Origin of the sequence: Salinisphaera sp. G21_0, assembly GCF_017744115.1 — a bacterium.
Classification (GTDB): Bacteria; Pseudomonadota; Gammaproteobacteria; order Pseudomonadales; family Endozoicomonadaceae; genus Endozoicomonas.
The window spans coordinates 1-57,671 of sequence record NZ_JAGHQW010000030.1 but is presented as its reverse complement, the minus strand read 5'-3'; the positions used below and the strand labels follow the sequence as shown (position 1 = coordinate 57,671).

42 protein-coding genes and 2 tRNA genes (1 of these 44 running past the window's edge) are annotated in these 57,671 nt (G+C 50.4%); 27 read left to right on the top strand and 17 right to left on the bottom strand.

Annotation, left to right across the window (positions count from 1 at the left end):
* Positions 1-88 carry the beginning of a carboxypeptidase M32 gene (locus tag J7439_RS15005; protein ID WP_209202796.1) on the bottom strand. The gene continues 1,406 nt to the left of window position 1, outside the view, so the window shows 88 of its 1,494 coding nt (coding positions 1-88); it begins with the start codon at positions 86-88; its stop codon lies beyond the left edge, outside the window.
* A gap of 828 nt (positions 89-916) precedes the next feature.
* Here J7439_RS15005 and J7439_RS15000 point away from each other — a divergent pair.
* Together J7439_RS15000 and J7439_RS14995 are read left to right on the top strand one after the other, a co-directional pair.
* Positions 917-3,223, top strand: coding sequence for a hypothetical protein (locus J7439_RS15000; protein WP_209202795.1), 2,307 nt, complete (start codon positions 917-919; stop codon positions 3,221-3,223).
* A 318-nt stretch (positions 3,224-3,541) separates the two neighbouring features.
* Positions 3,542-6,274 carry a hypothetical protein gene (locus J7439_RS14995; RefSeq protein WP_209202794.1) on the top strand — a complete coding sequence of 911 codons (2,733 nt, stop codon included), beginning with the start codon at positions 3,542-3,544 and terminating at the stop codon, positions 6,272-6,274.
* Between the two features lie 124 nt (positions 6,275-6,398).
* Here the strand turns inward: J7439_RS14995 and J7439_RS14990 are convergent, their stop codons facing one another.
* A complete protein-coding gene (locus tag J7439_RS14990; RefSeq protein WP_209202793.1) occupies positions 6,399-9,527 on the bottom strand; it encodes an efflux RND transporter permease subunit in 3,129 nt (1,042 codons plus the stop codon).
* 1 nt (position 9,528) lies between these two features.
* Positions 9,529-10,755 carry an efflux RND transporter periplasmic adaptor subunit gene (locus tag J7439_RS14985; protein WP_209202792.1) on the bottom strand — a complete coding sequence of 409 codons (1,227 nt, stop codon included), beginning with the start codon at positions 10,753-10,755 and terminating at the stop codon, positions 9,529-9,531.
* A 748-nt stretch (positions 10,756-11,503) separates the two neighbouring features.
* On the opposite strand from J7439_RS14985, the gene J7439_RS14980 reads away from it, so the two are divergent.
* The 5 genes from J7439_RS14980 to J7439_RS14960 all read left to right on the top strand — a co-directional run bounded on the left by J7439_RS14980 (position 11,504) and on the right by J7439_RS14960 (position 16,129).
* Entirely contained in the window at positions 11,504-12,226 is a 723-nt protein-coding gene (locus J7439_RS14980) for a response regulator (RefSeq protein ID WP_209202791.1), read from the top strand.
* An 11-nt stretch (positions 12,227-12,237) separates the two neighbouring features.
* On the top strand, positions 12,238-13,629 hold the full coding sequence (locus tag J7439_RS14975) for an ATP-binding protein (protein WP_209202790.1): 1,392 nt from the start codon (positions 12,238-12,240) through the stop codon (positions 13,627-13,629).
* Positions 13,622-14,323 carry a deoxyribonuclease V gene (gene nfi, locus J7439_RS14970; protein ID WP_353623067.1) on the top strand — a complete coding sequence of 234 codons (702 nt, stop codon included), beginning with the start codon at positions 13,622-13,624 and terminating at the stop codon, positions 14,321-14,323. The genes J7439_RS14975 and nfi overlap by 8 nt, the downstream gene beginning before the upstream one ends.
* Positions 14,292-14,915 (top strand): hypothetical protein, encoded by a 624-nt coding sequence (locus J7439_RS14965; RefSeq protein ID WP_209202789.1) that lies wholly within the window; start codon positions 14,292-14,294, stop codon positions 14,913-14,915. The genes nfi and J7439_RS14965 overlap by 32 nt, the downstream gene beginning before the upstream one ends.
* Before the next feature lie 167 nt (positions 14,916-15,082).
* Positions 15,083-16,129, top strand: a complete 1,047-nt coding sequence (locus tag J7439_RS14960; protein ID WP_209202788.1) for an ankyrin repeat domain-containing protein — start codon at positions 15,083-15,085, stop codon at positions 16,127-16,129.
* 15 nt (positions 16,130-16,144) lie between these two features.
* On the opposite strand, the gene J7439_RS14955 is transcribed toward J7439_RS14960, so the two are convergent.
* The 3 genes from J7439_RS14955 to J7439_RS14945 form a co-directional block, all read right to left on the bottom strand.
* Positions 16,145-16,849 carry a hypothetical protein gene (locus J7439_RS14955; RefSeq protein ID WP_209202787.1) on the bottom strand — a complete coding sequence of 235 codons (705 nt, stop codon included), beginning with the start codon at positions 16,847-16,849 and terminating at the stop codon, positions 16,145-16,147.
* 116 nt (positions 16,850-16,965) lie between these two features.
* Positions 16,966-17,175: a hypothetical protein gene (locus J7439_RS14950; RefSeq protein ID WP_209202786.1), complete on the bottom strand. Its 210-nt coding sequence runs from the start codon at positions 17,173-17,175 to the stop codon at positions 16,966-16,968.
* Positions 17,176-17,526: 351 nt separating this feature from the next.
* Complete coding sequence (locus J7439_RS14945) at positions 17,527-18,729, bottom strand: M26 family metallopeptidase (RefSeq protein ID WP_209202785.1); 1,203 nt, start codon at positions 18,727-18,729, stop codon at positions 17,527-17,529.
* Between the two features lie 387 nt (positions 18,730-19,116).
* Between J7439_RS14945 and J7439_RS14940 the strand changes: the two genes are divergently transcribed.
* From J7439_RS14940 to J7439_RS14920, 5 genes are all read left to right on the top strand, one after another.
* On the top strand, positions 19,117-19,944 hold the full coding sequence (locus J7439_RS14940; protein ID WP_209202784.1) for a hypothetical protein: 828 nt from the start codon (positions 19,117-19,119) through the stop codon (positions 19,942-19,944).
* Between the two features lie 489 nt (positions 19,945-20,433).
* A complete protein-coding gene (locus J7439_RS14935) occupies positions 20,434-21,399 on the top strand; it encodes a hypothetical protein (protein WP_209202783.1) in 966 nt (321 codons plus the stop codon).
* A gap of 17 nt (positions 21,400-21,416) precedes the next feature.
* The gene (locus J7439_RS14930; RefSeq protein WP_209202782.1) at positions 21,417-22,880 is read left to right on the top strand and encodes a hypothetical protein; all 1,464 of its coding nucleotides are present in this window, start codon (positions 21,417-21,419) and stop codon (positions 22,878-22,880) included.
* Positions 22,881-23,417: 537 nt separating this feature from the next.
* Positions 23,418-25,202 carry an ankyrin repeat domain-containing protein gene (locus J7439_RS14925; protein WP_209202781.1) on the top strand — a complete coding sequence of 595 codons (1,785 nt, stop codon included), beginning with the start codon at positions 23,418-23,420 and terminating at the stop codon, positions 25,200-25,202.
* A gap of 133 nt (positions 25,203-25,335) precedes the next feature.
* Complete coding sequence (locus J7439_RS14920) at positions 25,336-27,897, top strand: ankyrin repeat domain-containing protein (protein WP_209202780.1); 2,562 nt, start codon at positions 25,336-25,338, stop codon at positions 27,895-27,897.
* Between the two features lie 28 nt (positions 27,898-27,925).
* Here the strand turns inward: J7439_RS14920 and sctU are convergent, their stop codons facing one another.
* The 9 genes from sctU to J7439_RS14875 form a co-directional block, all read right to left on the bottom strand.
* Entirely contained in the window at positions 27,926-28,987 is a 1,062-nt protein-coding gene (gene sctU, locus J7439_RS14915) for a type III secretion system export apparatus subunit SctU (protein ID WP_209202779.1), read from the bottom strand.
* Entirely contained in the window at positions 28,984-29,775 is a 792-nt protein-coding gene (gene sctT / locus J7439_RS14910; RefSeq protein WP_209202778.1) for a type III secretion system export apparatus subunit SctT, read from the bottom strand. Before sctT ends, sctU begins: the two co-directional genes overlap by 4 nt.
* A 2-nt stretch (positions 29,776-29,777) precedes the next feature.
* On the bottom strand, positions 29,778-30,041 hold the full coding sequence (gene sctS, locus J7439_RS14905) for a type III secretion system export apparatus subunit SctS (RefSeq protein ID WP_101748640.1): 264 nt from the start codon (positions 30,039-30,041) through the stop codon (positions 29,778-29,780).
* A complete protein-coding gene (gene sctR, locus J7439_RS14900) occupies positions 30,034-30,702 on the bottom strand; it encodes a type III secretion system export apparatus subunit SctR (RefSeq protein ID WP_209202777.1) in 669 nt (222 codons plus the stop codon). The genes sctS and sctR overlap by 8 nt, the downstream gene beginning before the upstream one ends.
* Positions 30,703-30,759: 57 nt before the next feature.
* Entirely contained in the window at positions 30,760-31,731 is a 972-nt protein-coding gene (sctQ, locus tag J7439_RS14895; protein WP_209202776.1) for a type III secretion system cytoplasmic ring protein SctQ, read from the bottom strand.
* Positions 31,732-31,739: 8 nt separating this feature from the next.
* Positions 31,740-32,528, bottom strand: a complete 789-nt coding sequence (locus J7439_RS14890; protein WP_209202775.1) for a type III secretion HpaP family protein — start codon at positions 32,526-32,528, stop codon at positions 31,740-31,742.
* Positions 32,529-32,540: 12 nt separating this feature from the next.
* Complete coding sequence (gene sctO / locus J7439_RS14885; protein WP_209202774.1) at positions 32,541-33,044, bottom strand: type III secretion system stalk subunit SctO; 504 nt, start codon at positions 33,042-33,044, stop codon at positions 32,541-32,543.
* Between the two features lie 4 nt (positions 33,045-33,048).
* Positions 33,049-34,392, bottom strand: coding sequence for a type III secretion system ATPase SctN (sctN, locus tag J7439_RS14880; RefSeq protein ID WP_257296302.1), 1,344 nt, complete (start codon positions 34,390-34,392; stop codon positions 33,049-33,051).
* A 315-nt stretch (positions 34,393-34,707) separates the two neighbouring features.
* The gene (locus J7439_RS14875; protein WP_101748737.1) at positions 34,708-35,214 is read right to left on the bottom strand and encodes a type III secretion system chaperone; all 507 of its coding nucleotides are present in this window, start codon (positions 35,212-35,214) and stop codon (positions 34,708-34,710) included.
* Between the two features lie 245 nt (positions 35,215-35,459).
* Here J7439_RS14875 and tadA point away from each other — a divergent pair, with 245 nt between their 5' ends.
* The 5 genes from tadA (at position 35,460) to J7439_RS14850 (ending at position 42,156) form a co-directional block, all read left to right on the top strand.
* Complete coding sequence (gene tadA / locus J7439_RS14870; RefSeq protein WP_502950424.1) at positions 35,460-35,954, top strand: tRNA adenosine(34) deaminase TadA; 495 nt, start codon at positions 35,460-35,462, stop codon at positions 35,952-35,954.
* Positions 35,955-36,161: 207 nt separating this feature from the next.
* On the top strand, positions 36,162-40,088 hold the full coding sequence (purL, locus tag J7439_RS14865; protein ID WP_209202772.1) for a phosphoribosylformylglycinamidine synthase: 3,927 nt from the start codon (positions 36,162-36,164) through the stop codon (positions 40,086-40,088).
* 42 nt (positions 40,089-40,130) lie between these two features.
* Positions 40,131-40,598 carry an outer membrane lipoprotein gene (locus tag J7439_RS14860; RefSeq protein ID WP_209202771.1) on the top strand — a complete coding sequence of 156 codons (468 nt, stop codon included), beginning with the start codon at positions 40,131-40,133 and terminating at the stop codon, positions 40,596-40,598.
* A gap of 73 nt (positions 40,599-40,671) precedes the next feature.
* A complete protein-coding gene (locus J7439_RS14855; protein ID WP_209202770.1) occupies positions 40,672-40,980 on the top strand; it encodes a hypothetical protein in 309 nt (102 codons plus the stop codon).
* A 324-nt stretch (positions 40,981-41,304) separates the two neighbouring features.
* Positions 41,305-42,156, top strand: a complete 852-nt coding sequence (locus tag J7439_RS14850; protein WP_209202769.1) for a sulfurtransferase — start codon at positions 41,305-41,307, stop codon at positions 42,154-42,156.
* 11 nt (positions 42,157-42,167) lie between these two features.
* Here J7439_RS14850 and J7439_RS14845 read toward each other — a convergent pair whose 3' ends face one another.
* Positions 42,168-42,416 (bottom strand): hypothetical protein, encoded by a 249-nt coding sequence (locus J7439_RS14845; protein ID WP_209202768.1) that lies wholly within the window; start codon positions 42,414-42,416, stop codon positions 42,168-42,170.
* A gap of 361 nt (positions 42,417-42,777) precedes the next feature.
* On the opposite strand from J7439_RS14845, the gene J7439_RS14840 reads away from it, so the two are divergent.
* The 3 genes from J7439_RS14840 to J7439_RS14830 all read left to right on the top strand — a co-directional run bounded on the left by J7439_RS14840 (position 42,778) and on the right by J7439_RS14830 (position 44,609).
* Positions 42,778-44,142 (top strand): class II 3-deoxy-7-phosphoheptulonate synthase, encoded by a 1,365-nt coding sequence (locus J7439_RS14840; RefSeq protein ID WP_286198365.1) that lies wholly within the window; start codon positions 42,778-42,780, stop codon positions 44,140-44,142.
* Positions 44,143-44,360: 218 nt separating this feature from the next.
* Positions 44,361-44,437 (top strand) — tRNA-Pro (locus J7439_RS14835).
* A 95-nt stretch (positions 44,438-44,532) separates the two neighbouring features.
* A tRNA-Pro gene (locus tag J7439_RS14830) sits at positions 44,533-44,609 on the top strand.
* 107 nt (positions 44,610-44,716) lie between these two features.
* On the opposite strand, the gene J7439_RS14825 is transcribed toward J7439_RS14830, so the two are convergent.
* The gene (locus J7439_RS14825; protein ID WP_209202767.1) at positions 44,717-45,433 is read right to left on the bottom strand and encodes an IS66 family transposase; all 717 of its coding nucleotides are present in this window, start codon (positions 45,431-45,433) and stop codon (positions 44,717-44,719) included.
* A 396-nt stretch (positions 45,434-45,829) separates the two neighbouring features.
* Between J7439_RS14825 and J7439_RS14820 the strand changes: the two genes are divergently transcribed.
* The 7 genes from J7439_RS14820 to J7439_RS14790 form a co-directional block, all read left to right on the top strand.
* A complete protein-coding gene (locus J7439_RS14820; RefSeq protein ID WP_209202766.1) occupies positions 45,830-46,633 on the top strand; it encodes a 3'-5' exonuclease family protein in 804 nt (267 codons plus the stop codon).
* Between the two features lie 9 nt (positions 46,634-46,642).
* The gene (locus J7439_RS14815) at positions 46,643-51,331 is read left to right on the top strand and encodes a RecQ family ATP-dependent DNA helicase (protein WP_209202765.1); all 4,689 of its coding nucleotides are present in this window, start codon (positions 46,643-46,645) and stop codon (positions 51,329-51,331) included.
* 82 nt (positions 51,332-51,413) lie between these two features.
* On the top strand, positions 51,414-51,743 hold the full coding sequence (locus J7439_RS14810; protein WP_209202764.1) for a helix-turn-helix domain-containing protein: 330 nt from the start codon (positions 51,414-51,416) through the stop codon (positions 51,741-51,743).
* A 16-nt stretch (positions 51,744-51,759) separates the two neighbouring features.
* Complete coding sequence (locus J7439_RS14805) at positions 51,760-53,001, top strand: type II toxin-antitoxin system HipA family toxin (protein ID WP_209202763.1); 1,242 nt, start codon at positions 51,760-51,762, stop codon at positions 52,999-53,001.
* Positions 53,002-53,222: 221 nt separating this feature from the next.
* Positions 53,223-53,636 (top strand): ATP-binding protein, encoded by a 414-nt coding sequence (locus tag J7439_RS14800; protein WP_209202762.1) that lies wholly within the window; start codon positions 53,223-53,225, stop codon positions 53,634-53,636.
* Positions 53,637-53,724: 88 nt separating this feature from the next.
* A complete protein-coding gene (locus tag J7439_RS14795; RefSeq protein WP_209202761.1) occupies positions 53,725-54,471 on the top strand; it encodes an ATP-binding protein in 747 nt (248 codons plus the stop codon).
* Between the two features lie 456 nt (positions 54,472-54,927).
* The coding region (locus tag J7439_RS14790; protein ID WP_209202760.1) for a M26 family metallopeptidase at positions 54,928-57,671 on the top strand (2,744 nt) is incomplete at its 3' end.

The window sequence follows — 57,671 nt, the reverse complement described above, 5'->3', positions numbered from 1 at the left end:
CCTGGTCCCAGCCAGCGATAGCTCCCAGATGGGAAAGGTGATACATCTGCTGGAATCGGCTCACCAGATTCTCATAAGCAGTGGTCATCGTTGAACTCCATAAACGTTATTATGAGGTCCATTGTATGACGTGATAGTTCACAGGGACAGGCTGCTTTCCCCTATTGATAGAAAAGCTGATAAAAAAGCCGATAAAAAAAGCCGGTAAAAAAGGGCTCCACCGGGAGGTTAATTAAGTCCTTATTTTTTCTCAGTGATTTGAGGCGTATATAACTGCTCGTTTTTGATCTGGCCCGGGTCAGGTTGCATAGATAGGGAACAAAAAAGGCTTTTCGTTGTCCAAGTTAAGAAATATTCGCGATTATAAAAGGTAATGGTTATGGAAAGTATAAAGCCTTCTGCTGTCAGTGCACCTGATGTGGTAAGGGATGAAAATCAATTACCGGCAGCAGCCATAACCAATAATGCCAGCAAGACCATTGACTCCGTCGGTCCGAATGTTAGTAAAAGCAGCAAAAAAACACCCATGGAATACCCTGCTGCAAAAATGCCTGACAAAAGCCTGGCTAAGAGAAAGGTTATCCGTCATGAAGAATCATCCAAAGTAAAAAGTTGTGAAGAATTACTTTCTTTTTGCGTCAAGACTTTCAGAGATATGAAGTTTTCCTATGACTTAGGTGGCTTTACACCTAAGTCAATGAAAGATCTCGAGATTATGGAGCATTTTCGAGAGGATGTTGCTCTTTTTGAGGAGATGGTGACTAATGAAAGAGAGAAGGTGGGTAGAAAATCACGTGACCGAACAATTGCAAGAAAAAAATATGAAAAATATGAATTGCTTAGAGATCAGTTGTTTCTTTTGAAACAAGAATACTTCGCTCTGTGCCACAAACGCTTCAGACCTGTATCTCAAATAGTGTTAGATTTACACTATTTGTCGTCATTGCGTTATGGTGATGAGCCAGACGTAAACCAAATAGCACGTCTCGCAAAAAAGTATGGACAAACCATCAGTAGTAGCGAGCAGTTACTGTCGAATGCTCTCAATGGTGATCGCTTGTCACAGCACTGGCAGGTCTTCATGTCACAATCCATGGAGTTTCTGAATGTCTGTGCCGATATGGCCATTTTGAATGGCCAGATCCCGATCAAGCCTGATGGTCTGCTTGGAAAGGATGCGTGTATGCATAAACGGTATATTGACCTGATATCCGGTATCAATGACACAGTCGGTTTGTCTCTGATAAAAACCCTGGATGATGCTGTCAATCACTATCCACATTTGAAAGAAAAAGCAGACCTGAATCGTGGATTAGGTTCTGACGTTAAAGGATTCAGCAATTGGTTAAATTCAGCGTCGAACAAAGAAAAGCCGTTCGAGTGCTATGAAGTTACCCAGGTGATACAAATGATCAGTGCTTCACTGTGTATTGGCGAATATGACACAGCAAAAAAGCTGTTAAGCAAGTTTATCGAACTGATTGATGGTAAATATGCTGGCAAAAATGCTGACCTGGACGATATCGAATTGTTGTTTTATCTTGCTTCGAAGGCGTTAGCGTGCCTGGTTTGCATCAACTTGTCAGACATTGACAATAATGATCTTAAAAGTATCGAAGCAAGCAAAAAGTTGTTTAAAGACGTGACGCAAAAGGTTAAGCAGACGTTTTCCCTGTCTGAAGCTGAGTGCGCAAATCTTGATGAGTGTTTTCAAAGATTCATAGAAGGGCCCTACAGAGATGTTTTACTGATGCACGCCCTGAAGGCAGAAGAATCTGCCAGGCAATTAAACCTTCTGATCAGTGAAGAAGAATCAGAGAAAACCAGGAAAAAACAGGAGATCAGGGGGAAGCTTAAACGAAAAATGACCAGGGGCTATGGTTACCGGAAACCGGTGGAGCCAAAAGCACCTGTACCCGCTGCTCAGTCGACACCCCGGCAAGATTCACAAACCCCACCACGGGAAACACCTTTGCCACAGGGGGTGCAGGATGCGGTAAAGGCGTTTATTGCTGATCGACCAATGGCTGAGGTCATGGCAATGATTCAATCGGTGGTTGATGATCCCGAGAGTACGCCAGTGGTTAAGGCTGAGTCTTATTTCGCTCTTGCTGATATGCTTGACAGAAAAATAAATAAAGAATTCAACCGGTTTATTTCTCATACGTCCTTCATTTATTCCTATGCGCAGTTAATTCGAGCAGGTGTTATGCCATCGTATGATTTGGGTGTGGAATTCAAAAAGGCCATTCAGGACGTTACTGATATAACGAAGATTTGTGGTTGGCTTGACAGTGTCAATGATGTGCTGAGCACCTTGTCGGGATTAATTCTTCGTACTGATGGGCTGGACAAGGAATTTCTGGATGAGCTGGCATCTTTGCATGAGCGTGTCAGGGCAGAGGTAGGGCTGGTTAGTGAGATTGAAGCCACTTTTGCAGAGATAAAACTCATCTGGAGAGACCGGTTCCAGTTTTTGAAAAGAAACAACAAGTTGCCAAAAGGTCGAAGAAAACCTGTACAAGATCGGCAAGGTCAATCGGAAATGGCCACCTTCGATCTGTCAACATTGCAAGAGGTCTGGGGTAAACTGAAAAGTCAGGTAGCCCCGTTGAGAATGACACTGGAAAAAACCGGGGAGGAAATGGACAGGCATCTTATGTCCAGACCGGCAGCCTGTGAGCAATGGGAGGCTGGCGGTGACGATGATTCCTCACTTGCAGCCAATGATGATTCCTCACTTGCTGCCAATGATGCTTCCTCACTTGCTGCCAATGATGATTCCTCACTTGCTGCCAATGATGCTTCCTCACTTGCAGCCAATGATGATTCCTCACTTGCTGCCAATGATGATTCCTCACTTGCTGCCAATGATGATTCCTCACTCACTACCAATGATGAACCGGAGGTGCCTTCTGCGCTTGTCAGGCAGCAGGTTCAGCGGGCGCAATTAGCAGGCAGTTGTTACGGGCCTGAATACTGGTCAAAATTTACCCCTGAGGACTGGTTACCAGGCAGTGAGTTGCCCGACAGACATCCACTGACACTGATCGCCGAGGCATTGCACAGACCTCTGTCGGTCAGGGCTGGTGGGCAGCAATGGTTAATTAGTGAAGATGGCACAGCAACCATCAAGCCCGGAGCCATTCCGAAAAATTCGCTGAACCTGACGGTTGATGAACTGGCCGATCCACTGACGCCTTATAACAGCCGTGCTTTATAAATAATACTTTTCTTGAGGATCCATACTTGTGAGCAAGATTGATAGGACTCATGCCTGCATGCCAGTCCTGTATTGCTTTAAATCGAATTTTTTCTCTATGGGAATCTGAAACCGACGGCCGTCAAGATTCTTCATTACTGCCTCATCTGAGAAAGGCGGTGGTAATTAAATACGACATTTGTTGTATGTAACAGGTATAAAACAATATTCGTGATAGTTCACAGGGACAGGTCAGCCTGCACAATCAGGGAACAAAAGAGGTTTTACGTTGTCCTTATTAAGAAATTTTCCCGGTTATAAACTATACGGGTAGCAGTTATGGACTATGTACAGCGTTCTGTTGTGAGTGCACCTGGTGGTGAACATCAATTACCGGGGGGAGCTATAGCTGATAATGTCAGCAATAAGATTGACTCCGGCGGTTCTTTGGCTGAGATGCCCGGGGTTTTGAATGTAAGCCAAAATACTCCGTTGAAAATACCCGCCGAAGAAGTGCCTGAGAAAAGCTTGACTAAAAGAAAGGTTAAGCACCATGAAGAATTATCCTGTTCCAAAAGTTGCGATGAATTAATGACTTTTTTCAAGGCACATCTCCAAAATCTGGAGTTTTCCTATGACCTTATGGGCTTTACAGCAAAGTCAACTAAAGGCCTCAGGCTTATGGAGTGTTATCGAAAGAAAGTTGATCAGTTCAAAAAAATGGTGACTGAAGAAAGACTCAAGCTGCCTAAAATCCCGAGTAACCTGAGAAAAGACGCAAGAATAAATTGTGAAGAACTTAAATATCAACTCTTTGATTTGCAATTTGAGTACATGAATTTGTGCTTTAAACGCTACCTGGCGGTAATCAGGATAGTGTTTGTGTTGCAGTCGGTATCTGCAAAATATCAAAGCGATGAGCCAGTCGCATACCAAATGGCGATGTTCGCAAAGAAATATGGCAATTGCTTCAGTGATCTTGGCCAGGAGTCATACCTGAACTCCGTCAGTGATCTTGGCCAGGAGTCATACCTGAACTCCGTCAGTGATGATCGTCTGGCACAGCACTGGCATGTCTTCATATCACAATCCATGGAACTTCTGAATGTCTGTGCCGAGCTGACCAGTTTGCATGAACAGCTCCTGGGCAAGCATGAGAACTGTGATGTGCACATGAAATCAGTTTCCAATAGTCATAACGTTGTTGCTTTGTCTCTGATCAAAATCCTTGATGATGCTGTCAGTCACTACGCACAGCTGAATGACAAAGATGGCCTGAATCGTGGATTAGGTTCTGATGTTAAAGGGTTGAGCAATTGGTTAAAGACCGTGTCGAACAAATCAGACCTGTTTAAGTGCTATAAAATTTTCGAAGTAATACAAATGATTAGCGCTTCACTGTGTATTGGCGAATTTGTCCCAGCGTGCAAGCTGTTAAGGGAGTTCATCAAACTGATTGATGGCAAAATTGATGGCATAACTGCTGAATTAGACGATATCGAATGGTTGTTTTATCTTGCATCGAAGGCGTTAGCGTGCCTGGTTTGCATCAAATTGTCAGACCTTGGCAATAATGAGTTTAAGAATATCGAAACTATCAAGATGTTGTTAAAAGATGTGATGGAAAAGGCTGAGCGGATGTTTTCCCTGTCTGAAGCTGAGTGCTCAGAGCTCAATGACTGTTTTCAAAGATTCGTAGAAGGGTCCAGCAGAGACGTTTTATTGATTCATGCCCTTAGGGAGGAAGAATCTGTCAAGCAAATAGATCGCCTGGTCAGTGAAGAAGAGCGTGAGAACACCAGGAAAAAACGGGAGATCAGCGGGAAGCTGAAACAAAAAATGGCCAGGGGCTATGGTTTCCGGAAACCGGTGCAGCCAAAAGCGCCAGAACTCGCTGCCCAGTCGATAAACCGGCAAGATTCACAAGTCCCGGAGGAAGCACCTTTGCCGCAGGGGGTGCAGGATGCGGTAAAGGCGTTTATTGCTGATCGACCAATGGCTGAGGTCACGGCAATGATTCAATCAGTTGTCGATGATCCCAAGAGTACTCAAGTAGTCAAGGCCGAGGCTTATTTTGCTCTTACGGATATGCTTGATAAAAAAATGAATAAAGAATTCGACCGGATTGCCTCTCATACGAAGTTCATTTATTCCTATGGGCGTTTATTGCAAGCAGGTGTGCTGCCGTCACCGGCTTTGGGCAAGCAGTTCAAAAAGGCCATTCGGGACGTTACTGATATAACGAAGATTTGTGGTTGGCTTGATAGTGTCAATGATGCGCTGAGCACCTTGTCGGGATTAATTCTTCGTACTGATGGGCTGGACAATGAATTTCTGGATGAGCTGGCATCTTTGCATGAGCGTATCAGGGCAGAGGTAGTGCTGGTTAGTCAGATTGAAGCCACTTTTGATGAGATAGAACGTATCTGGAACGATCGGTTGCAGTTTTTGAAAAGAAACCACAAGTTGCCAAAAAGTCGAAGAAAACCTGCACATGGTCAGCAGGATCAACCGCAAATAGCCCCCTTCGATCTGGCAAAATTGCAAGAGGCCTGGTGTAAGCTGACAAGGCAGGTAACCCCGTTGAGAATGACACTGGAAAAAACCGGGGAGGATATAGACAGGCATCTTATGTCCAGACCGACAGCCTGTGAGCACGGGGGGGCGAGCGGTAATGATTCCTCAGTTGCTGCCAATGATGATTCCTCACTTGCTACCAATGATGATTCCTCACTTGCTACCAATGATGATCAAGAGTTGTCGTCTGCGCTTTTCAGGCAGGAGGTTCAACGTGCGCAATTAGAAGGACGTTGCTACGGGCCTGAATACTGGTCAAGCTTTACCACAGAGGACTGGTTACCAGCCAATGAGCTGCCCGAAAACCATCCACTGACACTGATCGCCGATGCTCTGCACAGGCCTCTGTCGGTCAGGGCTGGTGGGCAGCAATGGTTAATTAGCGAAGATGGCACAGCAACCATCAAGCCCGCAGCCATTCCGAAAAATTCGCTGAACCTGACGGTTGGTGGGCTGGCCGATCCTCTGATGCCTCATAACAGTCGTGCTTTATAAATACCGTTTCTCGTCTTAAGCGGAGTCGAAAGGCGCAAACTCCATCCTCTGAATACTGTGCCAATCACCCTTCGACTCCGCTTCAGGGTGAACGGAGATTGTACACATCATTCTCCTGATTCAATTAACTATGCGCCTTGTCAGGATCAAAGTGCTCACGCACTCTTTGCAGCAGCAGATAGAACACCGGAATCAGCAGGGTGCCAAAGATAGTGGCCGCCAACATACCGGAACTTACCGTGATACCGATGATCTGACGGCTGGCGGCACCGGCACCCGTGGCAAGTACCAGTGGCATTACCCCGAGAATAAAGGACAGGGCGGTCATCAGGACGGCACGGAAACGCAGGCCAGCGGCATTGATGGCTGAGTCAAAAATACTGTTGCCTTCCCGACGCTGAACCATGGCAAATTCCACGATCAGAATCGCCGTTTTTGCTGCGATACCGATTAACAGCACCATCCCGATCTGGGCATAGATGTCATTGGCCAGCACCGGATTCCACTGTCGCATGATATTGATCCCCACAAAGGCACCAAAGGTAGCAATAGGCACGGCGCTGATGATGGCCAGTGGCATGGTCCAGCTTTCGTACTGGGCGACCAGGAACAGGTAGGCAAACAGGAAGCACAGCGCAAACAGGATGGGAGCCAGGTTTCCTGCTTCGATTTCCTGTAAAGACTGGCCTGACCAGGAATAGGTATAACCCTGGGGAAGATTCTGTGCCAGTCGGGCCATTGCCTCAATGGCGTCACCGGAGCTGTAACCCGGAGCAGCCTGACCACTGATGTTGGCGGATTGATAGAGGTTGTAATGTCCGATACTGCTGGGGCCCAGCACGGGTTTCAGGGAAGCCACCGTGGTCAATGGCACCATTTGTCCCTGACTGTTACGGACATAGAACTTGCTGAGGTCAGCCGGTCCGGCCCGGTCAGCACTTTCAGCCTGCAGGTTGACCTGATAGTTCTGGCCAAACAGGGTGAAGTTATTCACGTACAGTGAGCCCAGCTGGGTTTGCAGCGTCATGAAAATTTCAGATAGCGATACATTCTGGGCTTTGGCCTTCTGACGGTCTACATCCAGCAGGTATTGTGGCACGTTGGCCTGCCAGGTTGAAAACACCCGGGCGAGTTCCGGCTGCTGGTTGGCCTGGTAAATCAGGCCGTTCATGACCTGGCTGAGCTCTTGGGGTGAGCGTCCCATGGTGTCTTGCAACCGGAAGTCAAAGCCACCGGATGACCCAAGACCCGGAATGGGTGGGAAGGCAAAAGCCATGATCTGTGCTTCTTGCAGTGACCACAATTTTGCCTGGGTTCTTTGCAGAATGGCGTCCTGATGCAGCTCGGGACTCTGTCTCTCTGACCAATCGTTCAATACGACAATGGCCAGCGCCGCATTACTGCTGGAACCACTGAAGATACTAAAGCCGGAAATGGTGATAACACTATCCACACCCTGTTCGGAGCGAATCTGGTCGGTGATTTCCCCCATCAACTCCTGGGTGCGATTTAATGAAGCCGCATCTGGCAGCTGAATGTTGACCGCAAAGAAGCCCTGGTCTTCATTTGGGACGAAGCCGCCAGGTGTGGTAGTAAACATAAAGCCGGTACTGCCCAGCATCACCGCCAGAAGGCCAACGCCCAGAATGGAACGGCGCAGTAAAAGTGTTACCCAGCCCTGGTAACCCCCGGTCAACTTGTGAATAAAGGTGTCTACCGGCTTCAGCCAGGCAATCTGGTCAAGACTTCCTTTTTTCAGTAATACCGAGCAAAGCGCGGGACTTAAGGTTAACGCGTTGACCGAGGAGATCAGTACCGCCACAGAAATGGTCACGGCGAACTGGGTATAGAGCCCCCCGGTAATGCCCGGCATAAACGCCACGGGCACAAAAACCGCCAGCAGTACCATGGTAGTGGCAACAATGGGGCCGGAAACCTCTTTCATCGCCAGGCGGGTGGCCTCTTTTGGTGCCATGCCCTCTTTTGTGATCAGTCGTTCAACGTTTTCAATAACGACAATGGCATCGTCCACCACAACACCGATGGCCAATACCAGGCCAAACAAACTGATGGTATTGATGGAGAACCCCAGTGCCTGCATGACCGCAAAGGTACCAATCAGCGACACCGGGATGGCGATGGCAGGAATGAGAGTTGCACGCCAGTTCTGAAGAAACAGGAATACCACCAGAATAACCAGAAATACGGCTTCAAACAGTGTTTTCACCACCTCATTGATGGACTCGTTAATAAACTCCGTGGTGTCAAACTTGATGGTATAGTCCATGCCCTGGGGGAAGTCCTTCTTCAGCTCTTCCATCTGGGCTTTCACGCCTTTGGCCACGTCCATGGCATTGGCATCCGGTTGCTGGTATATAACCAGAAATGCCGTAGGTTTTTGGTTCAGCCGTGCATCACCCTCATAGTTCTGGGAGCCAAGTTCCACTTTTGCAATGTCTTTGATGCGGACAAAAGAGCCATCCGGGTTTGCCCGGATAATGATATTGCCAAAAGCGTCAGGGGATTCCAGCTGTCCCCGGGTTCGAATCGTATAGGTAAATTGTTGATCAGGTTGATTGGGGGCTTGTCCAAGTTGTCCGGCGGCAACAATGGCATTCTGCTCATTAATGGCGTTACTGATGTCGGATGTGGTGACACCCAGTGCCGCCATGCGACTGGGGTTCAGCCAGATGCGCATACTGTAGGTCATGGCACCCATCACCTGAGCCTGCGCTACGCCCTTGATACGGGTCATTGGGTCTAACAGGTAGTTACTGGCGTAGTTGCTCAGGTAGACCTGATCAAACTTGCCGGATTCAGACACCAGGTTGACCCCGAGCAGCATGTTGGACGACTGTTTTCGTACATTTATGCCCAGTCGTCGAACCTGTTCGGGCAAACTCGGTTCGGCAGCGGCTACCCGGTTCTGCACATTGACCATGGCGATGTCCTGGTCGGTGCCGGAATCAAAGGTGACGGTGATGGACACACTGCCATTGTTGTAGGCTTTGGAGTCCATATAAATCATCCCTTCAACCCCGTTTACCTGTTCTTCAATGGGGCGCATAACCGCTGATTCCAGGGTTTCTGCATCGGCACCCGGGTAGGTGGCGTTGATGGTTACCTGGGGCGGCGTGATTTCCGGGAACATACTCACTGGCAGCGTTGTCAGCGAGATCAGACCGACCATGGTGATCACAATCGAGATGACGAATGCGAACTTGGGCCGGTTAATAAAAAACTGGCTGATCATCTCAGATATCCTGCTCCTGTGGCTTGGCGGAAGCGGGTGATGAAAGCGTACCGGTGGTTGGGTCTACGTTAACCAGGGTTGGCGATACTTTGCTGCCCGGACGCACTTTCTGAAGGCCCTGAACGATAATCTGCTCACCTTGCTTAAGGCCAGATTTTACCGCCCACATGGCATTGATACGACGACCGACTTCCACCTGTCGGGTTTCAACGACATTTTCCGGCGTTACAACCAGGACAAAATAGCCGGACTGATCCTGCTGAACTGCGGCCTGGGGAATCAGGGCCATGGGCGTTTTCTGATTGCTTTCTGCCTGCAGCGTGACGTAGAGGCCCGGCAGAATAATACCCTGAGGGTTCGGGAAGGTGGCTCGCAGGGTCAGGGTACCCATGGTTTCATCGATCTGGGTGTCGGCAAAGCTGAAGGTGCCTGGCTGGTCGTATTCAGTGCCATTTGGCAGTCTGAGAGAGAGTTTGAACCTGCTTTTTTCTTCGACCTCAACGCTGGCTTCCTGCGCCGTTATGGCTCCGGGGTGTTCTGCCAGATGGCTGATCAGCTGTCGTTCATCCACCTGAAAGGTAACATAGATTGGATCCATGCTGGTCAACGTAGCCAGAGGCTGGCTGGTGGGACCCACCAGATTGCCAACACTGTAGGTTGATTTGCCAATTTCCCCCGTGAAGGGTGCGGAAATTTGCGTGTAGCCCAGATTCAGCTGAGCCGTTTCCAGATTGGCTTCCGCTGCTTCAACAGCGGCGACCGCCCGGGCTTCCGAGCTGGTTTGATTATCGTAGTCAGCCTGACTGATCGCTCCCCGTTTTACCAGATCCCGGCTACGCTCAAGGTTTTTCCGGGCGTTAATAAGGGAAGCTTTGCTGCTTGCCAGCTGGGCCTCGGCACCTTTGAGGGCAGCTGCAAATGGTGCCCGGTCAATTTCGTAAAGCAGCTGGCCTTGTTCAACCATACCGCCTTCAGTGAAGTTTCTTTTGACCAGAAAGCCTTCTACACGGGCACGGATATCTACCTCATTGATGGCTTCTGAACGGCCAACGTATTCATAATAGTCGCCTACTTCCTGATTGATCACACTGAAAACCGATACACCGGGGAGAGGCATTTGATGTTGAGGCTGGTCATCTGAGCAACCGGCCAGAAGAAAAATAGAAGCGGCTAAAGCGCCTATCGGAAGCCATTTTCCGAGTTTATGATCAGTGTTGTTAGCAATCATTGATAGCTCCGTAATGGGGCAGATTCTTGCAGGACCCGCAAAAACAATGAGATGTGGCTGACATCAGTTTAAGCTCATCTCTATTTTGATGGCTGCCAATACCGCTATAAAATGCAGCCTGTTGATACCATACGTCCAAGACCTTTTTGGGGCGGGCATTAGCGTTGGATACACTGAGTAATGTTTGCATTGAGCACAATGCCTGCCGCTTATTTCTCTTGGCAAACCTCATACCTCAGGGAAGAAGGTCTCAGTGGCCTTGTATAACTTCAGGGGAAGGTATGCCAATAGGGAAATGCCCCAGCAAAGGGGCTGAGAGTATACAGGGTTATGGTATGTGACGGATAGTATGAGGTTTATCCATCTATAGCCATGTGGAAAACCGCTATTGGCGAATCCTTTACTATTTAAAATGAAATAAATAAGGGCTTTACACTGCTTTTACCGGATCTATTGACCCGATTGAGATGCAAGTCAATACACTGAGTCCGAGATTCAGGAACAGTGATCAACGTCGTTACTGTCCGGGGCTGATGTTGTCTTGCCGCTGTTTAACTAAGCATTCCTGTTTGATGAATGATATGATGTCCCGCGCTTTGGGCAAGCCTCTTTATTAAACCAATGAGCAGAGGCAGCCAGAAAACCCGGGCGGGGGGCAGACTGGCCATACCATCAGTTACTATATGAGCTGTACCTTTAACCCCGCTTTCCCCCAAGGCGGGGTATTTTTTTTTATGGAGCACATGCTATGAGTCACTCTATAAGTGCAGGCAAAACCAGTGCCAGGCTGTTGCTGATTGATGATGATATCGAGCTCTGTGAATTGCTGGTGGAATATCTGGCCACAGAAGGGTTTACGGTCTCTGCGGTTCATGATGGTGAAGCCGGGGTCGATGCCGCTCTGTCCGGGATGCACGACCTGGTGCTACTGGATGTAACCTTGCCGAAACTGAACGGTTTTGATGCCCTGAAGCAGATTCGCCAGCAGTCGGACATCCCGGTTCTGATGCTGACTGCCCGTGGCGATGATGTGGATCGGATTATCGGTCTGGAAATTGGTGCGGATGATTATTTGCCCAAGCCCTACAATCACCGTGAGCTGGTGGCCAGAATCAAGGCTATTCTGCGTCGTGGGCGCACACCATTGATTCCGGAAGGCACCAGCCGAACCCTGCAGATTGATGATATTGCCCTGAATCTGGCCAACCGTGAGGCCGCCATTGCCGGTGAACCACTGGAGTTGACGGCCACTGAATTTCTGGTGCTGAAATCGCTGATTGAAAAGGCCGGTGAACTGATTTCCCGGGATGACCTGACCCAGATCGCCCTTAACCGTAAGTTGACACTTTATGATCGGGCCATTGATATGCATGTGAGTAATGTGCGCAAGAAGATTGGTACCCGGCCTGACGGCAATCCAAGGATAAAAACCGTGCGTGGGTCTGGTTACTTTTATATTCTTCCGGGCTGATGGGGTTGCCAGTGCGAGTTAAAATCCCCGGGCTGGTGGTCTGGCCATGGCACAGTGTCTTCTGGAAGATTTTTCTGTGGTTCTGGCTGACCATGATTGCCATGCTGGTGACGCTGTTTCTGGCCTTTGCCATTACCGTGGACCCTTCGGACTTTCTGTCCGAGCGGCGGGCGCTGTTTCGTGAGCTGGAAATAGCGGCCCGTAAAATGGAGCTGCTCTCCCGTACTTCCGTGCATTTACCCATTCCCCGGTTCCCCGGCAGTGGTTACTACCTGTTCGATACCGAGGGGAATATTCTGGGCAGTGCGTCGATCTCTGAAGAGTTGATTTCTGCCTACAATAAAACCCGGAATCTCAGCGATCCGACCATTACCTTTCGCAGGGGGGTGGTGGTGGTCGGCCCACAGCGAATTACCCTGAATGATGCCCCCTATGAACTGTATCTCACCAAGGAGATGCCAATGCTGGTACACTGGCGGGTGCAACAGGTTATTGCACGTCAGTGGCATCTTATTATTCTGGCTTTGGGTGTCAGTTTCTTTCTCTGTGTGGTTCTGGCCCGATACCTGGTGGGGCCGATTCGGAACTTGCAGCGGGCATCCAGAAAGCTGGCCCGTGGCGACCTGAGAGCCCGGGTGGGCGGCAAGGTTGCCAGACGCCGGGATGAACTGGGTGAGCTGGCCAGGGATTTTGACCATATGGCGGAGCAGGTAGGGTCTCTGGTGTTCAGTAAAGAGCGGTTGCTGCGGGATGTGTCCCATGAGTTGAGGTCGCCGTTAACCCGGTTGCAGATCTCTCTGGCGCTGGCCAGACGGAAAACGCCGGATGCCGAGGCAGAGCATGCACGCATCGAACGGGAGATAGAACGCCTGGATCAGTTGATCGGGCAGATCATCCACTTTTCCCGTATTCAGCATAATATGGCCAACATGGCCTGCGAGAAAATAGCTCTCGAAGGTATGCTGAAAAAGCTGGTGGACGATGGCAGCTTTGAAGCCCAGGCCCGTGATAAGGCCGTGGTATTGAAAGAAACCGCTAACATTGAGCTGGTGGCAGTTCGTGAGTTTCTCTCCAGTGCTGTGGAAAACATCATCAGAAATGCGATTCGTTTCACTCCGGAAGGCTCGGAAGTTGAGGTGCGACTGTTGCGTGACAATGATGTGGCACTGATTGGTATTCGTGATTATGGGCCGGGGGTGCCTGAAGAGACCCTTGACGATCTGTTTGAACCCTTCTTCCGGGTGGATGAAACCCGGGGTAAGGAAAATGATGGAACGGGTCTTGGCATGGCCATTGCCAGTACTGCAGTATCACAACATAACGGCTCCATTGCTGCCCGCAATGCCCACCCGGGTCTTGAGGTCACCCTTCGCCTGCCGTTAAGGAATGGGTTGAGTGTCTGAGTTTGCTGACCTTCGCTGGGACCTTTCCTATGCCGAAGCCATATCCATGCAAACGACACTGGCCAGTCAGGTGATCCAACAGGATGACCTGCCTGAAATCACCCGTGTTGCCGGTGTTGATGTTGGCTTTGAAGATAACGGGCGGGTAACCCGTGCCGCCGTTGCGGTTCTGGCTTTTCCCGCCCTGGAGCTGCTGGATTACACCATTGCCAAAGTACCGACCCGGATGCCCTATATCCCCGGGTTGCTGTCATTTCGGGAGTGCCCGGCGATTCTGGATGCACTTGGCCAGTTGCGGATAACGCCTGATCTGTTGCTGTGTGATGGTCAGGGAATGGCCCATCCACGGCGCTTTGGCGTTGCCTGTCATGTTGGTGTGCTCACCGGGCTGCCCGCCATTGGGGTTGCCAAGAGCCGACTTTGTGGACACAGTGATACCCTGCCAGAGGGGAAAGGGGCCAGGGTTGAACTGCGGGATAATAATGAAGTGATTGGCAGCGTGCTGCGCACCCGAAGCGCAACCCGCCCACTGTATATCAGTATTGGCCATAGAATATCGTTGAACACGGCGGTGCATTATGTTGAATCATGTCTTACCCGCTTCCGGTTGCCGGAAACCACCCGTTGGGCAGATGCACTGGCTTCCAATCGGGGGCAGGCTGTTGCCAGGGCCAACCAGATTCTGGCTCGCTAACGTTTTCTGCGCTCTGGCACTTATTCTCCTGGGGGGCTGTGCAGGAAATGACCGGGAGGTCTACAGCCAGCAGCAGTTTCAGCAGCTGGTGGATAAAGGCTTTCTGTCACCACAGATTCGCAATCTGGATATGCTGCCGATGATGGCGGTGCAGCTCTATCTGGACACGCCGCAGATTTTTCTTCAGGGGGATGGCAAGCCCCTGATGTTCCATATCGATGGCAAGGTGGATGCGGATATCTTTGGGGGGATGGTCACGGAAAAACTGCCGGTGCAAATTACCGGCTTCACCCAGCTGAGATATTCCAGGGAAGATGAGGCCATTTATTTTACTGAGATAGCGTTTATGGAAGCCCGGATTGACCTGGAAGTGGCATTGTTCAAAACCATGATCGTGGACAGCTTTCAGAAGGCATTGCTGAAAGAGCTGGCCGGGATGCCATTGATCTCGTTGGTCAAAACACCGGAACTGGCGGCAACCATCGAATCACTTGCCAGACATAATGCTGATGGGCAGATTCAATTTAATATCCGGGAAGGCAGCCTGGTGATTGAACCGGTTCCGGGCCACAGTGATCGTTCTTCTGGCTAAAGCTTGTTCTGGCAGTCATCACTTTTCCCGGGAGCCTGTTGACGTTTTGTTACTGAGCTCACAACTAAACGTCAAAAGGTCCTATATACAGTTTTCATGCAAATGGTGTATCAGATCAATGCGTAAGCCCTATATTTTAATGATGTCCCTGATGAAGAGCAGACATCATGAACAGTATCAGCAATACGCCAGCACTCAGGATTGAAACACCGGCAAGCCAATCCCGCCTCTCCGACCCTGTTGACCAGGCCAGCGGAAAACAAGATACCAGTCCCCATTACCAGACACCGACTGCACATGGGAAACGTAAAATTACGGTTCGGGACAAGCTGGACCTGGTCATGGCTGTCAGATCCGGACGCCGCAATGAAGTTGAACGGCTACTGCATAAAGGCGTGAACATTCGCAAAGAATACTATTTGAAATATCAGGATTCCCCGTTGAAAACGGCGGTGAACCATCGTCGTATCAAGATCCTGGAATTGCTGCTGGAGCATGGGGCAAACCCTGACGATCATGCCGTTGGTGTCAAAACGCCGTTGAACTCTATCCTTAAGGAAAAGCCTATCAGTATTAAGGTCATGAAGGTATTGCTAAAACACGGTGCGAATCCTGACGCCAATACCAAGGGACGCTACACCCCGTTGTTTTGGGCGGTCTACCATAGGCATATCAATGCCGTAAAGCTACTTCTGCAGCATGGGGCAGACACTAATAGCAGAAGCTCGGGCTACGAAACGCCACTATACAAAGCGGTGAGATTGGGGGATATCAAGATCGCGAAGCTGTTGCTGGAGTCCGGTGCGGACGTTAATGGCAAGTCAGCCGGCTTGACCACCCCTCTGGCTATTGCGGTGCACACCGGGGGTTTAAGGAGTGTGAACTTGCTGTTGGATTATCATGCGGATGTTAATAGCGTCGATGGCGACAGGATAGCCCCCCTTGAGTTAGCTGCCTGGAAAAAGCGGGTTGATATTGCCTTTGAACTGCTCAGGTGTGGCGCTCGTGCGGATAAAAAGCTGACCAGAAAGTTGGTCAGCAAGGTTATCCGTAAATATAAGATAAACCCGAAAACCACACCGCTGTCGCTCAAAGGTGCCAGCTTACGTGCCATTGGGAAACATCTCAATGGACGTGATCCGAGAGTTTTGCCTTTGCCCGAGGCCACACGGAAGGAATTGCGATTACAGAGACGAGGAACAATATTTCCGTGAATCTCGTCTTCCGGGTTAACTCGAAGGCTTGAAGGAACCCATCATAATATTGAAAGTATCCATGACCGGATAGAGCGGGTAGAACGTGCGCGGGCTGGCAAAGTTTCGGGTCAGGTCATATTTAAAGTCGCTGAGAATAAAGTCCGGAACCTCCGGAACCCATTGGTTCCCCGCTTTCCTGAAGGTAAACACTTCGCTTCTGGTCTGATAGCCGGAGTATGACTCCGGGAAGATAGTTAGCACGGTTACAATCTCTCCATCATCATCTGCCCGCATACGAAACCTGGGGGTCACATGAATTTCGTAGGCCCGGGAAATACCCACATTAAATTTTGATTTGGAAATAATTCGCACATAAAAATCCTGTGGACTCAGTTCATTGGCCTTTGCCCGTCCTTCAGGAAAAATAATTTGAAACAAATGACTTGAGTGGTAGCGTTGCACCTGATGCTTTAACAGTTTTAATGCGTCTTCAGCAAAGAAGCTGGCGAACTCGTCAAAGTCAAACGTGTTCAGGTTTCGAACCATCTCAAGGACAGTAGATTTGAGCGCTTCTTTATCTGATTCAGATAGTGACGAATCCCGGTGCGGCATCGGTGATGTTATTTCTGCAAGGAGCGGTTTGTTTTTATCGTTGGTTTCTGCCCCACCAAGGCATGACTGGACAGTGGCGAAGACGGCAATCATGCCAATAAGACATAATTGAATGACTCTGGACACTTGAACCTCCTGACAAACCAATATGGACATAAGATAGCCAGTAATTCCAGTTTCTGCAGGTAGAGATGTGATTGCCAGAAAACATTATGGAAATGCAGATATCTGTAGCCATTGTTTTAATCAGGGCTATCAGGACGTTGTTGCTCCGGTTCCTGTTCTGTGCTCGCCATGGGGTTACTGACTGTTGCCATATCCGTCAGCTCTATCATCACCGATTCGTCATGGTCATCGGATTCATACCCGGTCAGCACATGGTATACAGGGCTGTCAGGACTATGCGGGTCAGGTTCTTCTTCAACGTTCGTCGCTATGGAGCTTCTGCTCACTGTCGCTATGTTCTCCTGTATGACTGACAACGATTGATAATGGCTCTCGGGAAAAGTTGTCAGCAGTCCCATGTCCCCCGGCCTCACTAACAACGGTTGGTAATCGTTCCGGGGAAGAGCAGGCAGCGGTCTTGAGTTTGCCTGAGATAACGGTTGCGTTGGGTATTGGTTCCGGGGGGGGAGTAGACAGCTCTCTCTCAACCCGGGGCCCATCGGGGGGGGCGGTATGGGGTCCTCAGGGTTACGGTCGGCATTAGTCGATGATCTTTGGCGGAAATAGCGGTAGGTGCACACACCGGTAACACCGGCCAGGATAAGAATCACAGTGCCCAGGGCGATATAAGCTATTACCTAAGTAGTACTTAGAGGTTCCGCTAGCGTTGATGAGGGGGCGAATGTGGTAGCGCCCGGACCGGAAAAGGTCATGTCGGATGCTGTGGCCACAGTTGATGGGGGCGTTGTAGTTGTAATTGAGGCAGAACCCGTACCGGCACTTGCGTCTATTCCCGCTGCTGTCACATTACAGTTTACCGCAGCCGTGTTGGTAACAGTTCCTCCGGACTTACGTCCCACAGCTATACCGGCATGTGCAGCTTTACCGGAAGTTGTCACCGTGCAGTTCAACGCAGTCGTATTGGTCACGGTTCCTCCGAAATTTATCCCTGCGCCAATAGCTGCGTCTGCACCTTCACCCTCAGTGGCGAGGCAAGCACGTTCAACCTGAATATTACTGACCATGGCGTTGCCTGATATTTTACAAGCCGCTACCCCGGTTGGCACGGTTGACTCTATATTGGCATCACTAAGGGTCAGGTTATCGATACGGCCCTCAAGGTTTTCTACCAGGCATTGGGAGAGCTTGCCAATGGTATGACCCTGACCGTCCAACTGGCCGGTAAACGGATGGGCTTCATTACCAATGGGGCGGGTTAACTGGCTACCATCAATATCCTTAGTCAGCCGATATTTTTTGCTGCATGATTCCGCATCATGGCAGGTCTTGCCCAGAGTCTCGGCATCCGCCACGTCAACCGGGGTGTCAGCGCCGGATGCTGTTGACGCGCCTGCAAAGGAAAGGCTCGCCAGAGCGCCCAGTGCCAGAGGCATGTTTGGCAGCTGGCCTGCCCGGAGTGTCGTGGTCACGGGGCTATCGGGCTGTGGTGGTGGGATCCGGGGCGCTTTTCCGGGGTTTTCTTTAGCTGTTTCCGGTGTTTCGCCCAGCGTATTTTCTCTGTGTGTGTCAGGCTCGGGTAGAAAATCGGCACGGGCTGTGAACGAATTAAACTGATCCCTGGCAAACCGACCCGCAACCGAAAGGTTGGCAAGATTGCTCAGCAGGCTAATGACTTCTGAGGGCAGGCCGGTATAGGCAGATATTGCCCGTCCAGCCAGTGCGGTGAACTGCAGGAAATGACTGGCCCGGCCATCAAGGCCCTGAGGATTCATGTCGGCAGCAGGGCTTACGACACCGGATACCGGAGGGCTGGAACTGGATAAATCAGAGAAAGGGTTCAACGACTGGAGAAGCGCAATCCCCCCGGATTGGATGGTCACACCCAGCCCTCTCCATCGACCCTCCGGTTCTGTGGGCGGGGGTGCCAGAGTTTGCGGGTCGATGGCTGTGCCTGTTGGGGGGGACGTCCGGTTGCCGTATCAAATCAATACCTTAATAACCAGGTTGTTTGCAGTTATATCAATTCACTGTTGTGTAACAATTGCTGATTTCTATACGTTAAATGGGGAGGAGATAATCGCCAGTGTTATCGTCATGGTAAGAATGGTTTGAGTTACATAGGCCTTTTTTTACTAAGAAAAGGCAGTTCTGTCACTTTGCATCCGCCAGACAGTCAAGTCCTGGAATTATTTTCAAGAACTTTTCCGTTGTTAATGTTGTCAAAATGTCGCACGAAACAAACGCTGGCCAACTCAGAGTATTCAAGCATGATCAACCACCATTTGGCTGTCCGGCCAGATTTCCCCCGACCGCTACCAGAAACCTCTGAAACATTGCCAACTGAGGCTTCGGTTAATTCTCTGTTGAGCACTCAGCAGTACCACCAGTTTGCCGGTAGCACTTTGAGAGAGCGAAACGTTGAATGCTCAGAACATTCGGAATCAGTAAAACGTGATGCTTCGGGAGGTACAAGCGACACTGGGCCGATAATTTGGTGGTATCGATATCCTGAGGATCCATTCGAGGAGAGAGACGATATCTACAAATGGATTGCCAGTGGGGCGAATGACAAGATTGTCGAACTGATTGATCAGGGGTTTAACCTGGATCAGAGCGATAGCTGCGATGAGCCACCGTTATTTTATGCCCTGAATTTCGGTACTCTGGAGACCGTTTTGCTGTTACTGAAACTTGGGGCGGACCCGAATTTATTTCGGGTTCGTCCCAGTTTTACCTCCATGAGCAGTGGTGATTACAGTTTACGGGAGACCGACAAATTATCACGGTTGGTTCTGCTGCTCAGTTATGGTGCCAAACTATTGGAGGATAACAAAGCTTTCGGTGACGTGTTTGAAGATAACCGGGTCTTCCGGCTTGCGGTCTATTACTTCTGGGAAAAATATCGTGAGGGTCATGCTGGTTCCATACCCAAACCACAATCGGTTGAAGAACTGAACCAGTTGGTTTTTAAGCTGCCTGTTCTGCAAATCATGGCATATATTTCCTTGTTTAATGACGAACTCGGGATCTTGCGCCGACCATCTGGCAACTTGCCTGCTAATTTACAGGAGTTTTTTGATTTTATTGGTGCCTGACTGTTGGCAGTGACATATCCGGGTTAACTGTCAGGAATCTCCCGGGGCGGCCTGAACCTTCTCAGATGGGGGTTCAGGAGTCATTAGACCACTTCATAAATAATGGTTCATGCCTCTGAACTTTTTCATGTTTTTTAAATCTACATCGCCTTAATTGATCTGCTATTCAGAAGGCAAAATATTTTGGAATTTGGTGTTACAGCGAGAGTAATAGACTATCTGGGTCTGCCCGGTGATCAGGTGCAGGATGCAAAACCAGCAGCCGTTTCTCTTCTTCGGGTGCGCTCAACAGATAATCTTCGTGGAGGAGGGGAAACCTGTAAAAACTACTTTGAAAATAAAGTGTATGAGCAGGCAGGGTCGAAGGTCAGTGAGGGTTCAACACCAGATAAATATGCTTCAAAGCAAGATGAGAGATGTTGTGTAGTTTATAAGCTGGCTTCAAGTTGGTCATATTTATTAAAGTACATGAGTCAATGCAATGAGGTAATGCCCGCCCCATCGTCAATCAGTGGTTTGGATTTACCGGATATGATGCACCCCTTTGATTTGAGAGAGCCCGCACTGGACTCCATCGCTGAGTTGAAAACGAGACTGTCACAACTGAAGGGCTGCTGGCAGAAGCTTAACCAATGGTTATTGGCGTCACCAGCCAGGCTTTTTGTGAAAAAAGAGGATCATACCCACCATGTTATGTTGCGGGTTGATAGTCAATTTATTCCGGGAACGCTGGACCTGCAGGAATTAGTCACCGGTGGAAAAACTGGCGGTGACCGGCGGGCAAAAGCGACAGAAAGTGCCCGCTGGCTGGTGCCTGAAAAGGTCTGGAGCTTTTCAGGGAAGGATCCTTTAGCCGATGTTGCAGGCCCGGGTAGCCAAAGTGATTACGGTAATAAACCATTCGTTAATATAGAGCGTCCGGCAGCGTGCAGCTCAACCGGTAATACGAAATATTCTGTAGCATTAAAGCCCGCAGACTATCATTTGTATCAGCCGGTCATGAAGAAGCTGATGACGGATATTTGTGGAAGGAACTTAAAAAAATTGAGCAGTTTGCAAGACAGGGTGCACTTTTTCCGGGATGACAGCCATGTTGAGCCACTGACAACGGATGAAAAAAAACTGCTGAAAGAGTTTGCTGAAGTGCTGGAGACTTCACGGATATGGTGGATAACTGAATCACCATCAGTGAGAAGTATTTTTGACCAGATTTTTCTGGCAGAAAAACATAAAAGCCCGCTGACAAAGGGTATGATGAGTGTGGTGACTAAATTTAAATCCCACGTCAATCTGGTGCGCAGTCTTAGTAGTAATAAAATTTTTGATAAACGACAGAAAGAATTTTTATCAGTAAGGCAGACTTCACTGGGGGAGCGTGATACAGGCCTGAAAACGTCTGAGCTGCCAAAGATAACGTTCACTCCTGGCAGTCCTGAACGTAAACCAAAAGTTTAATTATCTGGTGTTTACTTATGACTTATCCTACCGGGTCACCATTACCATCCGCTTCACAACCTGTTGTCACAGCCGATCAATTACCGTTGCCGCCAGATCAGCAAGCCGCCTGTTCTGCAGACGTAGCAAGCTTCGACGCACGGCACGCCACCCTTGCATTATCTGAGCGTCTGCAATTGAAGTATCAGGGGTATTCTGACCAGGATATCTGCGCCGCAGAAAAAACATTGCAGCAACGGTCAACCGAACCACTGACGGTAGATCGCATTCTTCAGGAGCTGACTGACAGACGTGTTGATATCACCACCATACTGAACAGCCTTGATGAGGCAGTTGACAACACTCCCGGCACTAATAGCAAGCTCCGTCTGGCAAGTCAGGTTATGGATTTCGCCCAGTCACTTAAAAAACGTGTGCACTGCGAATTTAACCAACATTTCTCCGCTGCGTGGCCAGACCGGCAAAAAGTGGCTGAGATTGTCAGCCAGTGGCCAGAGTCACTGAAGGAATCAGCAATCTATATCCGCTATGGGTGGCCAGTTTTGAAAGTTGGCAGAGGTGTGGATATTTTGTGTGATTTCAGGTCTGCCATGCAGGTTTGCAACAGTCCTGACGATCAATACGAGGGTCTTCATCCAAAGGTTCACCCTGATCTTTGGGCATGTTTTGATCCCGGGGAGTTCAAGGATTTTTCTGATGATGACTTTCGACGTGCTTTCAAAGAGAGTGCCCCAAAGTATCAGGCCCTGATTAGAAATCTGCCTGCAGATTTTCCGGTAATCAGTCGAAACGCGTACCTGGATTATCCGGTCTTTTTCCGTCTGGTGAGGGAAATCTGGCTTGACGCATTACATACTCGCAATACCGGAACCATGGAGAGAATCAGTCATTTGATGGTGTCATTTACGGATCAAATAAACCGCCATAGCCATCGCTTTGGCAGTTACAACAACCACATAAAAGCACTGGATGACCAGTTAGCGTGTAGCTATGCAATGAAATATGAAGAGTTGTCCGTTTTACCATTTCTGCTGGCAACGCACCCCCGTAGATGGAATGAAAACTATAGTTCTGTTTCCCGGCGGTTGATCCATTATGCTTTATCTGATCAGGAAAGTGAGCTGAAGACATGCCCTGTCACATGGGGAGCAGATCTGACACAGCAACTGAGTATCTGCTGTTGGGTAGAGTCAAAGTTGATTCCGGATACCATCATGACCCTGCGTTTTCTGAGTGATATTGTGCAGTATATTGATAAGGATAACCGTAGATTCGTTTCAGGCACTCTCTCGGATCAATTATACTGGACAGAGAGTGGCAGGCCGGGACGGTACTTTGATAAAGAAACGCATCAGCTGCTGTCACCCATCATCGCATCGGACCCGCAAACATTATATCCGATGGAGGGAACCAGGCAGGTGCTCACTGATTTTTTCAGTAGAAGTATTGGGTCGACCGGTGCTACTCCAGCAAATGGTTGAAAAGCATACCAATCACCGGTCAGCCCATTCACCAGTGCAGGAAGGCTACAGGTCCGGGAATAGACTGCCCTGCACGGCGCTCCCTCACAAATCCCCCAGAGCAACAAAGTCCCCGGCTTTGGCATCCTGCGTTGCCCTATCTCCCACATCCATGTGATCGTGCGCAAGATTCGGGGCAGTTTATGAAATATCCGGGTTAAAACAAAGATCAATGGTTTCTTCAACTACCATTTAATCAAATACTGTCGTTTTAATGCCAGACTCTTCGCTGAATATTCTTACCATGCTCAGAAGGGGTAATTCGTCTGTTTAGATTGTAAACGACGATAGATTATTAATATGGAAAATAACAGCTTGAAGATTACGATGACAGATTAACATCGTTTGTTCCTGATCACTCCTGTAATTAAATTTATAATACTTTCGTCGTAATAAAGCTCTCGGAATTTTTCTTTACCAGCGGCAGCTATTTATATTGAATTATTGTTTATCCTTTTTCTCCAGGCTTTTTCAACCATTTACCAATACGACTGTTTTATGAATGCCGTTGGCTGTTACTCTTATCCTGTATCCACTGATACTTCAGGGTCATTCAGTGATGATGAGTGTTCCATTTGCAAAGAGGATTTCCATGGCCGTAGTGTGGTACCCGTTGTCGTCAAAACCAAATGCGGGCACAGGTTTGATCTGGACTGTATTTCGAGATGGATCGGTTCCGGATTCGGGCAAGGGACCTGTTGCATTTGTCGCCAGGCAGTGTTGCCGCTGGTACGGGAGGCCGGTGCCTGTGTTTATGAGGACTCACCCTTCTGCGAAGCCCTCCCACTGCAAGCCTGTCGTACTGGTGATGTCGAGAAATTAACCGCGCTTTTGAGGCTGGACCCCAGCACTGCCCGGAAAACGTTCAGGTCTGCTGTTACTGGGCAGCAAGTTAATCTAATGATCGTCGCTGCCCAGAACAATAACGTCGCCTGCCTGCAAGCCCTGATGGCTTCCGGGGCGGATCCCAATACGGTCCGGTCTGCGGATGGTGCCACCCCTCTGTTAATCGCTGCCCAGGACAATAACACCGCCTGCCTGCAAGCCCTGTTGGCTGCCGGGGCGGATCTCAACGTCACCTTGGCTTCGGGTGCCACACCACTGTTCATCGCTGCCTGTCACAATAGCACCGCTTGCCTGCGCCTCCTGATGGCTGCCGGGGCGAAACTCAATGCCACTCAGGGTCCGGAGGGTGCCACCCCGCTGTACATTGCTGCCCAGAACAATAACATCGCCTGCCTGCAAGCCCTGATCACTGCCGGGGCGGAGCTCAATGCTGCCCTGAATACAGGTGTTACCCCGCTGTTCATCGCTGCCCAGAAGAATCACATCGCCTGCCTGCAAGCTCTGATCACTGCCGGGGCAGGGCTTGATGTCGCCAGGATTTCGGATGGTACCACCCCGTTGTTGATTGCTGCCCAGCAGAATAGCATCGCCTGCCTGAGAGCCCTGATCGCAGCAGGGGCAAAGCTCAATGCCGCCATGACTTCAGGTGCCACCTCGCTATTCACCGCTGCCCAGAATAATTACATTGCCTGCCTGCAAGCCCTGATCGCTGCCGGGGCCGATCTCAACGCCACCCGGACTCCGAATACTACTCCGCTGTTTATCGCTGCCGAGCACAATCATATCGCCTGCCTGCAAGCCCTGATCCTTGCCGGGGCGGATCTCAATGCCGCCCGGACTTCGGGTGCCACCCCGCTGTTCATCGCTGTCCAGAAAAATAACATCGCCTGCCTGCAAGCCCTGATCACTGCCGGGGCAGATTTCAACGCAGCCCTGAATTCGGGCACCACCCCGTTGTTCATTGCTGCCCAGGACAATCACATCGCCTGCCTGAAAGCCCTTATTACTGCCGGGGTGGAGCTTAACACCGCCCGAAATACAGATGGTGCTACCCCGCTGTACATTGCTGCCCAGAACAATAACATCGACTGCCTGCTTGCCCTGCTCATTGCCGGGGCGGATCCCGACATTGCCTGCACGGATGATGGTGCCACACCACTTTACATTGCTGCCGAGGAGAATAACATCGCCTGCCTGCAAGCCCTGATCTCAGCCGGGGCGGATCCTAACATTGTCTGCACGGATGATGGGAGTACTCCTCTGATGGTCGCTGCCGAGACCAATAACATCGCCTGCCTGCAAGCCCTGATTGCGGCAGGTGCATATCTCAACGCCCGGACTACGGATGGTCTCACCGCGCTGTCCATCGCTGCTGGGAGCAATAATATCGCCAGCCTGCAAGTCCTGAGAGCTGCCCTGGCCAGGAAGGAGGACTGAACGTAGGCTCCCAGAGGCAGAATCAAGCCAGCCTGTGTTCCCAACGCCTTTAAACAGTTGTTATTGCATTGAATTTTTTTGTTTATTGTTCATCTAACCCTGTCACTTATTAACACATGCGGGTATTTGTTCTATGGATGTCACTTCCGATTATTCATCCTCCGTTCCCATGGAGGTCTCCGGGTCGTCGGATGAGGCTTCTGGTTCCACTGGCCATGGGGCTTTTCATGGACGTGACGCAGTACCCGTGTTCGTAAATACCCGGTGCGGGCACCGCTTTGATCTGGATCGTGTTTCGAGGGATTTTGCCAAAGAACTGCTCGGTACACGTAAGTGCGCGGCTTGTCAGAATAATCCGATGCCTCTGGTGAATGAGCATAACGGTGAATATTACCGGGATGAACACTTCCCTGATCCGATATTTTTTTACGCCTGTATTCGTGGGGATCAGTCTTTGATTCGTTCCCGGTTGCTACAAGGGGTTAATGTTAATGTTCCTATGGAGCATGACTTAACCGCCCTGATATGGGCATCCCAGAACGGGCGCCTTGAGATCGCAAGGCTGCTGATCGACAGCGGTGCTGACGTCAATGCCGTTACGGACAAAGGTATCACAGCCCTGATGTCAGCATCCCTGATTGGGAGCCGGGAGATCGCCAACCTGCTGATCAACAACGGCGCTGACATCAATGCCGTTACCAACAAAGGCACCACTGCCCTGATGCTGGCAGCCAGCAGGGGGCACCGGGAGATCATCGTACTGCTGATGGACAGGGGAGCTGAGGTCAATGTCTGCCGGAGCAATGCCGACAATCTCAATGGCTGGACAGCCCTGATGTCGGCATCCGATAAAGGGCATGTGGAGGCTGCCAGGCTAATGATCAATAGGGGGGCTAAGGTTAATGCCGCTATGGAAAATGGCTCCACAGCCCTGATGTTGGCATCCGGGAACGGGCATTGCGAGACCGCTGAGTTGCTGATCGACAATGGTGCTGAGGTCAATGCCGTTATGGATGATGGCTCAACAGCCCTGAAGCTGGCAGCCAATAACGGGTACCGTAAGGTTGCCAGGCTGCTGATCGGTAACGGCGCAGACGTCAATGCCCGTGCAGACAATGGCTTGACTGTCCTGATGTCGGCATCCCTGTACGGGAAGCGTGAGGTCGCTGAACTGCTGATTGACCGCGATGCTGAGGTCAATGCCGTCAGTGAAGATGGCTTGACTGCCCTGATGTTGGCATCCCGGAATGGGCATCTGGAGATTGTCCGGCTGCTGATCGGCAGGTTCGCTGATGTTAAAGCCAGGATGGATGATGGTGCCAATGCCGTGATATTTGCAGCCAGGAACGGGCATTGGGAGATCGTTAAACTGCTGGTCAACAGCGGTGCTGAGGTCAACGACAGTATGGACGGTGGTTACACTGTCCTGATGTCGGCATCCTGGAGCGGGCAGTGGGAGGTCGCTGCGCTGCTGATTCACAAAGGTGCAGATGTCAGTGCCAGGGTGGATAATGGCTTGACTTGCCTGATGTCGGCATCCCGGAACGGACACCGGGAGGTCGCCGTGCTGTTGATCGGCAACGGTGCTGATGTCAATGACAGTATGGAAGATGGTTCCACTGCTTTGATATTGGCATCAGAGAGCGGGTGGTGTGAGGTCGCGGAGTTGTTGATCGAAAGTGGCGCTGAGGTCGATGCTGTAACTGACAGTGGCTTGACTGCCCTGATGTCGGCATCGGAGAACGGGCAGCGGGAGGTCGCCAGGCTGTTGATCGTCAGGGGAGCTGAGGTCAATGCCTGTATGGTTGATGGCATCAATGCCTTGATGTTGGCAGCCATGAAAGGGCAGTTGGGCACCACTGAGCTGCTGATCAGCAGGGGGGCCGAAATCAACGCCAGTAACAACGATGACTTCACTGCCCTGATGTTTGCGTCCCGGGGCGGCCACAGTGAAATTGTCTGGCTGTTGATCGACAAGGGCGCTTCTGTCAATGTCTGTATGCCCGACGGTTTCACTCCTCTGATGTCGGCATCCCGGAATGGGCACCAGGAGGTTGCCCGGCTGTTGATTGACAACAACTCTGAAATCGATGTTGCCATGGATGATGGTTCCACTGCCCTGATGTTTGCATGCGAGAAAGGACACCGGGAGGTTGCCAGGTTGCTGATTGACAGGGGTGCTGACGTCAATACCGTTATGCACACTGGCCTCACTGCCCTGATGTTTGCATCTCAGAATGGGCATGTGGAGATTGTCAGGCTGTTGATCGACAGGGGGGCTGAGGTCGATGTTGTTTTAGAAAATGGTACCACCGCACTCATGTTGGCGTCCCTGCGCGGGCATCGTGAGGTCGCCGAGCTGCTGATCGACATCGGCACTGAGGTCAATGCTGTTAGGAGCGACGGTTTTACTGCCTTGATGTCGGCATGCGAGAGTGGGTATCGGGATGTTGCCGAGCTGTTGATCGACAGTGACGCCAAGGTCAATGTACGCATGGGCAATGGTGCCACTGCCCTGATGTTTGCATCCCGGAATGGACACGTGGAGACTGTCAGGCTGTTGATCGATAAGGGCGCTGAGCTCAATGCCGGTATGGAAAATGGCATCAGTGCCCTGATGTTTGCAGCACAGAACAGGCAGTGGGAGGTTGTCGACCTGCTGATCAAAGCTTTGATACGGGAAGGGAGAGGATAAAATATGATGTCATTTGGTGAACTACTTGCTATTCGCCAGGCGACTCTCCCTCATTTTCCTGCTCTTTAATTTCCTGTACCCAGCGGAATACTTCGGCAACGGGCTCAATCAGCTCGCAGGGTATAAAATCGGCAATGTTTAGATGAAACAGGGCATGAGCCAGTGGTACGTTTTCAAGAACAGGAATGCCTTCTTTTTCAGCAATTTTGATAATAAACCGGGCATGACCACCACGACCTTTAACCGTGACAACGGGCAGTGGCGTCTTACCCTGGCGGTACTGCAAACCAATGGCCAGATGGGTCGGGTTTTTAATAACAACGTCTGATTTTCCGGTGTTTTCCGCCTGGTTGAGTATTTCCTGATGAATTTCCTTCCGCTTACCTTTGATTTCCGGGCTACCTTCACTCTCTTTATGCTCCCGTTTGACCTCATCCTTGCTCATCCGGTTCTGTTTCATAAAGTTGTAGCGCTCAAACATATAGTCGAGGATGGCAATTATCACGAAAGCAACCATGGCGTAGAGCAGCAGCTTTTTAATCAGATGGGCAGCGACCGGTAATATGCATGAAGTGCCGCAATAGGGCATGTCAACCATGTCGCCCACACTGCTGTAAATGACGTAATACACAACAAATGACAGAAACAGGATTTTGATCACCGACTTGAAAAACTCCACAAGGTTTTTCATGGCGAAAATCTTTTTCAGCCCGCCGACCGGGCTGATTTTTCCAATATCCGGTTTTATACCTTCAGGCGCAAACAGCAGGCCAAACTGCATGACGTTGCCGATAATGGCAGAAAACATGGAGACGGCGACCAGGGGAATCAGCAGATCCATGGTTAAACTGAGAATACCGTGGGTAACGATTTTGAAAGAGACTTCAAAGGGTTCGTTGTAGCTCAACGTGGGAAACACCACCATCTGCTTGATCTTGTCAATAAAGGTGTCACTCATGTACCAGAGCGTTGCCAGTACCGCGATAAGGTTAAAGGTGCCGGATACTTCTTTACTTTTGGCAACCTGGCCTTTTTGCCGTGCATCGCGGAGTTTTTTGGGGGTGGGCTGTTCGGTTTTTTCTGCACTCATTTCCAGATCACTCCCAATGATTCAAACATCTCAGGGATTCCCATCATGTGCTTTTGGGATAATTCCAGAATGGTTCCTATGTAAACCACCAGAATAGCAAGGGCAACGCCAGATTTAATGGGCATGGCCAGGATGAATACGTTCAGCTGGGGAGCCGCCCGGCTGATCAGGGCAATGCCAAATTCGGTAATAAACATGCAGATGATGACCGGCGCGGAGAGCCACATGGACAGTTTGATAATCAGGTCAAACTGGCCAAGGAAAAACGTTACTGCGTCCTGATTGATATTTGGGAAGTAGCTGAATACTGGCCAGACCTGATAGGTGAGCATCATGCTTTCCAGCATCAATAGAAACAGCCCACTGGTCATGATCATAGCAATAAAGGCCTGGCTGAACAGGATGCCCATCGGGGAGGTTTCCGCGCCGGAAAACGGGTTGAGGGTACTGGCCATGGAAGCACCCCGCTGGTTATCAATAAAAAAACCGGCAGCTTCCATGGCCCAGAATGGGATCGCCAGGACGAACCCCATGATGGCACCGATAAAGACTTCTTTGATCACGATGCCACCGGTGTCGTAGATTGACAGTGTTTCGTCGGGTTTGGCCTCAGACAGCATGGGGTGCATGAACAGCACCAGGCTCATGCAGATGCCGTTACGAATCATGGACCCGCCAAGGTTCCGCTTGTGCAGCATGGGCAGAACGGTAAACATGGCAACGATGCGGGGCATCCCCATTGACAGGATGTAAAACCACTCTTTCAGATCATCAATGGGCAGGATCATGGTCAGAGCCTTTCGAACATATCCATCACAGCCACTGAGAAGTTATAGACCTCGATACCCATCCAGCGGGATGTCAGGAAGATACTGATAATGACCGCGACGAGTTTGAAGGCAAATGGCAGTGTCTGTTCCTGAATCTGGGTCAGTGCCTGAATCAAACTGATAAGCAGACCAACCGCCGATGCCGCGATGATAGGAGGCATGGACAGTAACAGTGTCAGCCAGAGTGCCTGGGCTGTGAGTGTCAGTATATGCGGGTCATGCATAACTTAGCACCAGTCCGTGGATTAGCCGGGTCCAGCCATCCAGCAGTACGAACAGCAAGAGCTTGAAGGGCAGGGATATGGTCATGGGTGACACCATCATCATACCCATAGCGAGAAGGATGTTAGAGACGATCAGGTCAATAACGATAAACGGCAAATAGAGCAGAAAGCCAATCTCGAACGCCTTGGTCAGTTCAGTGATACAGTAGGACGGCATCAGAACCACCAGGTCATCTGCGCTCAGTTGTGCCTGGTACGCCTTTGGCCACAATATTCTTGCGGTTTTCAGAAAGAAGTTTCTTTCCCGCTCCGTGGTATTTTTTTTCAGGAAGTCCCGATAGGGTGCTATCAGCAGTTCCATGTTATTTATCAATTCTTTACTGTCTTCACCCTGAAAGCTGATATTCTCCTCTTGCGCGATATCCCATGCCTCAAAACCTACCGGTGCCATGATGTACAGTGTCAGGATAATAGCCAGGGCATTCATGGCGATATTGGGAGGAATCTGCTGCAGACCGGTAGCGTTTCTGAGAATGGAAAATACCACCACCAGTTTCAGGAAGGATGTACCCATCACCGCAAGAAAGGGCACCAGCGCCATCAGCGCCAGTGGGATCATCAGATAAAATGGACTGGTAAGAGTAATTGCGCCGCTTTCCATAGTCGCCTTTTCCAGTCTCAGAGTATGAACAAGAGACTTTGTTGTTTAGGTAGTCAGTCAGTCGACAATTCTGGTAATACGTGCACCCAGTCGATTATTTATTTGTACCAGCTGGCACTCGGCAATCAATTTGCCGCCGGCACGAACCTTAACCGGTTGTTCGATGGGACGATCCAGCTCAAACACATGGCCAGGCTGAAGAGACTGGACTTCCTGTGCGGTGAACTGCTGTCGCCCCACTTCGAATACCAGGTCAATCTCAATATCTGACAGGTCGATAGGCTCCTGTTCATGATGCATTTGATCGTCTTCCATTGAGTCCATCCTGTGCTTGATGGTGATGTGAGAACCCTCTGCTTCCCCGATGAAAGCCGTATCCGGGTTAACTCTGATAATCAGCTGCTGTCCGGTGACGTGGTAATTAAAAAATACAATGTCACCGACACCCAGGGCGCTGGTTTCCTCTTTAGACAGTTTTGCCCGTCCAAGTTCAAGACCTGCCCAGATAGGTATATCGGTGGATTGCTCCCGGATATGAGTGGGCAGCAGTTTGAGCAGCTCAAAAACAATGGGCGTGGTTTCCAGGTAAATGGGGTACTGTGTACCGCCTATCCGGATATTCATCGCCAGTTCTGCACGCTTTGATTTATCTTTATTCGGTGCCAGGTCGGTGAACTGGATGGCAATGCCAATCCCCTGCATCAGATGCTCCAGCAGGTTTTGCAGCCTGTTTCCCAGGGCGGCCAGCATCAAGTCTTTTGGCAGTTTCAGCAGTATCTTGCTGTTCAGATTGTCCGGCATGATCAGGTCAATGAAGGCACTGCCGGTGTACAGAGAAACGGGCTGGTGATTGATTTCCAGCTGCATGCAGATAGCAGGCATGGTTTCCGGGGCGATACTGCCCAGGGAAATGTCCCACCTGTCCTCATTAACCGGCAGTGCAAGCTCTGTCTGGCGGTTGCTGAGGATTTGGCCAAGCAGCAGCTGCGACGGTGAGACAGAGGGTAGATCAAGAGTTTCTGCTGCCATGGTTCAACCTATGCCCGGTCGTTTCTGGAAGAGTTCTGGTCGTTATCATCTTCTGCCGCGTACTGGTTACGGGAGCGACCATCACTGTCCTGGTTATCGCCACCTGACATGTTGATATTTACCTGAACCTTGTCGTTGGAAAATCGCTCAGCCAGCATTTTCTGCAGGTTGGCTTCATGCTGGGCCAGAAAATTTCCAGCTTCTGCTGATGTGGTGTTCATGGTGACTGTCAACTCGCCACCGTGTCTCTGGATTCTGATCTCGGTACCCGGCAGCACATTGTCTTTCAGGGATATGCGAACCTCAGCCCCATTCACCGCATCCTTGGCAGAAACCTGTATTTGATCGGCCATCTTCTGAAGTGCCGTATCAACTTCTTTTACGCTACTGGTCTGCTGGATCTCACGAATCTGGGTCTGAAGCTGGGTATCGGCTTTAATCGGGTTCTGGGTGTTATTGACCATGACCTGCTCAGAGGTGTCTTCGCGGGTATTCTTGAACATGTTCTCATTGCTCTTCTCTTCCTGAGAACCTTCGCGAGAACCTTTTTCCTGGCGTCCCCTGATGGCATTCTTAGAACTTTTGTTCCGCTCGGCCAGCAGGCTTTCCAGACTTTCCAGGCTTTGCTCCTTATCGCCACCCGTTTTTTTCTCTTTGCCACGCTTTTCTTTTGCCATGCGATCCGCAAAGTCGTTAGCCTGCTTATCGGATACATTGCGACTTTGCTGGTTAGCATCATTCTGTTGCGGGGGTGGAGTTGGCTGAGTGTTGGTTTGATTCACGCCGTGCGTTGACATGATGATTAACTCCTATTCCTTGGATTTAACGGTAAATTCTTCCATTTCCAGATCTTCAAGACGTTTGGCCTCTTTCTCAGCCTCTTCATCCTGAACCTTGCAGAACTCCTCAAACTTCTCCACAGCCATCTTGGCTTTAAAGTGAGCCTGTCTCGCTTCTTCCAGGATCTGCTCCGCTTTGACTACCTGTTGTTGTGCTTCTACCACCCGTTGTTCTGCATCGGCAATGGCCTGTTCCAGAGAGGCATCTTTCTCCCGTAACATGGCAACTTTCTGCTTCAGCAGATCCAGATCATGCTGCTGAACACTGGTGTTCATAATATTATCGTATAGCCGCTGTTCTTCTTGACTGCGCCATACAATATACTCTTCCAGATCCTTTTGACGTTGTGCCACTTCCTGCTTGCGTTGTTCGACCTCCTGATGGGCAAGATCCAGCTCATGCTGACAGCGCTTCACCTCCCGTTCAGCCGATTCCTCCCGTATATTTTTAACCTTCAGCAGATCATGCAGCATCTTCTCAGTAACCTACGATTTGCTGTAATTGGGCAATTGTCTGGTCAAGGGGCATCAGTTCATCCGTTCTCTGCTTGAGAAAGGAGCGGATGGTTTCAATTTTCTGAATTGCCTCGTCGGCCAGTGGGTCAGCACCCTGTTTGTATTCCCCGACTTTTACCAGTAACTCAATATCTTCATATTTGGACATCAGGGCTCTTGCCCGACTGACCGCCGCCCGGTGGTCTTCGGTAGTAATGGCATTCATGACACGGCTGGCACTGGCCAGCACATCAATCGCCGGGTAGTGCCCGGATGCGGCCAGCTTTCGGGAGAGAATAATATGACCATCAAGAATCGAGCGGGTTTCATCCGCTACCGGCTCTGTCATGTCATCCCCTTCAACCAGCACGGTATAGAGTGCCGTAATAGAGCCTACATCTGACATCCCGGTACGTTCCATCAGCTTGGGGAGGGTGGCAAATACCGAAGGCGGGAAACCCCGGCGGGTCGGTGGTTCTCCGGCGGCCAGTCCGATTTCACGCTGGGCACGGGCAAAACGGGTGACAGAGTCCATGAGCAGTAGAACCCGTTTGCCTTTATCACGAAAAAACTCAGCAACGGCTGTTGCGGTGTACGCGGCTTTGGAACGCTCCATGGAGGATTTGTCGGAGGTTGCCACAATAATAACCGATTTCTTAACTCCCTCCGGGCCAAGGTCGTGCTCGATAAACTCCCGCAGCTCCCGTCCCCGTTCACCGATCAGGGCCAGCACGGTAACATCCACTTCCGCTCCCTTAACCAGCATGGACAACAGGGTACTCTTACCACCACCGGCCGCTGCAAAGATACCCATTCTCTGCCCTTCACCACAGGTTAGAACGCCATCAATGGCTTTAACGCCCAGGGGAATGGGGTGGTCAATAATTCTTCGGGTCATAGGGTCGGGGGCATCGGTATATACCGGGTAATGAGCTTCAGGCTCAATACCATTAAATGCGTCAGGGTTTAATGGGTTGCCCATACCGTCCAGCACATGCCCTAGCAGGTGAGGGCCAACAGCTACATGATGTACTTTGCCGGTTGGAATAACTTCAGTGGTGGAGGAGATCCCCATAATTTCACCCAGGGGGGATAGCACTGTCTCATGTCCCTGGAAACCGACCACTTCAGCGTATGAATTCCGGTCACTGTCATCAGGGTTATTGGGGGATACCAGCTCGCAGAGCTCACCGATTTTGACACCAGGTACCGCCGCTTTGATGATCATGCCCTGAACTTCAGTAACACGGCCACGGATATCAATCAGCCTGCCGCTTTCCACGGTACTTTGCAGTGCATTGGTGAGATAGTTAAAAGTTTGAGCCAACTTGATGCCTCCATTATTTTTCTTGCTATGGATATGCTGCTGTCGAGATCCTTCTACTCTCCATATCCAGAAATGCAGCATTACCTGCCCTGACAGCATGGAGTTATTATCCAGACGCGGCAGAGTATAGTTGCTCTACTCAATACGTGGCTGAAAAACTGGATAAAGGATTCCCGAATCCATTACAGGCTGCTATTTCTCTTTTCGGCCTGATGATTTCGAGCTGAAATGGTGTTGGTAAAATAAATGCAGATAGGGGACGTAAAATAAAAGAAGGGCTGTGAAAGCCCTTCATGGTATTGAGTATTTTGGGAGTTACACCATCATTCCCATATCGCCCGGGCCTCCGGGTGCCCCTCCGGGACCGCTTTGGGGACGGGGAGGTGTGGATGTTGAAGAAGTCTGGTCCTGCTTGGACTCATCCAGCTCACTGACACACCATTCCAGAGTGTTGACGAACTTTTCCAGGGTGGACTCAAATAAGCCGTAATCGCAGGAAGCCTGCAGGGAGCGAATCAGCAGTACTTCAGTTTTGTCATGGTTCAAAGCCAGAAAGGCACCCTGCATGCTATGGTGCTGGAGGTTCAGTGAACACATTTTTTCCAGCAGTGTGGTTTTCTCCGGACTGTCATGGGTAATCATGGGTCTGACAGAAGCAACAAATACCAGTGCCTCATCATCTTCCAGATACTCCATGTTCACAATCAGGGTATCGTCAAAACACAACCCGCAGGCATCGTGTTCGTTTAATTTGAGTTCTCCCAGGCCGATGCTCTGGGCAAAGTGTTGTAGATGCTGTTCTACATTCTGCTTGAAAGACATCAGGCCCTTCCCTCCAGTGATTTATTTTTCATAATTGAACAATTTATTTTTGATAGGCTATTTATAGCTTAGACACTATATATAGCTCAGACATTCGCCATGGGAAAAAATTCCATAGATTTAATCGGCGGATTATCACATTTCATAAAAAGCTGAAATAAATTCGCAAATCAGGGGATGAAAAGCCTGCCGTTTTACTTCATGATGCCAAATCACTCAAGATTGTCAGGTTTGGTAGATAGTTTGTGATTGATGACACCATTTGGATGAAAGAAGCCCTGCTGGAAGCTGATAAAGGCCGTACCCTGGGCGAGGTTCCCGTCGGTGCTGTCGTAGTTAAGGAGGGTCAGATTATCGCCCGGGCGTGTAATCAACCTATTTCATCCTGTAATCCCATTGCTCATGCTGAAATTCTGGTACTTCAGTCAGCGGCTGCAGCCATTGGCAACTACCGTCTGATGGATTGTGACCTCTATGTTACGCTGGAGCCCTGTACCATGTGTGCGGGTGCTATTGTCCACAGTCGGATTCGTCGCCTGATCTACGGCGCAACAGAACCCAAGGCCGGAGCCATTGTCAGTGCCGCAAGGGTTCTTGAGCAGCCTCAGATGAACCACCGGGTAGAGGTTACCGGAGGTGTCCTTCAGGATGAATGCAGTTCGATGATCAGCGAGTTTTTTCGTTTTCGCCGTCAGCAGATTCGTGAACAGCGAGGAAAGCTGCCTTTTGTTGATAAATAGCCGGTGACTGCTGGTTTCCGAAGGCCGGTTTCGATTATTATAGGCAGCTTTTGATCATCCCCCTGTGTTGAGAGGCTATAGCATAAGGACTGGCTTGTAATCCAATCAGGAAGTAGTCACTCATGCGGGCTTCCTGATGTTTATTATTAGCTCATCCGGGCTGTAGCTCCTCACTAGCTGTTAATTGGCCCGAGGACAGACCAGAACATGCTGATACTGCGTGGCACCCCTGCACTTTCCCAGTTCCGCCGTCAAAAGCTGCTTGCTCAGCTGCAGAGCCAAGTGCCAGAGATCTCCTGTGTTGTTGCTGAATTCCAGCATTATGTGAAAATCCAGTCGTCCTGTGCGGAAGGTCTGAGTGAGAGGCAGTCTGATATTCTGGCCAGACTGTTGACTTACGGCCCAAAGATTCAACAGATAGAGCCTGACAGCTTTTCTTCCAGGGCAGAATTTCTGGTGGTTCCCCGTCCGGGTACGATTTCCCCCTGGTCCAGTAAAGCATCCGATATTGCTCACAATTGTGGCCTCGGTATGATCCAGCGAATCGAGCGAGGTGTTCGGTTTGTGGTGTTTGCGGATGCCCGTTTATCGGGGGATCAGGAAACCCGGATTGCAGATTTGCTCCATGACCGGATGACCCAGGCCGTCTTCCGTGATGAGGGTGAAATTACCAAGCTGTTTGCTGTGTCCGAGCCAGCTCCAATGACCACTGTGTCCGTTCTGGAAGGCGGCAAAGAGGCACTGGCTGCGGCTAATCTTTCCCTGGGCCTGGCACTGGCTGAGGATGAAATCGACTATCTGGTAGAGAGCTATCAAAAACTCCAGCGGGATCCTACGGATGTTGAGTTGATGATGTTTGCCCAGGCGAACTCGGAACACTGTCGGCATAAAATTTTTAATGCCTCCTGGAGTATTGATGGGGAAGCTCAGGATCTTTCCCTGTTCAAGATGATCCGAAACACTCACGCCTTGCACAGTGAAGGGGTGCTGTCAGCTTATAAAGATAACGCCTCGGTCATTGAAGGTTTCCAGGCAAAGCGTTTTTACCCGGAACCTGACAGCCGTGAATATGGTTTTAATGAGGAAGATATTCATATCCTCATGAAGGTAGAAACCCACAACCACCCGACGGCCATCGCGCCATGGGCGGGTGCCGCCACCGGTTCCGGTGGTGAAATTCGCGATGAAGGTGCCACCGGCAAGGGATCCAGGCCCAAGGCCGGGCTGACCGGGTTTACCGTATCTAACCTGAAAATTCCCGGCTACGAACAGCCCTGGGAACAGGATTATGGCAAGCCAGACCGCATTGTCTCGCCGCTGGAAATCATGATCGATGGCCCATTGGGCGGTGCCGGTTTTAATAATGAGTTTGGTCGTCCAAACCTGTGTGGCTATTTCCGTACCTTTGAGGCCAGTGTCAAAGGCGTTGCAGGCTATGAGGTTCGTGGCTATCACAAGCCCATTATGCTGGCCGGTGGTCTTGGCAATATCAAAGCTGAGCACGTTGAAAAAGGGGAGATCCCGGTGGGTGCCAGGCTGATTGTCCTGGGCGGTCCCGCCATGCAGATTGGCCTGGGCGGCGGCGCGGCCTCGTCCATGACCTCCGGTGAAGGTCAGGAAGATCTGGACTTTGCCAGTGTACAGCGAGACAACCCGGAAATGGAGCGCCGTTGCCAGGAGGTAATCGACCGTTGCTGGCAGCAGGGGGACAGGAACCCCATCGCATTCATTCACGATGTGGGAGCCGGTGGACTATCCAACGCACTGCCTGAACTGGTCAGTGATGGTGGCCGCGGCGGTCACTTTCAGTTGCGTGCCATTCATAATGATGAACCGGGCATGTCGCCGCTGGCGCTCTGGTGTAATGAGTCCCAGGAACGCTATGTGATGGCGGTGGCGGCAGAAGACCTTCCCCGCTTCGAAGAAATCTGTCAGCAGGAACGCTGTCCTTATGCCGTGGTGGGTGAAGCGACCCAAGAGCAACGGCTGCTGCTGGATGACAGCCACTTCAATAATCACCCGGTGGATATGCCGCTGGATGTGCTGCTGGGTAAACCACCCAGGATGCACCGTGAGATTCAACGTCAGTCGTTCGAGCGTGATCCCCTGGACCTGAGCGACATCAAGCTGCTGGAAGCGATGGAGCGGGTATTAAAACTGCCATCGGTGGCCAGCAAGAACTTCCTGATCACCATTGGCGACCGAACCATTACCGGCCTGGTTAATCGTGACCAGATGGTGGGCCCCTGGCAGGTACCTGTGGCTGACTGCGCGGTGACCGCAACGGCTTTTCAGGGCTATACCGGCGAAGCCATGTCCATGGGGGAGCGTACACCGCTTGCCCTGATCAATGCCCCTGCTTCCGGTCGAATGGCGATTGGTGAGGCGATCACTAATATTGCTGCGGCCCGTATTGGTAAAATCGGCGATATCAAACTGTCGGCCAACTGGATGGCAGCAGCAGGTCATCCCGGTGAAGATGAAAACCTGTTTGATACGGTTAAAGCCGTGGGTATGGAGCTTTGCCCGGCACTGGGTATTGCTATTCCGGTGGGTAAAGACTCCATGTCCATGAACACCCAATGGCAGGAAAATGGTGAAGATAAGCGTGTTACTTCACCACTGTCGCTAATTATCTCGGCATTCGCCCCGGTCCGGGATATTCGCAAGACGGTGACGCCCCAACTGAGGACGGATCAGGGTAATACTGATCTGCTGTTGATTGACCTTGGCCGTGACCATAACCGACTGGGTGGTTCAGCACTGGCCCAGGTGTATGGTCAGGTAGGCGACTCGGCACCGGACGTTAACTCTCCGGAAGACCTGAAAGGATTTTTTAATGCCATTCAGGAACTGATGGATAGGGATCTGCTGCTGGCCTACCACGACCGCTCCGACGGTGGCCTGTTTGCCACCCTGATTGAGATGGCTTTTGCTGGCCATACCGGTATTGCTGTTGATCTGGATAAGTTGGCTGGCAACAAGTCCATGGTTCTGCCAGCTCTGTTTAATGAAGAGCTGGGTGCCGTTATCCAGGTGCGTCACCGTGAGAAAGGTCTTGTTAAGGATATCCTGGCTCAGCATGGTCTTGCTGCCTGTTCTCACACCATTGGTACCCTGGCTGCTGGCCAGCGGGTATCGTTCCGGTTCAATGGTTCCGAGCTGGTCAGTGAAAGCCGGATCAAGTTCCAGCGCTGGTGGGCAGAAACCAGCTATCGCATTCAGGCGCTGCGGGACAACGCAGAGTGTGCACGACAGGAGTTTGATAACCTGCTGGACGATCATGATGATGGGCTTCATGCCTCTCTACCTTACGATATCTCCCTGGATGTGGCGGCACCTTATATCAACACCGGTGTTCGTCCAGCCATGGCCATTTTGCGGGAGCAGGGCGTCAATGGTCAGATAGAAATGGCCGCAGCCTTTGACCGTGCCGGTTTCAAAACGGTTGATGTGCACATGAGTGATATCCTGTCCGGTCGACGCACTCTGGATGAATTTAAAGGTCTGGTGGCCTGTGGTGGCTTCTCTTATGGGGATGTTCTGGGGGCTGGAGAAGGCTGGGCCAAGTCGATTCTCTTTAATGAACTGGCCCGTGATCAGTTTGCCCGCTTCTTCGATCGTCGCGACAGTTTTGCCCTGGGTGTATGCAACGGCTGTCAGATGCTCTCCAATCTGCATGACCTGATTCCCGGTGCTGACTACTGGCCTCACTTTGTCCGCAACCAGTCTGAGCAGTTTGAGGCCCGGGTGGCGATGGTTGAGGTTCAGAAGAGCCATTCAATCTTCTTCCGGGGGATGGAGGGTGCCCGTATGCCAATTGCTGTCGCTCATGGGGAAGGGCATGCCGAGTTTGCCGATCCGTCTCACCTGGAGCGGCTGGCGAACAGTGGTCAGGTGTCTTTGCAGTTTGTGGATAACCAGGGCAGGCCCACCACACGTTATCCGTACAACCCCAACGGCTCGGTGCAGGGAATTACTGGCCTGACTTCCGCCGATGGCCGGGTAACTATTATGATGCCCCACCCTGAGCGGGTATTCCGTACGGTTCAAAACAGCTGGCATCCGGAACACTGGGGTGAAGATGCTCCGTTGATGAGAATGTTCCGGAACGCGAGAGTCTGGGTTGGTTAACAGGAAAGCTCTTTCCTGTTAACCCAAAAAGGAGTTAAAGACATGAATTTGAGACGCTATTGGGCCATATTGCCCATCACTTTTGCTCTGTTGTCAGGGTGTATGACGGACAGCACAGGGACAACCTATTCAAGCAGTGAGGCCCGGCGAATTCAGCAGGTCAGTTTTGGCACTATTTCCGAGCTGCAATATGTAAAACTGGAAGGCACAGAAGGTGCTGTGGGTACTGTGGCCGGTGCAGCCATTGGTGGTATTGCAGGATCCGGTGTTGGTGGTGGCAGAGGCAGTGATATTGCGGCTATCCTGGGCGGAGTTGCCGGTGGTGTGCTGGGGAGCAGGGCTGAAAAGCAGCTGACCACACAGCAGGGCATTGAAATGACCATTCGGCTTGATGGCGGTAAATATATTTCAGTGGTTCAGGCCGTCAACCCAAAAGCGCCTTTGCAGGTGGGTGATGCGGTAAAGGTTTTAACGCAGGGTAACACGACTCGGGTTGTTCGAACGCGATAGTTTGGTGGAGCGGGGGCTCGTCTCCGCTCTTGAATAAGTTTTGGAAGCTTTCCGGCTATGGGTGAGGATGGGCATGAGTAACAAGACAATTGCAATAGTGCTGGCGGCTCTTCTGGCTCTGGGTGTGACTGGCTGGTTTTTGCTGGCTAAAAAGGATGAGCCTGAACCATTGCCCGTAACGGAAGTCATTCCGATACAGCAGGAGGTCATAGACACGCCGGTGGAAGAGCCTGCTTACTCTTCAGGCATGGAATTTGACGAGTCTTCCGAAGAAACCCGAATCATTCTGGAAACGCCGGATAACGGAGAGTTGAGCAACCTGCTTTTGGAAAAAGTACTTCGTGACGACAAGGTAGTGGACAAGCCTGCAACCGGGAAATGATGAAAGTGTGAGACATATCTCACGTTTTTTCGCGTAATCACTGCTATTGCCATCACGAGTGTATTGATAACGTAAACCTTGCATGGATGCACTTGTCACACGGATGTGACCCCGCCAGCTCTGCTGGTGGGTTTTATTTCTCTTCTTAACTTTCCTTTTCTCCGAACTATTCCTCCCTTTGAAGCACAGTTATCAGGACTGGTTGCAAAGCCATTATCATTTTTTTACTGTGTGACAAGAAAAGTAAACCTTCATAAATGTTTCATAGTGGTGTGTTAGCTGCACTGGGTTCCGCTTGGTTAGCAGCCAGACAGAGGTAAGTAGATGCCTTTATTAATAGAGCCGGAGATGCTGGCTACCCTGTTGAACGATCAGCACCTGGTGGTTCTGGATGCTCGATTCAGTCTCGCCGATCCGAAACAGGGGCTGGCTATGTATCACCAGGGACATATTCCGGGAGGGCTCCATGCTGATCTTGAAGCAGATCTCTCCGGTTTGATTATTCCCGGTAAAACCGGCAGGCATCCACTGCCCGAGTCGGCAGACTGGCAGGCAACACTCCGTCGTTGGGGAATTGATAAGCACTCTCAGGTCGTTGTCTATGATGATGGCGGTCATGCCATGGCCGCAAGGGCCTGGTGGCTGTTACGCTGGGCGGGAATCTCTCAGGCTATGATTCTGCATGGTGGCATGAAAGCCTGGCAGGCGGGCCGTTATCCTGTGACCAACGATGTGTCTGGGGTGGCAGAAAGTCAGGCTGATTTTACCATGGGACATATGCCAACGGTTTCAGCGCAGGATCTGATGGCGCAGATAGAAACTGAAGGAAATAGCCTCAGGTATAAACTGATTGATGCCAGGGCTTATGAACGATTCTGTGGAGAAGAAGAAACTCTGGACTCGCAGGCTGGGCACATTCCCGGGGCGGTATGCCATCCATTCGCCAAAAACCTGGATGAAGATGGCCGCTTTCTTTCAGCGGATCACTTGCGGGAACTATTTACTGCACTGGTTAGCGACGACTCCCGGCCTGTCTTCTACTGTGGTTCCGGTGTTACCGCCTGTCACAATATTTTTGCCATGGAGCTTGCGGGCTTGCCAGGTGCCACACTGTACCCCGGCTCATGGAGCGAATGGATAACAGACCCCCGGCATCCTGTCGCCAGAGGTCAATAGCTTAGTGTCATTCAGGGCAACCCACGGGATTTTATCGGGCTCAGCTCACGGATGTGTTTCTGCTGAGCCAGCCTGCCAACAATCTGATGCTGACTGGTAAAACCGGAAACGCACATCTTGATTTCATACTGATCTTTTTTGCTGTTCAGCTCAGCAACAAAACTTTTCAGGTGTAACCCATTCTCGCTGCTGCACTGGAGAATTTGTTCAAGGCTGCCGGGATCACTGGTGGTGATCAGTCGAAGGTTCAACTCGTTCACGCTGTCATTTCCTGTCAGTGGCAAATGGTCATAAAAAAGCCCCCGGACCGGTTAGGGTGCGGGGGCTCGTTTCTGCTTTTCAGCTATCCACGATAACCCCCCCGGAGCATCATAATGGTGCCGGGTTTCATGTTAATCATGGCAAGCAGTGAAGAATTCATAGTGATAAGTATGTATACGTATTATTGTTCGGTCAGAACTTGTAACAAACCAGATAGGGTCTGTAAAGTCTTAAATTCGGCTAATCAGCGATAATTCTTGATATATCTTCCATAATTATTCATGAGAAAACCTCTCAGCCTTGATGATGTATTCAGGTAGAATAACTGTTTTTAGCGAGTGTGAAAGAGCTGGTGACTTAATGAATTCATGGACTGTTGATAGCTGGAGACATATGCCGTTGCTCCAGCTGCCGGAATATCCCGACCAGGAAAAATTGAGCCGGGTTGAACAGGAACTTGCTGTCATGCCACCGCTGGTTTTTGCTGGTGAAGTGAATGAATTGAGAAACCGGCTGGCAGAAGCGACCGAAGGTAAAGCATTTCTGCTGCAGGGGGGGGACTGTGCAGAAAGCTTCCTGGAATTCTCGGCCAATAACATCCGCGACACGTTTAAAGTCATGATGCAGATGGCGGTAGTGCTCACCTTTGGGGCTGCCTGCCCGGTGATCAAAGTAGGGCGTTTGGCCGGCCAATTTGCCAAGCCAAGAACTTCTGGCACTGAAACCATCAATGGTGTTGAATTGCCGATCTATCGCGGTGATATCATTAACGGCACCGAGTTTACCCCGGCGGCTCGTAATCCGGACCCCCAGAGAATGCTGCAGGCCTATCACCAGGCGGCTGCCACCCTGAACCTGCTGCGAGCTTTTGCCCAGGGTGGCCTGGCCTCTCTGGAACAGGTGCATGCCTGGAATCTGGACTTTGTTGCAAACAGCCCACAGACCGATCAATACCGCAACATGGCTGACCGAATTGATGAATCGCTGGATTTTATGAGAGCCTGCGGCATTTCAGCAGAGCATTCATCCACCATCCGTGAAACCGCATTTTATACCTCCCATGAGTCGTTGTTGCTGCCTTACGAGCAGGCGCTGACCCGCCGTGATAGCCTGTCCGGTAACTGGTATGACTGCTCAGCCCATATGCTCTGGGTGGGTGACCGAACCCGTCAGGTCGATGGTGGTCATGTTGAGTTTGTCCGTGGTATTCAAAACCCGATTGGCTTGAAAGCAGGCCCAACCCTGCCACCGGATGACCTGATTCGACTGATTGACCGGATCAACCCGGAGAATATTCCCGGCAAATTGAACATCATTGTCCGCATGGGGGCTGACAACCTGGAGAAAGGCTTGCCGCCATTGCTGAAAGCTGTTCAGCGTGAAGGGCGCAATGTGCTCTGGAGCTGTGATCCAATGCACGGGAATACCTACAAGGCCAGCAATGGTTATAAAACCCGTGAAGTGTCGAAAATTCTCTCAGAAGTTGAGCAGTTCTTCGCGGCTCATCGCGCCGAGGGAACCTATGCCGGTGGCGTTCACTTTGAAATGACCGGCCAGAATGTGACAGAGTGCGTGGGCGGTGCCAATGCCGTGACGGAAGATCATCTGGGCAATCGTTATCATACCCACTGTGATCCTCGCCTGAATGCCGATCAGGCGCTGGAACTGGCATTCCTCATAGCTGATACCTTGAAAAAGTGCCGTAAATTGAGAGATAGTGCATAGCTGAGGCTCAATCATGAAAGACCGCTTGACATCATCCAGGGTGATATTACGACATTAACTGTGGATGCCAGTGTTAATGCGGCCAACATAGATTCTGATTAACCAGCCCAAGGCAGATTGGTATCAACAGCTTTTAGCCAGCAAGTTTAAAAAATAGACATGGTTTACTGATAGCTGTTGACTTATCGTTCAAAAACAATATGATAGGGTTCATCTAACGGGGTATAGCGCAGTCTGGTAGCGCGCCTGCTTTGGGAGCAGGATGTCGGGAGTTCGAATCTCTCTACCCCGACCATTTTCCTTTCTTTGCTTCTCTTCTTAAAAGCTTTACTCAATTCTTCTCTGCTGCCATTGACAGTTTCGTCTGCATGTCTAGAATAGCTCTGGCTTCGGCGTGTAGCGCAGCCTGGTAGCGCATTTCGTTCGGGACGAAAGGGTCGGAGGTTCGAATCCTCTCACGCCGACCAGGGAAATCAAAGGGTTACGAGTATTAAACCCCAACCAATGTAACTATTCGCTAATCCCAGTCACGCAGGGATACCCCGCCCCATAAGACCTTCAGACTGGATTGACCTTAGCTGGCAGGCGGGTCATGGATTCGTAATTCGTTGAGGCGACTTTCATCCATCAGCCAGGGAATCCACTGACTTAAATCTTCTGGCGGTTGCCGGTCATTGGCAATGCAAGCTTCAAGATAACCTGTCAGCCACAGCTTCTGATTTATTTTCCAGAGCTTAAGGGTCGTCAGAACAGTAAAGAGCCACGCAGCCAGTTCTGTACTCCACTCACTTCCGCTACCGTAGTAGTTTTTTCTTCCAACCACCGGGCCGCGTAATGTCTGCTCAGCGATATTGTTGTCCATAGGGACATCCGGATTCTGAATAAACCGGACAAGCCCTTCCCAATGATTTGCCAGGCTCTCCAACACTTTCCTTGCCTTTGGAGCCAGCCTTGGGCGTGTCAGCTCCTGGTCCCGCTGAGAGGTTATAAGCTCAACTTGCTTTTCCAGCCTCAACTGTCGTGTTAGCCACTGCTGCGGATCATTCCGAACCAGAAGTCGCTGCTCGTTTAAGTAATACAAACGACCAATTCTATTTACCCAGACTGTGCTCCATTTATACAGATCCGAGTCGCCACGACAGGCATCAATGAAGTCTCTCCTGACATGAGCCCAGCAGAATGCCAGAAAAATCAGCGGATGGTCTTTGGCCAATTTTTTGTAGGCTGAATACCGGTCGCAGACAAGTGTTCCCTCACCTTCTCCAATGATTGACCTGCCATTTGAGATCAATGCATTCCTGCTTGGTCAAGCTGACTTGAACAAGACTGAAGGGAGTGCCGGGTTGACCCGAAGTGCATTCAGGTTCAGGGGAGATATCAAGCATCTGCCAAGGATAGTTGAATACATGACTTTTGATGCTTGAATTATGGTTTTAGCGAAGAGTTACACTATTAACTCTGCTGGGGATTGTCCGATTCTGCAAGGTTTTGTCTTATTCCGCAATCACTCAACTCAGTGTGAGTGCACACCACACTGAGTCAGCAGCAAAGTCATGACATGACTTTACTTGTATCCCCGGATTTTTCAGAATGCGTTGTTACACCGAGAAAGGGCTGATCATTCTGTCCTGTTTCTTTTGGACAGGCTGTCGAATTAGAATACTTTGTATCTTACGGACGATACATTATGACCAGCAGCCAGTCTGATACCTCCGGCTCTTCAACGCCTGACTTCGGTAACGACCTCAATAAAGAGCACCATCAAAAAGAAGTCGCTGTGTTTAACAGTCCAGAATTACAGGCTTTGCTTGCGGAGATTATTGCCCTTGATCTGGAAACCACAAGCCAGGGAGCTATCCGCCATATCGGAGCTTATTATAATCCGGTTATCGGTCACCCTGAAGCTCCGGTCCTCAGTGACCGGATACAGCAGTTTGAGTACCAGGGAGGCAAGCGAAAAGAGGTGATGGCTGCCTTGCAGGGGCTGGATGCCTTTTGTCAGCCTTGCCGTTTTGTCCTCGGCCATAATCTGATCGGCCATGATTTGCCGGTATTGCAATCTCTTCAGCCCGGTTTGCAGCTATTGTCCAAACCGGTGATTGATACCTTATTCCTGTCTCCCCTGGCTTTCCCCCGTAATCCTTATCACCGATTGGTGAAAGATTATAAACTGGTCAAAGATGCCATTAATGACCCGGTGGCGGATGCCCGGCTGGCACTGTCTATCTTTGTCGAGCAATATCAGAGTTTCTGGGAGACTGCACAGAACGAGCCTGACCTGATTCGGTTCTATCATTTCTGCTTTGCCACTGGCCAGCCACAGGATGAGCATTCTGGGCAATCTGGTGATGAGCTGCCGGAGGTTATCGGGGCATCATTCGAGGGGATGTCTGCGGTTTTCCAGACATTGATTGATCGGCCGTTTACCGCTGGCCCGGACGTGTTACAGGCCCTGGTGCGGTTATGCAAAGGTCTGGTTTGCCCAAAGTAGATCCGTCGTGTGGCTATACGGCACTTGCCCGAAACCCGAATGCGGGTGCTGTTGCCCTATTGTGTCGCCTGGTTGAAAGTATCCGGAGGCAATTCGGTGATACCGGGTTGGGTCCGTCATCGTTTTCCGGAGATACCCAATCTCCTCAAGCAGCTCCGGGATCAGCACTGTGGTGATGAGTCGTGCAGTTACTGTGCAGAAAATCATGACCCGGTGAGGCAGCTTCAGCGCTACTTTAATTATCCGGATTACCGCAAAACCAAAGAAGGGCAACCGCTGCAGCGGGATCTTGTGCTTGAGGGCATGAATGACCAGCCGTTGCTGGGTATTTTGCCTACTGGCGGCGGTAAATCCATTTGCTTTCAGATTCCCGGTCTGGTGCGTTATTACCGCCGTGGTTTGCTGACGGTGATTATTTCGCCGTTGCAGGCATTGATGAAAGACCAGGTGGATAACCTGAAAAAGAAAACCGGCTCCATAGCCGTTGCTGCTATTTACGGTATGTTAACGCCTCCGGAGCGCGGGGCTATTCTGGAACAGGTGCGCCTCGGCGATATTGGCCTGCTGTATCTGTCGCCGGAACAGTTACGAAACAAGTCGGTAATTAAGACCCTTAGCCAGCGGGAAATAGGCTGCTGGGTATTTGATGAAGCCCATTGCCTGTCAAAGTGGGGGCATGACTTTCGGCCGGATTATCTTTATGCGGGACGATTTATTCGGGAGCAGTCGCTTAACAGTAAACAGCCACTGCCTCCGGTAGCCTGCTACACCGCAACCGCGAAACACGATGTGATAGATGATATCCGTGACCATTTTTCCAGCCATCTTGGGCAGTCCCTGACCCTGTTTCAGGGGGGCGTTGAGCGTTCCAACCTTGCTTATGAAGTGCACCTGGTTACCCATGCGGCTAAATATGGCCGGGTGTCGGAACTGATTATGGAGCGCCTGCCGGAGAATGGTTGTTGTGTTGTTTATTGTGCCACCCGTAAGAATACCGAGGAGCTGGCGCAGTTTCTGTCGAAGGCACTTAATCAGTACTCTGAAGAAACGCAAAGGTCGCTGACCGTTAGTCATTTTCATGGTGGCCTGGACGTTCCCGCCAAAAAAGTGATTCTGGAAGGTTTTATCCTTGGGAGGATTGACATTATCTGTGCCACCAACGCTTTTGGCATGGGGGTGGATAAAGATAATGTGCGGCTGGTGATTCATGCGGATATTCCCGGCTCTCTGGAAAACTATCTGCAAGAGGCGGGGCGTGCCGGTCGTGATGAGCAACCTGCCGAGTGTATATTGCTGTTTGACCATCAGGATATTGAAACCCAGTTCAAGTTGGGGGCTCTGTCTGAAGTTCATCTGAATGATATTCAACAGATTTTGCGTGGACTGAGGCGACTGGAAAAACAGCCGGGGAAGGATATTGTGATTACGTCCGGCGAGCTATTGCGTTCCGATGACGTGGATACTTCTTTTGACCTGGATGACCGATCAGCAGATACCAAGGTAAAAACGGCCATTGCCTGGCTGGAGCGTGGTGGTTACCTGGAAAGAAATGAAAACGCCAACCAGGTGTTCCAGGGCAAACCCCTGTTCAGTACCCTGGAAGAGGCAGAGGAAAAGCTGGATACCTTACAGCTGTCCGACACTAACCGGAAAAAGTGGATAATGGTGCTCTCGGCCCTGATTAATGCCGATCCCGATGAGGGCGTGAGTGCGGATCTGCTGGCGGAGGATATTGGCCGTCACCTGAAAGCGCAGGATAAAGCTACCCCGCTGAATACTACCGATATCATGACCATACTTAATCAGATGGCGGATGTGGGGTTGGTCTCCAACGGGTTATTGATGACTGCTTTTCTCCGGCCCAAGGGGCGAAATAATGCCCGGGATGTCTACCAGAAATTGTGCCGGTTAGAAAAGGCCATGCTGGGTAGCCTGCGGGAAGCCCATCCCGATGACCATGAAAAAGAACCCTTTCCATTGGATTTGCGCCAGTTGAATCAGGTGCTGGTGGACCAAGGGCTGGATTATGCCAATCCTGACCTGTTGAGAAATCTGCTGAAAAGTCTGGGCGAAGATGGTAAAGGGCTGTCGTCGTCCATAGGCAGCGTTGAATTCAGGTACATCTACAAAGATCATTACAGCCTCAGGCTATGCCGTAGCTGGGCCAACATTCTGGCAACCATGGAAAAACGACACGCTCTGTCCCAGCATATCCTGATTGCACTGATCCGATCGGTTAAAGATTCTGAGCAGTCTTCCCGGAGTGAGGTGCTGGTGGAGTTTTCCCTGGAATCACTGCTGGACAGTGTCAAACAGGATATGACGCTGGATATTCGTGAAGGCAAAGAGCTGGCAGCGCTGGAGCGTGGACTGCTTTTTTTGCACGAGCAGGGTGCCATTATTCTTCAGCAGGGGTTAGCTGTTTTCCGCCAGGCCATGACGTTGAAGATGAACAATGAAGCCCGCAGTCGACGCTATAACAAAGGAGATTACGATCCGCTGTTCCGTCATTACAAGGCCCGTATATCTCAGGTTCATGTAATGAATGAGTACGTGAAGCTCGGGTTGGAAAAAATGGCTTCGGCGCTGCGTCTGGTTCAGGACTATTTTCAGCAGGATAATGCCAGCTTTCTGAACCGTTACTTTAAGGATCGCAAAAAGTTGCTGGAGCTGGCGACCAGTGAGCAGTCCCTGAAAGATATTGTTGAGTCACTGGGTAATCCGCAGCAACAGGCGATTGTTCAGGCTCCGGTGGATCAGAATATGCTGGTGCTGGCGGGGCCCGGTTCCGGGAAGACAAGGGTGGTCGTCCATCGCTGTGCTTATCTGATGAGGGTTCAGCGGGTTCGGCCGTACAGTATTCTGGTGCTTTGTTATAACCACAGTGCCGCAGTGACGTTACGCCAGCGGCTTTATCAATTACTGGGCCGGGAAGCCCGGGAAGTGACGGTGCAGACCTTTCACGGCCTGGCCATGCGTCTGACCGGAACCAGCTTTCAGGCTCCGGATATTGGGGGTAATGGCAATCGCAGTCCGTCTGCTGGCAAACAGCAGAATAATGTCTTTAATTTTGATGAGCTGATTCCCGGGGCAACAGCATTGCTAAAAGGTGAAACCCTGTTGCCGGGCATTCTGGGTGACCAGGCCCGGGAGCGCCTGCTGGCAGGTTTTGAACATATTCTGGTGGATGAGTATCAGGATATAGATGCCCAGCAGTATGAGATGATCTCGGCCATTGCCGGGCGCACCCTGGAACAGGGAGAGCAGAAACTGAGCATCATGGCCGTGGGGGATGATGACCAGAGTATTTATGGTTTTCGTCAGGCCAGCGTCGAATACATACGACAGTTTGAACAGGATTATCAGGCACAGCGGCATTACCTGGTGCAGAACTATCGATCTTCCAGTCATATTATCAATGTTGCCAATGGCGTGATTAACCAAAATAACAATCGCATGAAAACCCGGCAGGAAATTCGTATCAATGATGCACGACAACACTTGCCCGAGGGCGGCAGTCTCGACAGCCTGGATCCTGTGGTCCGGGGGCGGGTGCAGATACTGGTTTGTGCTGATATTCGCCAACAGACCCTGGCCGTGGTGCAGGAGTTACAGCGTCTGAAAGAGCGGATGCCGGATCTGGACTGGGGTCAATGCGCCATTCTGGCCCGTCACGGTATTGCCAAAAAAGAACTGACCCATATTCGCAGTGCCCTGGAACAGGCGGGGTTGCCTGTGAGCCTGCCGTTGGAGAGTGGCCAGAATCTGCCTCTTTTTCGGATTCGTGAATTTGATGAAACGCTCCGATGCCTGAATGAACACTGTGACAATGTGGCGGATAGCCATGGCATACGACGTTGGCTGGAAGCACTGTCCCTGCCTCCGGGGCTTTGGCGGGAGAAAGTCATGGCACTGGTGGATAGCTGGGAAGAGGAAACCGGCGGTGCTGAATTACCGGTCAGTGCGCTGGTGGCTTATATTGTCGACTATCTTCGGGAAACCCGGCGGGAACAGAGACTGGGAGACGGTATCCATCTGGGTACGGTACATGGTGCCAAGGGCATGGAGTTTCCGGTGGTGGTTATGCTGGATGGGGGATGGTTGTCTTATCATTCCCGGCGGTCAGGAACCATTACCATCGCGGCTGATGCCGATGCCATAGAAGAAGAGCGTCGGCTATTTTACGTGGGCATGACCCGGTCAATGGAGCAGTTGGTGATCTGCCAGCGTCGGGATGTGCATAATCCATTGATTGATGACCTGGGTGATGGGTGCCTGACTCGTGCAGTGGATCCCTCTGGTGATTACCCACAGCAACAATTCTATCTGATGGGGTTGGCTGACCTCTATTTGAGTTACGCTGGCTTAATGCCGGAAGCACACCCCATTCATGGGGTACTTGCCGGATTGAATGCGGGTTGTACAGTAACCCTGAAAAGGGATAAAGACGCCATCCTGTTGTTAGCCGATGGTCAGGCCGTGGCAGCGCTGTCCAAAACTATGATCCGGAATAATCCCTCCCTTGTGCATCAGCTTGATCAGGGCAATGGTTCCCCGTTACAGGGGAGTGTGATTGCCATAGTTCGACGGCGTCTGGAGGATTCTGAGGAAGCTTTCCGGGGCATGCATAAATGCTCGCAATGGGAGGTGCCGGTTGTAGAGCTGGTGTTGATCAATGAAGACCGGGGCAGTTATTAGAAGAATTACTTCTTGTCTAATGGATTTTTATAAAAATGAAACTATAATTTCATTTAATTGGCTTCTATGAAGGTTTAGTTTCATGTCTTCTCGCTCTGCTGTTGTTTTTCCCAAGGATCTTCGGCTGTTGAAAACACTGGGCGAGAATATTGCCCTGGCGATGAAACGCCGGAAGATCACCCAAACCCGATTGTCTGAGCGTACCGGTCTGTCTATGCCGACCCTTCGTAATATCACCCGGGGTGAACCCGGTGTTTCCATTGGTCATTACCTGGTAGTGCTTTCAGCACTAGGGTTGGCTGAAGATTTAGCGAAGGTTGCATTGGATGATGAGTTTGGCCGTAAGTTACAGGATATTGAACTGCTATCATCCCGTCGCAAAAATAACGAACGTCATTCAGATTCCTTTTAAAGGGAAGGTGCCAGTTATGAGTAAGTCTGTTTGGGTTTATGCCCATTGGCATTCGATGGAACAGCCCGAACGGGTGGGCATTTTAGAGGTTGATCTGGTTCGGGGTGTAGAAGTTTACCGGTTTGCTTATGCCGAAAGCTGGTTAAGTTCACCATTTGCGGTACAGATAGATCCCCAGTTGAAGCTGTTCTCCGGTGATCAGTTTAATAATGATGCGCGCAATTTTCGGGTCTTTATGGATTCGTGTCCAGATCGCTGGGGGCGTTTATTGATGCAAAGGCGCGAAGCGGTTCTGGCCAGGCAGGAAGGGCGGCGTGTTCAGCGGCTCAATGAATCGGATTACCTGCTGGGTGTGCATGATATCTGTCGTATGGGGGCGCTGCGGTTTAAATTGTCCGACAGTGGTCCTTTTCTTGATAGTAATGAACGGTTGGCTGCCCCACCATTTTCAAGTCTGCGGGAACTTGAGTATGCGGTTAGTCAGATTGAGCTGAACCAGGATTTGGATAACCCGGATTATCTTAAGTGGCTGTTTATGCTGATTTCTCCCGGGTCGTCGTTAGGTGGCGCACGTCCCAAAGCCTGTGTAAGCGATGGCGATGAGCTTTGGCTGGCGAAATTTCCAAGCCATTATGATGGTTATGATGTGGGTGCCTGGGAGTATCTGGTTTATCGCATGGCAACAGATGCCGGTATTAACATGGCACCCTGTAAAATCCAGCGTTTTAATAGCTCACACCATACTTTTCTTACCCAGCGCTTTGATCGTTATGGGCAGGTGCGGCGTCACTTTTCATCAGCGATGACTCAGCTGGGTTACTATGATGGTGATGATGGAGCAAGCTATCTGGAGCTGGCACAGTTTCTTATTGAGCAAGGGGCAAACACACAGGCTGATCTTGCTCAGCTCTGGCGGCGGCTGGCGTTTAATATTCTGGTTTCCAACAGTGATGACCACCTTCGTAATCATGGGTTTATACTGGCGGACAATGCGAGTTCAGGCTGGTTGTTGTCACCGGCTTACGATATTAATGTGATTCAGGGTGCAACGGGTCTGCATCTCAATATTGATGACTATTCCAATGAGTTGAGTCTGGATCTGGCGCTGGAAGTAGCCCCTTATTTTCAATTGTCAGCGACACAGTCCAAAGAGATATTGACAGAGCTGCGTAGTGTGACCGACAACTGGCAACAATACGCGAATGAAATTGGCATTAATCGTCAGGAACAACAGTTACTGGGATTAATGCTATTTTGAAACTATATTTTTATTTTGGTTTTAATAAAGAACTTATAGTTTCATTTTATACTTCTTTGTGTTGCTGGATTTCCAGTCAGAAGTTCACTTCTATCAGCGTTTTAATCGAGCCTTGCAAAGCTTGATAATTCCAGATAAATGATCAGTAAAATCCATTTTAGTCCGACTATAAATCCATAATGGTCGATTTTATAATCCATATTAGTCATGACTGGATTACTATGGACTACATACCAAGAGCCATTGAGCGTAAATTGCGGGAATGCCTGCAGGATAAGCCGGTGGCCATTATCACCGGTCCCCGGCAATCTGGCAAAATGACCCTTGCGCGACATCTGCTGGAGACACTCAAGCCTGAGGGTTCCGGCAGTTATCTGACCCTGGACGATGAAAATTTCCTGACGGTTGCCCGCAATGACCCTATTGGTTTGCTGCGTAATCAGCCGCGTCCGGTCATTATTGATGAAATTCAGCGGGCTCCGGAATTGATTCGCACGATCAAACTGCTGGTGGATGAAAACCGTCAACCCGGATCTTTTATCCTGACTGGCTCCGCCGATCTGATGACGCTGCCGGCACTGGCAGATTCACTGGCTGGTCAGGCAGAATTTTTTACCCTGTACACCTTCAGTTAGAGTGAGTTGAAGAGAGGCCTGCTGGTGGGCAGAAAGAGCATGATATTATCTACCAGCTACTGTCTGTGGATTTTACTCCCCCGACCGGGTGCTGCTTGAGCTTGATCAGGTCATTTCGGCCATAGCTTGTGGTTGTTATCCGGAAGCAATACAGTGTTCTGCAAATCACAGGACACGCTGGTTCAGCTCTTATACCGATGCAATTATCCGGCGGGATATAAGAGAAGTTTTTCAGTTGCAAAAGCTGGATGAAATGGCGCAGCTGATTAAATCACTGTCTTCTACTTCTGACGCGCTGAACTATGCACGTCTTGGTAAAGCGATAAAGATGGATAGCAAATCTGCACATATATACGTTGCAGCCCTTGAAAACCTGTATCTGGTAAAGCGAATTCCCGGGTGGCATCGGAATGAACTCAAACGGGCAATTAAGCAGGCAAAAGTGCATTTTGTAGACACTGGATTGCTGTGTTTCCTGCGCGGCATAAATGCAGCGGCGATTAAAGCTGACAGAAATCTTATGGGATCGTTAATGGAAGCCTGGGTCTGCTCCGAACTATTGAAGTCTATCGCCATCAGTGATCAGGACTGCCAGCTTTTCCACTATCGTCACAAGAGTCAGCGAGAAGTGGACTTTATCCTGTCAGGACATAATGGTCAGGCCACAGGCATTGAGGTCAAGGCAGGCATGGCGATCAAAAAAGAGATGTTCGCGACTCTGGAAATGCTCATGGCAACAGGCAGTATTAAGCGGGGGGTAATTGTTTACAACGGTGATAGAGTGCTGCCCTTTTCGGATAAACTGGTGGCTTTGCCGGTGGGGTGTCTGTTTTGAATATAAGTTGTATGTCGTGCAAAAAACAGTGAGAACAAAATCATTGCGTGGCATAAAGACATCAAAGGATTACAGAACCCGGTGAGAACAAAAATAACCACTTAACCAGTTGATTTTACAGGAATGCTCATTTCGTTCGGGACGAAAGGGTCGGAGGTTCGAATCCTCTCACGGCCCGGGTTCTGTCACATTTGCCGCACCAACATCGCTACGAGGCTGTCCGGTAATTGCATTTTCATAGCAAAAAAAAGCCCCATGTAATTCAAATTATTCTTACCACTGCCATAAAACTGGCTACCGTTATCGCTTACCTATTAACGCTTTACCGATGTAGAAAAAAAAACAGTTGCGTGTCAGAAATGGTCAAACATCACTGACCTGTTTGCTTCTTTGTGTTTGCCCTATAAGACAATGGATTAATATCTCCGCAAACAGCTTTATTATGAGGTAATGATTTTGATACGGCAATCAGGCGTAAACCCGGCAGGCATGGTCATCGACCCGCAACCTGTAACAACCCCCACTACAGAACCGGAGGGTCGATGGAGAGGGTGGGAGGTGATCCAATCGGGGGCCAGTGCATTTGTTCGGTCACTGCATCCCTTCTATGATCCATTCAATAGCCACCGCCACCTGCCAGTGCAGGATGTTGCGGACTCTGCTGCTGGCATTGATCTTTGGGGCGTTGAGACCAATAATTTCCAGCAGTTCACTGCACTGGCAGGACGGGCGATAGCAGCTTATTCCGGCCTGCCTTCAGAAATCAATAGCCTGCTGAGCTATCTTGCCAACCTGGCGGTTGTGGGCCGGTTTGCCATCGATCAGCTGAATGCGTTCAATGCTTTCGACGGTTCGATACCTGAGCCTGGCACACACAGGGAAAATACACCGGACGAGACTTTGGAAAACACGAAAGTCAAAACCAGAAAAGCCTCACAGAACCAACGACAACAGCCTGGTAAATCCGCCGCCCCAACGCTACGGGCCAGCCAGTTGCCAAACACACCCTTGGCACTGGGGGCTCTGGTCGGCCTGTCCGCGGTCGGTGCGGCATCAGCATCCGCCACTGACACTGACTCCTGGTCTGAGGTGCGGGATGCCGAGGACCTGGGCAATATCTGCCGTAATGCGGAATCATGCAGAAAACAATATCGCCTGATTGAGAATATCAACGTTACCCAATTGCTCCAGTCCATTGGCACTGAAGCCAATCCATTCACCGGCAAGTTGGACGGCAATTATCGTACTATTGGCAATTTATCGAATTGCCTGGTAAAACACCTGTCCGCTGGGGGCCGTATCGAGAACCTGACCCTTAGTGATGCCAACATAACCTCAAAGGATTCGGCCGGGGTAGTGGCTTGTGAAATGTCTGGTGGCAAAGCCATGATCAGTAATATTCGGGTTGAACGTGCTGACGTTTTTATCGATGTTTATGAAGAATCCGCAGCTATTGGCGTGGGCTCAGTAAATGGCGGAGGAACTATTACTAACATGACTGCGGTAAACTGTAGTGTTACAGCAGAGGGTTCTTATGTACATGCCGGTATTGGTGCGGGAATTTCGAAAGGTGGAATCGTTAAAAACATAATGGCGGTGAACTGTCATGTTAATGCAAAGGGAAATTCTTCAAATGCCGGTATTGGGGTGGGATATCAGCATGAGGGAGGAACGGTTACAGACACGACAGCGTTGAACTGCACGGTGACAACCGACAAAATTGGAGAGCTTAAATTTCGGGGTGGTTTTGGGGCTGGTATTGGGGCTGGAGTATCGAATGAAAGTACTGTTAACCACACGACAGCGGTGAACTGTCATGTTAAAACAAAGGGAAATCATGCAAATGCCGGTATTGGGGCTGGATCATCGTGGGACAGTACTGTTAACCACACGACAGCGTTGAACTGCAAGGTGATAACCTCAGGCAGTAAGGCAAATGCCGGTATTGGGGCTGGATCATTATTATCGTACGGTAGAAGGAGCGTTGACAACACAATGGCGGTGAACTGTAGTGTTACCACCAAGGGAAAGGATGCAAATGCCGGTATTGGCGTAGGAAGCTTAGATGAAAGAGGAAGCTTAGATGAAAAAGCAAATATCGCCAACACCAGGGTGATCATTAGCACTGTCGAAAGTAAAAATGCCAATGCGACTATCTCGGGAGGAGATAAACCGATTATTTGTAATGTCACTGTCATACCAAAAGGCACTGCCGAGGGGTGTCATAATGATTTCTGTACAGTTATTGCCCCCGACTTAGCAAAACTAAAGCGCCAAATCGTTAATTATTGTCCTGTTAGTTGTAATGTCCCTGTTAATGGCGAACAAAAAGGCACTGCCGAGGGGTGTCAGGGTTGGCAGGGTGATGTCTGTACAGAAATTGCCCCCGACTTGGCAAAACTAAAGCACCAAATCGATAATTATTGTCCTGACACACCAATCACAGGGACGCTGGCCACAGCACCAGACACCACCATGAGCTTTTCCAGTTCGGGTTCTGTCACCACGACAACGCCCCCAACCACCGAGGCCACAGCACCAGACACCACCATGAACTTTACCAGCCCGGGCTCTGTCACAATGACAACGCCTCCAGCAAATGGGTCCGAGGTACCAAAAATGACCTTCTCCGGCCCGGGTTCTGCTACATTTGCCGCACCAACACCGCCAGTGGCATCACCAAGCCCTGCCGTTATAGCTTGTATCGCCACCCTGGGCACGGTGATTTTTTTGCTGGTCGGTGTGATCGCCTACCGCTATTACAGCCAAAGGTCATCAACTAATGCTGGTCGTAACCGCGCGGAACCCATGCCGCCCTCACCCAGCGGCCGCCTCCGTGCTGAGGGACAGCTGCCTACTCCTCCCCGGAATCATTACCAACCGTTGTCGTTCAGGCCGAGGAACAAGAGACCGCTGCCTGCTCCCCCAAGCCATTACCAACCGTTAACATTCAGACAAGGGAACACGGCAACAGGGGGCAGCAATCCCCTGATGGGTAATGAAAAAGAACCCGCCCCCCCTGACATCCCTTTGTACTACGAACTGATCGGGTATGAATCCACTGATAACCATGGTGAACCGGTGGCGGACGGGCAGGCCGGTATAGCAACAGAGGGCAGCAGCTCCGTGGCGAACACTGGAAAACCCACCCGACCAGGCAACCCTGTGTACCATGTACTGACCGAACATGGGACTTACTC

Coding starts and splice junctions, on each gene's coding strand:
- J7439_RS14995 (WP_209202794.1), top strand. CDS start 3,542: ATGGACTATGTACAGCGTTCTGTTGTGAGTGCACCTGGTGGTGAACAT.
- J7439_RS14990 (WP_209202793.1), bottom strand. CDS start 9,527: ATGATCAGCCAGTTTTTTATTAACCGGCCCAAGTTCGCATTCGTCATC.
- J7439_RS14985 (WP_209202792.1), bottom strand. CDS start 10,755: ATGATTGCTAACAACACTGATCATAAACTCGGAAAATGGCTTCCGATA.
- J7439_RS14980 (WP_209202791.1), top strand. CDS start 11,504: ATGAGTCACTCTATAAGTGCAGGCAAAACCAGTGCCAGGCTGTTGCTG.
- J7439_RS14960 (WP_209202788.1), top strand. CDS start 15,083: ATGAACAGTATCAGCAATACGCCAGCACTCAGGATTGAAACACCGGCA.
- J7439_RS14940 (WP_209202784.1), top strand. CDS start 19,117: ATGATCAACCACCATTTGGCTGTCCGGCCAGATTTCCCCCGACCGCTA.
- J7439_RS14935 (WP_209202783.1), top strand. CDS start 20,434: ATGCCCGCCCCATCGTCAATCAGTGGTTTGGATTTACCGGATATGATG.
- J7439_RS14930 (WP_209202782.1), top strand. CDS start 21,417: ATGACTTATCCTACCGGGTCACCATTACCATCCGCTTCACAACCTGTT.
- J7439_RS14925 (WP_209202781.1), top strand. CDS start 23,418: ATGAATGCCGTTGGCTGTTACTCTTATCCTGTATCCACTGATACTTCA.
- J7439_RS14920 (WP_209202780.1), top strand. CDS start 25,336: ATGGATGTCACTTCCGATTATTCATCCTCCGTTCCCATGGAGGTCTCC.
- sctU (WP_209202779.1), bottom strand. CDS start 28,987: ATGAGTGCAGAAAAAACCGAACAGCCCACCCCCAAAAAACTCCGCGAT.
- sctT (WP_209202778.1), bottom strand. CDS start 29,775: ATGATCCTGCCCATTGATGATCTGAAAGAGTGGTTTTACATCCTGTCA.
- sctS (WP_101748640.1), bottom strand. CDS start 30,041: ATGCATGACCCGCATATACTGACACTCACAGCCCAGGCACTCTGGCTG.
- sctR (WP_209202777.1), bottom strand. CDS start 30,702: ATGGAAAGCGGCGCAATTACTCTTACCAGTCCATTTTATCTGATGATC.
- sctQ (WP_209202776.1), bottom strand. CDS start 31,731: ATGGCAGCAGAAACTCTTGATCTACCCTCTGTCTCACCGTCGCAGCTG.
- J7439_RS14890 (WP_209202775.1), bottom strand. CDS start 32,528: ATGTCAACGCACGGCGTGAATCAAACCAACACTCAGCCAACTCCACCC.
- sctO (WP_209202774.1), bottom strand. CDS start 33,044: ATGCTGCATGATCTGCTGAAGGTTAAAAATATACGGGAGGAATCGGCT.
- J7439_RS14875 (WP_101748737.1), bottom strand. CDS start 35,214: ATGTCTTTCAAGCAGAATGTAGAACAGCATCTACAACACTTTGCCCAG.
- purL (WP_209202772.1), top strand. CDS start 36,162: ATGCTGATACTGCGTGGCACCCCTGCACTTTCCCAGTTCCGCCGTCAA.
- J7439_RS14860 (WP_209202771.1), top strand. CDS start 40,131: ATGAATTTGAGACGCTATTGGGCCATATTGCCCATCACTTTTGCTCTG.
- J7439_RS14855 (WP_209202770.1), top strand. CDS start 40,672: ATGAGTAACAAGACAATTGCAATAGTGCTGGCGGCTCTTCTGGCTCTG.
- J7439_RS14850 (WP_209202769.1), top strand. CDS start 41,305: ATGCCTTTATTAATAGAGCCGGAGATGCTGGCTACCCTGTTGAACGAT.
- J7439_RS14840 (WP_286198365.1), top strand. CDS start 42,778: ATGAATTCATGGACTGTTGATAGCTGGAGACATATGCCGTTGCTCCAG.
- J7439_RS14820 (WP_209202766.1), top strand. CDS start 45,830: ATGACCAGCAGCCAGTCTGATACCTCCGGCTCTTCAACGCCTGACTTC.
- J7439_RS14810 (WP_209202764.1), top strand. CDS start 51,414: ATGTCTTCTCGCTCTGCTGTTGTTTTTCCCAAGGATCTTCGGCTGTTG.
- J7439_RS14805 (WP_209202763.1), top strand. CDS start 51,760: ATGAGTAAGTCTGTTTGGGTTTATGCCCATTGGCATTCGATGGAACAG.
- J7439_RS14800 (WP_209202762.1), top strand. CDS start 53,223: ATGGACTACATACCAAGAGCCATTGAGCGTAAATTGCGGGAATGCCTG.